This is a genomic window from uncultured Brachybacterium sp., from assembly GCF_947500705.1.
Classification (GTDB): Bacteria; Actinomycetota; Actinomycetes; order Actinomycetales; family Dermabacteraceae; genus Brachybacterium.
This window is the reverse complement of the sequence record NZ_CANMSY010000015.1, coordinates 1-45,984: the sequence shown is the minus strand read 5'-3', so window position 1 is coordinate 45,984 and position 45,984 is coordinate 1. Positions and strand designations below refer to the sequence as shown.

Annotated in this window: 46 protein-coding genes and 3 pseudogenes; 37 read left to right on the top strand and 12 right to left on the bottom strand. The window is 65.6% G+C overall.

Annotated features, from left to right (window positions below; translation table 11 throughout):
• Positions 1–1,243: 1,243 nt before the first annotated feature.
• The 4 genes from Q0937_RS17405 to Q0937_RS17390 form a co-directional block, all read right to left on the bottom strand.
• The gene (locus tag Q0937_RS17405; protein ID WP_018023089.1) at positions 1,244–1,783 is read right to left on the bottom strand and encodes a chlorite dismutase family protein; all 540 of its coding nucleotides are present in this window, start codon (positions 1,781–1,783) and stop codon (positions 1,244–1,246) included.
• A 58-nt stretch (positions 1,784–1,841) separates the two neighbouring features.
• Positions 1,842–3,229 (bottom strand): IS3 family transposase gene (locus tag Q0937_RS17400; RefSeq protein WP_094067111.1). Its coding sequence is split into 2 segments (ribosomal slippage): positions 1,842–2,887 and positions 2,887–3,229, totalling 1,389 coding nucleotides; the frame shifts between segments, so codons are not numbered across the junction.
• A gap of 146 nt (positions 3,230–3,375) precedes the next feature.
• Positions 3,376–5,292 (bottom strand): cation-translocating P-type ATPase, encoded by a 1,917-nt coding sequence (locus Q0937_RS17395; protein WP_094067112.1) that lies wholly within the window; start codon positions 5,290–5,292, stop codon positions 3,376–3,378.
• Positions 5,289–5,648, bottom strand: a complete 360-nt coding sequence (locus Q0937_RS17390; RefSeq protein ID WP_047692694.1) for a helix-turn-helix transcriptional regulator — start codon at positions 5,646–5,648, stop codon at positions 5,289–5,291. Before Q0937_RS17390 ends, Q0937_RS17395 begins: the two co-directional genes overlap by 4 nt.
• A 173-nt stretch (positions 5,649–5,821) precedes the next feature.
• Here Q0937_RS17390 and Q0937_RS18070 point away from each other — a divergent pair.
• From Q0937_RS18070 to Q0937_RS17365, 5 genes and pseudogenes are all read left to right on the top strand, one after another.
• Positions 5,822–6,256: pseudogene (locus tag Q0937_RS18070) on the top strand (hypothetical protein); the annotation flags it as partial.
• Positions 6,257–6,287: 31 nt separating this feature from the next.
• Positions 6,288–6,380: pseudogene (locus Q0937_RS17380) on the top strand (hypothetical protein); the annotation flags it as partial.
• Positions 6,381–6,431: 51 nt separating this feature from the next.
• Positions 6,432–6,608: a hypothetical protein gene (locus tag Q0937_RS17375; RefSeq protein WP_220700338.1), complete on the top strand. Its 177-nt coding sequence runs from the start codon at positions 6,432–6,434 to the stop codon at positions 6,606–6,608.
• Positions 6,609–6,910: 302 nt separating this feature from the next.
• The gene (locus Q0937_RS17370) at positions 6,911–7,129 is read left to right on the top strand and encodes a hypothetical protein (protein WP_299306184.1); all 219 of its coding nucleotides are present in this window, start codon (positions 6,911–6,913) and stop codon (positions 7,127–7,129) included.
• Positions 7,126–7,761, top strand: coding sequence for a recombinase family protein (locus Q0937_RS17365; protein ID WP_299306182.1), 636 nt, complete (start codon positions 7,126–7,128; stop codon positions 7,759–7,761). The genes Q0937_RS17370 and Q0937_RS17365 overlap by 4 nt, the downstream gene beginning before the upstream one ends.
• Before the next feature lie 337 nt (positions 7,762–8,098).
• On the opposite strand, the gene Q0937_RS17360 is transcribed toward Q0937_RS17365, so the two are convergent.
• Complete coding sequence (locus Q0937_RS17360) at positions 8,099–10,387, bottom strand: hypothetical protein (RefSeq protein ID WP_299306180.1); 2,289 nt, start codon at positions 10,385–10,387, stop codon at positions 8,099–8,101.
• A gap of 165 nt (positions 10,388–10,552) precedes the next feature.
• Positions 10,553–10,723, bottom strand: a complete 171-nt coding sequence (locus Q0937_RS17355; protein ID WP_299306178.1) for a hypothetical protein — start codon at positions 10,721–10,723, stop codon at positions 10,553–10,555.
• Positions 10,724–10,786: 63 nt separating this feature from the next.
• On the opposite strand from Q0937_RS17355, the pseudogene Q0937_RS17350 reads away from it, so the two are divergent.
• Positions 10,787–11,065: pseudogene (locus Q0937_RS17350) on the top strand (recombinase family protein); the annotation flags it as partial.
• A 168-nt stretch (positions 11,066–11,233) separates the two neighbouring features.
• On the opposite strand, the gene Q0937_RS17345 reads toward Q0937_RS17350, so the two are convergent.
• Together Q0937_RS17345 and Q0937_RS18065 are read right to left on the bottom strand one after the other, a co-directional pair.
• A complete protein-coding gene (locus Q0937_RS17345; RefSeq protein WP_299306176.1) occupies positions 11,234–12,169 on the bottom strand; it encodes a hypothetical protein in 936 nt (311 codons plus the stop codon).
• Positions 12,166–12,606, bottom strand: coding sequence for a type IIL restriction-modification enzyme MmeI (locus Q0937_RS18065; RefSeq protein ID WP_363323248.1), 441 nt, complete (start codon positions 12,604–12,606; stop codon positions 12,166–12,168). The genes Q0937_RS17345 and Q0937_RS18065 overlap by 4 nt, the downstream gene beginning before the upstream one ends.
• Here Q0937_RS18065 and Q0937_RS17335 point away from each other — a divergent pair.
• Together Q0937_RS17335 and Q0937_RS17330 are read left to right on the top strand one after the other, a co-directional pair.
• A complete protein-coding gene (locus tag Q0937_RS17335; RefSeq protein ID WP_299306173.1) occupies positions 12,574–13,689 on the top strand; it encodes an adenine-specific methyltransferase EcoRI family protein in 1,116 nt (371 codons plus the stop codon). The two genes, Q0937_RS18065 and Q0937_RS17335, sit on opposite strands and share 33 nt — an antisense overlap.
• Positions 13,689–14,840 carry a DUF262 domain-containing protein gene (locus Q0937_RS17330; RefSeq protein WP_299306171.1) on the top strand — a complete coding sequence of 384 codons (1,152 nt, stop codon included), beginning with the start codon at positions 13,689–13,691 and terminating at the stop codon, positions 14,838–14,840. Before Q0937_RS17335 ends, Q0937_RS17330 begins: the two co-directional genes overlap by 1 nt.
• Before the next feature lie 646 nt (positions 14,841–15,486).
• Here Q0937_RS17330 and Q0937_RS17320 read toward each other — a convergent pair.
• On the bottom strand, positions 15,487–16,629 hold the full coding sequence (locus Q0937_RS17320) for an ATP-binding protein (protein ID WP_299306170.1): 1,143 nt from the start codon (positions 16,627–16,629) through the stop codon (positions 15,487–15,489).
• A gap of 334 nt (positions 16,630–16,963) precedes the next feature.
• Here Q0937_RS17320 and Q0937_RS17315 point away from each other — a divergent pair, with 334 nt between their 5' ends.
• Both Q0937_RS17315 and Q0937_RS17310 read left to right on the top strand, forming a co-directional pair.
• Complete coding sequence (locus tag Q0937_RS17315) at positions 16,964–18,244, top strand: GAF domain-containing sensor histidine kinase (RefSeq protein WP_299306169.1); 1,281 nt, start codon at positions 16,964–16,966, stop codon at positions 18,242–18,244.
• A 145-nt stretch (positions 18,245–18,389) separates the two neighbouring features.
• Complete coding sequence (locus Q0937_RS17310) at positions 18,390–19,343, top strand: tyrosine-type recombinase/integrase (protein WP_299306168.1); 954 nt, start codon at positions 18,390–18,392, stop codon at positions 19,341–19,343.
• Positions 19,344–19,427: 84 nt separating this feature from the next.
• Here the strand turns inward: Q0937_RS17310 and Q0937_RS17305 are convergent, their stop codons facing one another.
• A complete protein-coding gene (locus Q0937_RS17305) occupies positions 19,428–19,676 on the bottom strand; it encodes a histone-like nucleoid-structuring protein Lsr2 (RefSeq protein ID WP_299306197.1) in 249 nt (82 codons plus the stop codon).
• Positions 19,677–19,976: 300 nt separating this feature from the next.
• Here Q0937_RS17305 and Q0937_RS17300 point away from each other — a divergent pair, with 300 nt between their 5' ends.
• From Q0937_RS17300 to Q0937_RS17170, 27 genes are all read left to right on the top strand, one after another.
• Positions 19,977–20,219, top strand: a complete 243-nt coding sequence (locus Q0937_RS17300) for a hypothetical protein (RefSeq protein ID WP_299306166.1) — start codon at positions 19,977–19,979, stop codon at positions 20,217–20,219.
• Between the two features lie 1,911 nt (positions 20,220–22,130).
• A complete protein-coding gene (locus Q0937_RS17295) occupies positions 22,131–22,850 on the top strand; it encodes a hypothetical protein (protein WP_299306165.1) in 720 nt (239 codons plus the stop codon).
• Positions 22,847–25,048, top strand: a complete 2,202-nt coding sequence (locus Q0937_RS17290) for a type IV secretory system conjugative DNA transfer family protein (RefSeq protein ID WP_299306164.1) — start codon at positions 22,847–22,849, stop codon at positions 25,046–25,048. Before Q0937_RS17295 ends, Q0937_RS17290 begins: the two co-directional genes overlap by 4 nt.
• The gene (locus Q0937_RS17285) at positions 25,048–25,449 is read left to right on the top strand and encodes a DNA-binding transcriptional regulator (protein ID WP_299306162.1); all 402 of its coding nucleotides are present in this window, start codon (positions 25,048–25,050) and stop codon (positions 25,447–25,449) included. Before Q0937_RS17290 ends, Q0937_RS17285 begins: the two co-directional genes overlap by 1 nt.
• A 67-nt stretch (positions 25,450–25,516) precedes the next feature.
• The gene (locus Q0937_RS17280; protein ID WP_299306160.1) at positions 25,517–26,665 is read left to right on the top strand and encodes a conjugal transfer protein; all 1,149 of its coding nucleotides are present in this window, start codon (positions 25,517–25,519) and stop codon (positions 26,663–26,665) included.
• A gap of 27 nt (positions 26,666–26,692) precedes the next feature.
• Positions 26,693–27,019: a hypothetical protein gene (locus Q0937_RS17275; protein WP_299306158.1), complete on the top strand. Its 327-nt coding sequence runs from the start codon at positions 26,693–26,695 to the stop codon at positions 27,017–27,019.
• Position 27,020: 1 nt separating this feature from the next.
• On the top strand, positions 27,021–27,581 hold the full coding sequence (locus tag Q0937_RS17270) for a hypothetical protein (RefSeq protein WP_299306157.1): 561 nt from the start codon (positions 27,021–27,023) through the stop codon (positions 27,579–27,581).
• Positions 27,581–30,163 (top strand): ATP-binding protein, encoded by a 2,583-nt coding sequence (locus Q0937_RS17265; RefSeq protein ID WP_299306155.1) that lies wholly within the window; start codon positions 27,581–27,583, stop codon positions 30,161–30,163. The genes Q0937_RS17270 and Q0937_RS17265 overlap by 1 nt, the downstream gene beginning before the upstream one ends.
• Entirely contained in the window at positions 30,160–30,594 is a 435-nt protein-coding gene (locus Q0937_RS17260) for a hypothetical protein (protein WP_299306153.1), read from the top strand. Before Q0937_RS17265 ends, Q0937_RS17260 begins: the two co-directional genes overlap by 4 nt.
• Positions 30,591–32,795, top strand: a complete 2,205-nt coding sequence (locus tag Q0937_RS17255) for a type IV secretion system protein (RefSeq protein ID WP_299306151.1) — start codon at positions 30,591–30,593, stop codon at positions 32,793–32,795. The genes Q0937_RS17260 and Q0937_RS17255 overlap by 4 nt, the downstream gene beginning before the upstream one ends.
• Before the next feature lie 8 nt (positions 32,796–32,803).
• On the top strand, positions 32,804–33,463 hold the full coding sequence (locus Q0937_RS17250) for a hypothetical protein (protein ID WP_299306149.1): 660 nt from the start codon (positions 32,804–32,806) through the stop codon (positions 33,461–33,463).
• A complete protein-coding gene (locus Q0937_RS17245; RefSeq protein ID WP_299306147.1) occupies positions 33,460–34,761 on the top strand; it encodes a M15 family metallopeptidase in 1,302 nt (433 codons plus the stop codon). Before Q0937_RS17250 ends, Q0937_RS17245 begins: the two co-directional genes overlap by 4 nt.
• Positions 34,762–34,879: 118 nt before the next feature.
• On the top strand, positions 34,880–35,143 hold the full coding sequence (locus Q0937_RS17240) for a hypothetical protein (RefSeq protein ID WP_299306146.1): 264 nt from the start codon (positions 34,880–34,882) through the stop codon (positions 35,141–35,143).
• Between the two features lie 238 nt (positions 35,144–35,381).
• Entirely contained in the window at positions 35,382–35,822 is a 441-nt protein-coding gene (locus tag Q0937_RS17235; protein ID WP_299306144.1) for a single-stranded DNA-binding protein, read from the top strand.
• Complete coding sequence (locus Q0937_RS17230; protein WP_299306142.1) at positions 35,819–36,067, top strand: hypothetical protein; 249 nt, start codon at positions 35,819–35,821, stop codon at positions 36,065–36,067. Before Q0937_RS17235 ends, Q0937_RS17230 begins: the two co-directional genes overlap by 4 nt.
• 9 nt (positions 36,068–36,076) lie before the next feature.
• Entirely contained in the window at positions 36,077–36,358 is a 282-nt protein-coding gene (locus Q0937_RS17225) for a hypothetical protein (protein ID WP_299306140.1), read from the top strand.
• Entirely contained in the window at positions 36,355–37,719 is a 1,365-nt protein-coding gene (locus Q0937_RS17220; RefSeq protein ID WP_299306138.1) for a hypothetical protein, read from the top strand. The genes Q0937_RS17225 and Q0937_RS17220 overlap by 4 nt, the downstream gene beginning before the upstream one ends.
• A 34-nt stretch (positions 37,720–37,753) precedes the next feature.
• Positions 37,754–38,305 carry a thermonuclease family protein gene (locus Q0937_RS17215; RefSeq protein WP_299306195.1) on the top strand — a complete coding sequence of 184 codons (552 nt, stop codon included), beginning with the start codon at positions 37,754–37,756 and terminating at the stop codon, positions 38,303–38,305.
• A gap of 247 nt (positions 38,306–38,552) precedes the next feature.
• Entirely contained in the window at positions 38,553–38,753 is a 201-nt protein-coding gene (locus Q0937_RS17210) for a hypothetical protein (RefSeq protein WP_299306136.1), read from the top strand.
• 444 nt (positions 38,754–39,197) lie between these two features.
• A complete protein-coding gene (locus tag Q0937_RS17205) occupies positions 39,198–39,908 on the top strand; it encodes a hypothetical protein (protein ID WP_299306135.1) in 711 nt (236 codons plus the stop codon).
• An 871-nt stretch (positions 39,909–40,779) separates the two neighbouring features.
• The gene (locus tag Q0937_RS17200) at positions 40,780–40,953 is read left to right on the top strand and encodes a hypothetical protein (RefSeq protein ID WP_299306133.1); all 174 of its coding nucleotides are present in this window, start codon (positions 40,780–40,782) and stop codon (positions 40,951–40,953) included.
• A gap of 103 nt (positions 40,954–41,056) precedes the next feature.
• Positions 41,057–41,317 (top strand): hypothetical protein, encoded by a 261-nt coding sequence (locus Q0937_RS17195; protein WP_299306131.1) that lies wholly within the window; start codon positions 41,057–41,059, stop codon positions 41,315–41,317.
• A gap of 79 nt (positions 41,318–41,396) precedes the next feature.
• On the top strand, positions 41,397–42,320 hold the full coding sequence (locus tag Q0937_RS17190; protein ID WP_299306129.1) for an ArdC-like ssDNA-binding domain-containing protein: 924 nt from the start codon (positions 41,397–41,399) through the stop codon (positions 42,318–42,320).
• Between the two features lie 84 nt (positions 42,321–42,404).
• Entirely contained in the window at positions 42,405–42,644 is a 240-nt protein-coding gene (locus Q0937_RS17185; protein ID WP_299306127.1) for a hypothetical protein, read from the top strand.
• Between the two features lie 271 nt (positions 42,645–42,915).
• Positions 42,916–43,110, top strand: coding sequence for a hypothetical protein (locus Q0937_RS17180; protein ID WP_299306125.1), 195 nt, complete (start codon positions 42,916–42,918; stop codon positions 43,108–43,110).
• A 229-nt stretch (positions 43,111–43,339) separates the two neighbouring features.
• On the top strand, positions 43,340–44,155 hold the full coding sequence (locus tag Q0937_RS17175; protein WP_299306123.1) for a ParA family protein: 816 nt from the start codon (positions 43,340–43,342) through the stop codon (positions 44,153–44,155).
• On the top strand, positions 44,152–44,526 hold the full coding sequence (locus tag Q0937_RS17170) for a ParB family protein (RefSeq protein WP_299306121.1): 375 nt from the start codon (positions 44,152–44,154) through the stop codon (positions 44,524–44,526). Before Q0937_RS17175 ends, Q0937_RS17170 begins: the two co-directional genes overlap by 4 nt.
• A 275-nt stretch (positions 44,527–44,801) precedes the next feature.
• Here the strand turns inward: Q0937_RS17170 and Q0937_RS17165 are convergent, their stop codons facing one another.
• Positions 44,802–45,326: a signal peptidase II gene (locus Q0937_RS17165; protein WP_047692497.1), complete on the bottom strand. Its 525-nt coding sequence runs from the start codon at positions 45,324–45,326 to the stop codon at positions 44,802–44,804.
• Positions 45,323–45,913, bottom strand: coding sequence for a cadmium resistance transporter (locus tag Q0937_RS17160; protein ID WP_047692498.1), 591 nt, complete (start codon positions 45,911–45,913; stop codon positions 45,323–45,325). The genes Q0937_RS17165 and Q0937_RS17160 overlap by 4 nt, the downstream gene beginning before the upstream one ends.
• Positions 45,914–45,984: the final 71 nt, after the last annotated feature.

Sequence of the window (45,984 nt, the reverse complement as noted above, 5' to 3'; positions counted from 1 at the left end):
CCTGGTTCACGCCCCACGCTGGCGGACTTGCTATGAACCACCGGCCTCAACTCATCCTGACCCGTAGGGGATCGCCGCGCCCACCCCACACCAGGATCCAGGTCAGATGCCCGTAGCGACTCAGAGCGTCGTAGGAGGCGCCCACCAGGCCCGCGATCAACCACACGGCGATCACCGTTCGCAACGCGCCGTGGGTCCACCGCACCGACAGCCGTGTCAGCTCAGGATCGACCGGCGGGGGAACGGAGGGGTCGCGGGCATGGCTCCCCGGTCGCGTCGCGCTCACGTGTGCCCCCTCCGCACTCCCCGACTCACGCACTGCCATCGGCACGCGAAGCGTGTCCCGTAAGGGCCCGCCGCCGATGTATTGCGAGCGCCCTTGACGGTGTGCTCCATGTTCTCGACCCGGGCCTCGTGAGGGCGCTGACTGTTGCCTTGGCCGCCGCCCTCTCACGTCATGCGACGCGGACCGTTCTTGTCCACTCCGGGCCGAGCGTGAACGGGCTAGTTTGGGCGCGTGCGAACGCCTGAAGAACGCCCCTCGGGGGCCCGTTCGCCCGTCTGGGCGGGCTGAGGGACGCCGATGAGTTCTGCCCTGGAAAGACCGGCGGAGTCCCGACGGATACGCACCGCTTATGCCAGCTCCTTCGTCTTGTGTCTCATCATTGGTCTGGTTGGCCTTGTCGCGTTGGTCCTGGGTGGGGCACCGAGTGATCCGGGCCCGGGCCAGGGTGCCGATCTCGGTCGCTTCCGGCTCATCGCGACGCTGGTTGCCGTCGCGTGCATGTCACTCTCGATTGCCGGGGCACTGCTGCTCCGGCGGAGGTGGCGGCGCCGTCGAGCCCGCCTCATCTTCGCCGTCCCGCCAAGCTGGCCAACGCCGCCGGAGCGGTGGTCACCTCCAGTCGGTTGGAGCCCCAGCTCAGAATTCCCAGAACCGCCGTCGGGCTGGCAGTTCTGGCGTGAACATTGAGCCAGGCGTCAACGCCCCGTCGATTACGGCCCAGTTTTCAGCCGTCGTCGACACGTGGCGAACCGTTCGGGGTCACGCCCGCATCTGCCGCGTTGAGGGCGGGGACGCTCGCCCGCATCTGCCGCTGTAGGGGCGGGGACGCTCGCCCGGTCATGCCGCGATGGGCGTGCGTTCTTGCCCGGTGAGCCATCGTCTACTGAGATAGCCCGTGTGCTCGTGGACCCGCCATGAGCACACTTGTCCTGTCGGCAGAGCCGGGAGCAGGGCGGGTCACCGCGCGAGGCGGATGTCGACATCTCGTTCTACGTAGCCCCACTCGGGGGTCGTGCGGAGTCGGTCTACGAGCTCCTCGAACGCGGGGGCGTCTTGGGGGGCGTACTCGAACCAGGCGAGGAAGTCGAAGGGCTCGCCCAGGTCATGGCCGTGGTAGAGCTGGCGCGCGACTGCCGGCAGGTACTCCAACCCGACCGCGATGTGGTGGGAACTCTCCTCGAGGAGGTCACGGCGTTCGTCCTGAGCGAGCTGCCACCAAGCATCGGACTTGGTGATGGGGATGAGAGCCGCCCGGGTTGCTTCGGGCCGGCCGAGCTGTGGCTGCTTGGCGTCCAGTGCCTCCTGCTCCTCGCGTCGGGTGTAGCGCTTGTAGCTCGTCGTCCCGCGCAGCACCCAGGCCGCCTCGACGTCGCCTGCACGTGACCCGTCGAGCACGGCCAACCGTGAGACCACCGGCAAGGACGGACCAGTCACCGGCTCGATGCGTTCAACCTGCCAGGCGCCCACCCGGCCTCCGGCAAAGACGTTGAGCGGCATGGAAACGACGTTACCGCACCCCTGCGGAATTTGTCAAGGTAGTTGAGGCCGGTGGGTGTTAGGCGGCTAGCTCGATGCCGGTGTTGTCGGCGGGTTGGTTGATCCAGGCCGTCGGTGGGATGGCCAGGATCTTCGGATCGCGGTTGGTGGCGAATCGTTCGGGGTTGCGGGCGCGGGCGGCGGCCAGGACGAGAGCCCGCTCGCCAGCCTTCGCCGCGGCGAGGCCGTAGTGGACGTCAGCGGGGGTGTTCAGTCCGATGCCGGTGTGGTGGTGGTGATGGTTGTAGCCGGCGACGAAGTCGGCCATGAACGACCGGGCGTCAGTCAGGGAGCCGAAGCGTTCGGGGAACACGGGCGCGAACTTCAACGTCTTGAACCACGCTTCGGAGTAGGGGTTGTCGTTGCTCACCCGGGGCCGGCTGTGTGACTTGGTGACCTCCAGGTCCGCCAGGAGCGCCGCGACGGTCTTGGACGTCATGGACGTGCCCCGGTCGGCGTGCACGACCTGCGGGATGCCGTGGACCCCGAAGATCTCCTTCATCATCTCGGCCGCCAGGACGGCGGACTCGGCCGCGTGCACGTGCGCGCCGACGATGTAGCGGGAGTAGATGTCGATCATCACGTAGGCGTCGAAGTAGGTGCCCTTGATGGGCCCGGCGAGCTTGGTGATGTCCCACGAGTAGACCTGCCCGGGGGCGGTGGCGACGAGCTCGGGGATGGTCCGGGCCGGGTGGCGGGCCAACCGGCGGCGCTCCTTGATCTGCGCGTTCGCGGTCAACACCCGGTAGATCGTGGAGATCGACCCCAGATACACGCCCTCGTCGAGCAGGTGGGCGTAGATCTGGATCGGGGGCAGGTCCACGAACCTGGGGCTGTTCACGACCGCCAGGACCTCGGCCCGTTCCGCGTCGGTGAGCTTGTTCACCGGCACCCGGGCCCTGGTCACCACCGGGGTGCGGGGGCGGCGGGTCGCGGTCGCCCGCGACACCCCGACCAGGATCGCCGCGGCCCGGGTCGGGACCCCCGCACCGGTCAGCTCACGGTAGGTAGCCATCAACGCGTGGTGTGCTCGGAGTCGTCCCGCGATCTCTTGGTAAGCACGTCCAAGAGATCGTGTGCTTTTCCCATGATCACCAGCGCCGCCTCGGTCGTCACCAACCTCCGCTCGGCCTTGTCGAGCTGACGGCGCAACCGGGCGATCTCCGCCTGCTCGGCCGACAGCCGCCCGATCTTCTCCCCAGGTTGTTTCCCCGCGAGGACCCCTGCGTCACGCATCCGGCGCCACTCGCTGACCAGCGAGGAGTACAACCCGTGCTCGCGCAGGTACGCACCGCCCAGGCCGCTGGCGACGGCCACCTCGTAGGCGGCCAGGTGGTCAAGCTTCTGCGCCGAGGAGAACGACCTCCGCGAGGTCGGACCCCCCGAACGAGGTCCGGGACTGGGCATACGACCATCGTCGCGCACCGCGATCAAAGACGAACTCATGATGATTGGACTCCTGGTTCACGCCCCACGCTGGCGGACTTGCTATGAACCACCGGCCTCAACTCATCCTGACCCGTAGGGGATCGCCGACCCGATGGTCGCAAGCATCAGCTGCCGATCTGCGGCGTATGGGTTCGGGCGGCGCGCAGGCCGTTGAGGATCACGATGACCTCGGCGACTTCGTGAACCAGGACCACGGCAGCGAGCCCCAGGACACCGAAGAGGGCGAGTGGGAGCAGCGCGGTGATGATCAACAGAGACAGGATGATGTTCTGGTTGATGATGCGGCGACCCCGACGGGCGTGGTCAAACGCTCTGGGGATGAGACGCAGGTCGTGGCCGGTGAACGCGATGTCGGCGGACTCGATCGCGGCGTCCGATCCGGTCGCGCCCATCGCGATGCCGATGTCGGCTGCCGCGAGAGCGGGCGCGTCGTTGATGCCATCGCCGATCATCGCGACCGGTCCTGCCTCGGAGAACGCTCCGATCGCGGCGGCCTTGTCTTCAGGGCGCAGTTCTGCGCGGACGTCGACGATCCCCGCCTGGGCGGCAAGGGCCTGCGCTGTGCGGGTGTTGTCGCCGGTGAGCATCGTCATTCCGACCCCCTGGCTTGCGAGGGTACGGACGACCTCGGGGACCTCGGGGCGTAGTTCATCTCGGACGCCGATCGCGCCGACTGGCGCTCCGTCTCGGTGCACGATCACGACGGTCATGCCTTGCTCTTCCAGTCCCTCGACCCGGTCGCCGAGCTCACCGGCGTCGAGCCAGCGCGGGCTGCCGACGGTGATCGTCGAACCATCGGCGGTGCCTTCGATGCCGTGCCCCGCCTGCTCAGTCACATCCGCCGCTGCCGTGACGCCCGGGGCGGCGGCGGTGATCGCCGCGGCGAGAGGATGAGTGCTGTGGTGCTCCAGCGCAGCGGCCCATGCGAGCACCTGTGCCTCGGTCAGGCCGTCGACGGTGAGGACCGCGGTGACGGCAGGCTCGTTGCGGGTGAGAGTGCCGGTCTTGTCAACGGCCACGTGCCGGACGGTGCCGAAACGCTCGAAGACCGCTCCAGATTTGATGATCACTCCGAACTTGCTCGCCGCGCCGATGCCGGCGACGACTGTCAGCGGGACGGAGATCGCTAGTGCGCAGGGCGAGGCTGCCACCAGCACCACGAGGGCGCGCGTTGTCCACAGCTCTGGATCGCCCAGCAGCGAGCCGATGATTGCGACCAACGCAGCAAGAATCAGGACACCAGGGACGAGCGGTCGGGCGATCTTGTCGGCTAGGCGGGCACGTTCGCCCTTCTCGGTCTGCGCCTTCTCGACCAGCTCCACGATCGTGGTGAGCGAGTTGTCGGTGCCCGCCGCGGTCGCCTCGACTTCCAGTGCGCCGGTGCTGTTGATTGCGCCAGCCGAGACTGCGTCACCGGGCTCGACCTCGACCGGGATCGATTCGCCCGTGATCGCCGAGGTGTCCAGGCTGGAGCGTCCCGCCCGGACGACGCCATCGGTCGCGATCCGCTCTCCCGGGCGGATCACCATGAGCTGGCCGACGGTCAGGTCTTTCGCCGCGACCTCGACGGAGGCTCCGTCGCGCAGCACGGTCGCGGTGTCCGGCACGAGCTTCAGCAGCGCCCGCAGACCACCGCGGGCGCGATCCATCGCCTTGTCTTCTAGCGCCTCGGCGATGGAGTACAGGAACGCGAGTGCGGCCGCTTCCTCGACGTAGCCGAGGATGACCGCGCCGATCGCACTGATCGTCATCAGCAACCCGATGCCGATCCTGCCCTTGAAGAGCCTGCGGACCGCGCCAGGTGTGAAGGTCGACGCGCCCAGCAGCAGGCCGATCCAGAACAAGACCAGAGCCACGGTCTCAGCCCCGGACCGCTCAGAGATCAGACCACTGAGAAAGGCGACACCGGAGAAGATCGGAACCAAGACACCGCGGTCCTTCCACCATGGCCGCTCCGCGCCCTCAACCTCCTCGCCCGTCGGCGTCGCACTCTCGTGCTCGCACCCACACGCCGCGCTCATGCACCCGCTCCAGTCCCGCAGCAGCCCGGCACCGTGCACGTCGAGTCCACGCAGGGAGCCTGCTCGTCCACGGCGAGTGTCACGTCCACCAGAGCGACGAGGGCCGCAGCGAGATGTGGGTCGGCGATCTCGTAACGAGTCTGCCGTCCTTCGGGCTCTGCGACGACGATCCCGCAGTCTCGCAAGCACGTCAGATGGTTCGACACGTTCGAGCGAGTCAGCTCCAGCTCGTGCGACAGCACAGCCGGGTAGCTCGGGCTATCAAGGAGGGTCATCAGGATCCGGGAGCGCGTCGGGTCCGCCATGGCCCGGCCGAGCCGGTTCATGACGTCGAGGCGCGAAGCAATAGTCAGCATGTGCTGAACTATACAGTGCTCGCTGACCTTTTGTCAGTCTGGCTATCCGCCACGGAACACGCGAGAGGTCGCAACTTCAGCTGCGCTCAGGCGACCGACGACTCCGCCCTGGCAAGGTCGACGCAGCACACCGAGGGCGTGTCGAGCCTGTCTGGGTTGTCCAGGCCTCGCAGATGGCGACGGGTCTGCCCGTGCTCACCGCGCACGTGGTGGTCGATGCCGCGTGCTTCTACGACTGGCACGTCACTTCCGAATCCCTCGGTATAGTTCAGCGAACGTTGACCTATGGGCCTGGCAGAACGCCGGGAACCAGACCTGGAGGCCACTCTGACTCGCAGTCGGCAGATCTCTCTTGCACTCATCGCGGCGGCCTGATCGCTCTCGTCGTCGCTGTACTGCTCACCCGACCGGACTCTTCGTCGCCCGGCGCGGACGCTCCCCAGGGTTCACTCGAGAATCTGGTCCGTCCCGACAGCCCACGCATGACCGATGGTGATCAGGTTCAGCTGGTGGAGTTCCTCGACTTCGAGTGCGAGGCGTGCATCGCCCTGTACCCCCATGTGGAGGACATCAAGGACCGGTACGGCGACCGTGTCGAGTTCGTCGTGAGGTACATGCCTCTTCACGTGAGCTCGGTCAATGCTGCCTTGGCCGCTGAGGCTGCAGGCCGGGGTTACTCTCGCCGCCATCTTCGTCCACTGGCTCATCTGGGTGAGCCTGTATCGGATCGGCGCGTTGTGCCCGTACTGCATGGCCGTGTGGGCGGTCGCCATCCCACTGTTCGTGATCGTCACCCAACGAAACCTGCGCCTGCTGCCAGGCCAGACCGGCTCACGACGGGCCTGTACGGGCACGTGGGTCCACGCCTACCAGACTCCAGCCCTGGTCGGTTGGTTCCTCCTGGTCGCCGCGTTGAGCGCGGTGCGCTTCTGGGACTACTGGATCACACTCCTCGCCTGATCGAGGTCCTTCCTCACGTCCGACATGTCGATGTCCACGTACGTCGAGGTCAACGCGTGCTGCGGGCCGCCGACCTCACTCCAGAGCTCGTCGACGCTGCCACAGAAGCCCTCCTCATGAGCCACCGAAAGTTCTCAGAAACACGCCTCGAAGCGATGCGATTCACAGGACACTCGGGCGCCAACAACGCGCAGTGCCACTATTGGGTATACCCAAAAGCGACAGCCGCCCATGCGGCATCGTCCCTGTTCCACAGGGTCAAATAACGGGTTCTGGCACATGTCTCGGCTAGGGTCCAAGACATGAACGGAACACCTAAGGCAAGGCGGGACCGCGGGCCGGTCACCGGCTTCCTCATGCCGGCGATCTGGCTGGTCCTTGCTGCGCTCTACCTGACGGGCGTGATCGACGTCCAGCATCACGGATGGATCGGTGCACTGTTTGTCGCTGCCGCCGTGATTGGCGCGGCCCTTCAGGTGCTACGCCTGCGGCGTGCGCGCCTTGAGAGGGGCCAACAGTGAGTCCCGACCGTCGAGCTGCGGGACAGCGCGTCGCGTATCTCCGGGTCTCATCGGCCGGCCAGAACCTCGCCCGGCAACTCGAAGCGGTGGGGGAGTGCGACCAAACCTTCACCGAGAAGCAGTCCGCCAAGAGCGCGACCGACCGCCCGCAGCTGCAAGCGCTCATCCGGCACGTCCGCCATGGCGACCATGTTGTCGTCGCTTCCATGGACCGTCTGGCCCGGTCGGTGATCGACCTCAACGACATCGTCCAGCAGATCACCGGCGACCCGACAGAGCACACCGAGCAACACCCCAGGAAGGGCGCGAGCGTCGAGTTCCTCAAAGAGCGACTCACCTTCGCCCCCGGCGACACGGACCCGATGGCCTCGTTCCAGCTGAACATGATGGGCGCGTTCGCGCAGTTCGAACGCGAACTCATCCGCCAGCGACAGACCGAGGGCATCGCCGCAGCAAAGAAGCGCGGCGTCTACAAGGGCCGGCCCCGCACCCTCGAGAGCGACCAGATCCGCTCCGTCCGCAACGCCGCCCTCGCCGGCACCCCGAAAGTGCAAATCGCGCGTGACCACGGGATCAGCCGATCCACGCTGTACCGCTACCTCGAACAGTCCGACCCGCCGGTGAGTGAGTGACGTCGTTCGCGAGAATTCAAGGCGGGCGCGCGCCGGACTACTGCACATCGAGACGACGGACGAGTCGTGTCGCCAGCACATTCAGGGCAACGGAAAGTGCCAACGGGATGGCGATGAGACCGAGGCGGCCTGGGCCGTCGGAAGATTACGGAAAGAACCTGAAGGGCGACACGCAGAAGGCTTCTGAGGAACACTTTGAAGTTCGACACCGGACTGCAACATAAACAGCAGGCCGAGCACGGCGAACCTTGTGGACTTTACACACGCAACCTTATGCAGTCGACCAGGGCTGCAGGGCCCGTCCCTTACAAAATTTGAGCTTAGGCGGGTGTGAGCATCAGGCCCGTACTAAGGCACTCAACTTGAGTACGTCTCGATAGAGCTTTCGGAGGTGAGTATCCGACATGTCGATGATGGGTTCGTACATGAACGAGTTAACATGAATGTTTTCAGGAGTCATGAGTACGACTGCATCGAGGATTTCGCGAGTTGCCCTGGTCCCGTGTCCGCGGTTCTTGTACTCACCGAACAAGGCCTGCGTCTGGCTGGTCGGAATGCTGCTGGTGAAGGTCGAGTCGGCTAACTCGTCCACCATGTGGGCCTCCGACAGCAGTCGGATTGCGATAGACATCACGATCTTGTTCTCGAAGTTCACGCCATCATCGGCATCGAGCGCCAAGTTGGCTTGCTCGGTTACGAGGTCGATGACTGAACCGGTCGGAGACGACCACGAGCCTTGATCTCCGAATGCCCCCGTGAAGATGGAGTCGAGGTCTTGATGCGTGATGGCAGAGGTGTCGCCCTTCCAGTGAAGGAGCGAGGTCAACTTCAAATAGTCGGGATCGTCCTCGCCCTTCGTATACTCCAGAATGTTTCGGATGAAAGGGATGCATGCAACCCGTTTCATGCCATTTTCGAAAAATTTGAGCTTGAAATCCTTGATGAACGGATTTTTTACGCCCACCGCCCGACTTAGGATGACTTTGCTCTCGCCTTTCTGGGCCATGAAGCATCGGTCGTATCCCACAACGCCCCGGCCTTCTAGTGTGCGGAAGAAGTCAAAATTGTGGGTGAGGAGAACAAGTCTGAAATTCTGCTGCTCGGACATCTCCTTTAAATAATGGACGATAGCATACTTGTTCTTGTAATCAAAAGAGTCTGCAATATCGTCGATGACGAACAAGGTCTCGCGGGCTGACGATTTGCGAGTCTCTACCTCGAAAAGTACATTTAGAATGTAAAGTGCCTTCTTCTCGCCGTTGCTGAGGACTTCGAGTAGGTCCCCGCGTTCCACTGCTACCCTCTCCGCTCCCTCCGCGAACTCAAAGCCGAGCTTCAGTAGGCGCTCCTGCCCAAGTATCACGCGGTCGCGGTTTGTTGCCGTGAGTCGGAAGGGGACAAAGAACCGGTCGTTGAAGATGTCGATTACTCGCTCCCACCGGGTGCTCTCGGCGGCGGCCTGCTCCTCAATCTCCTTTCTCCGCTTCTCGGCGTCTTTAAAGCAGTCGACGACGCGCTCATAGACCGCCTGATGCATCTTAATGTAAGACTTCCAGAGCTTCTGTTCGAACAAGTCGATATTGGTGAATTCGGTAAGAAGTTCAACATGCTCGGAGATGTATGCAAAGAAAGCTCGCGTATCAGCGTTCTTGTTCAGTGCCCTCTCGACCGCGTCGAGCTTCTTTCGCAGAGCATCGTCGTCGGTAATTTTTTGCTTTTCAGTTGCGATCAGTTCATCGAGATCTGCGTGGCTGGAGACCTCTTTGGAGTCTCCGTCCTGCCCATGTAATAGGATGGAATGCTGAGCCGAAAAGAAGCCGTTGTCTCCCAGACTCTTCGTGACATTCGTTGCGTTGTAGAACGTGAAGGAATCTCGGCTGAAAAAGGTGGACTCGTCGAGTAGTTCATTGAGCCGGGTCACGTAATCTGTGAGTGCTGACTGGAGCGCCGGCGTGCGCAAGATCGGTTGAACCTTGGTATTGAACAAAATGTCGAACGGCACGTCTGCGAACGGGGCGTCGTCCTGTTCCTGGATTTCGTAGCCAAGTCGCACCAGCGCGGTAAAAAAATTGTCATCCTGCTGGGTGAACGCCCGTGAGACTAGACCTAATACGTCCTGCTTGCTCTTCGACTGCTGTTTTAAGGCAGTGACCAACTCATCGCGCGCCTCGAGTAGGGCGCGCTGTAGTACCTCATACTCTTTGCGAAGTTCGGCGTTGACGAGGAGTGTCGATGTGGACTCCGTTGGCCCGAGTTCCTCGTCGTAGGACAGCACGACGACTACGTCGCCCCCGTCCAAGTCGTTACCGTCCTGATCTTTCACGGTCCGAATCGTTTTCCGGTCAGGGAAGACGCGGTCCTGGGTCTCGTTCCCGTTAGCGAGGTCGGCGAGAGTTCGGGCGAAAGACGTCTTCATGCTTCCGTTAGGAGCGTAGACAGCAACTGAATTGCCGGTCTTGAACTTGAAAGACGCGGAAAGCGCGCGGATCCCATGGCAATTCTGAAGTTCGACACTCAGTTTCTTCATTGAAACCTCTTCATTCGGTGGAAGCATGCGTGCGGCGCGCTCGACACCGGCTCCTTCAGGGTAGTCGAGAGATCCGGCATTTCGCGTGCGCGTTGGCATGCCGCTTCATCTTGAGCTGCGCCCACCCTTGCTTGGACTCCCGCCGGACATGTCATGTCCCAGTTGGTCGAACTAGTCCGCCCGGGGGTACGCCGTCCGTTCAATGAGGACCGACTTGCGCCCCCGTCTCCGGCGCGCGAGTGGACGAGTGGGCAGCGTGGTAGTTCAGATGGTCATGTGGACACGGCGTTCGGGGCCGGCGGTGAAGGTGGCGCTCTCGGAGCGGTCTCGTAGTGCTTCGCTGCCAGCGACAGCGACGATGACCGCGCCGCGTGGAGGAACGGTGGTCAGTACCCGGCGGGTGAGGTGGGTGGCGGTGAGGCGGGTGCCTGGCAACTGCGCTAGGCCCGCAATCTCCCAGCGCGGGCCTTTGGGTGGCTTCTTGCCGTTCTCCTTAACGATCGAAGGGGCGGCACTGCGATGTGCGGATGGTTTACGGTCCGTCTCGCCCGGTCGCTGCGGGACATGCTCGCGATCATGGAGGAGCTCGAGGCGAAGGGCGTCACCGTCGAGTTCACCACCCAGGGCTTCACGGTCAGACCTGACGGGGGAGACCTCACCACCCGGCTGATCCTGCACATCATCACCGCCGTCGCCCAGTCCGAGCGCGAAATGACCCGTGAGCGCCAGGCCGAGGTCATCGCGATCGCCAAACAGACCCCTGGCAAGTACCCCTAGTCGCAAGCGTCTCCTGGACAGCGACCAGATCCGCGAGGTCCGCAACGCTGCCGCCGGCGTCCCCAAAGCTCGGATCGCACGTATCCACGGGCATCAACAGAAACACGCTGTACCGGTACCTAGAGCAGCGCGAGCTGCCGCTGTAGGGACAGGGCGGGCTGGGCTCGCTCAGATCAGTGCTGTGCCGATGGCGGCCAAGCTCTGGATGAGCGCCCCTCCGGCTGCGCTACCCGCTGCACTGGCTGCGGCCATCGTCGCTTTCGTGAAGAGTGCATGCAGCACTCCCGTCTCGACTTGCTGGCGAGCGGCGGCTTCGAGCTCATCGACCGCTGCAGAGACTTCGGTGCGCACGCTCTCGTCGAGGTCTTCCCTTGCGAGGACTTCGCGGATGGCCGCGATGCTCTCGTTGATGCGCTCGACCTGAGCGTTGGTGATCGTGATGTTCTGGACTGCGTGGTCGCCGGTCTGAACGGCCCCGCCGTCATTGTGGAAGGTCTGGGCCTGGATGCCGATGCGCTGATCAAAGTTGGCCGTTTGCCCGTGCTCAAACATCCCGCCTGTAAGCAGCACATCGTGGCGCGTGAGGACGGCCCGGCCGCGAGACGTGATCTCGATCCGCAGGTGCGAAGCCTGAAGTGTATCGATGGAAGTGGTGTACTCCGCTTCCTTGAGGAGGTCGAGCGCCTGCTCTCGGTCCTCAAGTGGGACGGGCGCGCGCCCTTCCTCGTGGAGGTCCCAGCTCATCCAGTCGTCGCGATCCGACTCGCCGCCGGCGTCTTTGAGGTTCGTGAGAATGGCTCGCATGGTGTGCTCGAGCCGGAGCTGTCCTTCTTCGAGGGATGACTGCAGGCCGGTGGCGATGCGGGTCCCTTCGGGCGTCGGACGCCATCCGCCTGAGGCTCGGTCGTTCGGGACGGCCAAGTCGGCGTCACGGAGCCTCCCAATTTGATAGAAGGCGTCCCGATCCGACATGTCGAAGGGCTTCGCGAGCTCTCGATGACTCGCGTAGTGCTGCGGGCTTTCGGCAGTCAACTCGACCAGTTTGAGCAGCAGTGCGCCCCTGCCCGACTGATGGAGCTGGGCGTGGATATGACTGTCGTTCATGTTTCCCCAATGTTCGGCGACGGCGTATACCCATAGTCGAGGCCAGGTCTGACAGCCGATGCGGCCGAGTAGCCGGTCGGCACGCACTCGGCCGTCAGGTCGGCGGGCATCTCGAAGAGGACCCGCGCCCGTTCCTCAGTCGTGGTCACCTTCTTCTTGGCACCGAAGGCTCGGTCAACGAGTCGGTCGAGCTTGCCGTGCGCGGCAACCGGGGACGCGTCCATCGCGAGCGGGGTGTAGTGCTGAGCCAGGGAGCGTTCCGGGTGGTGGGGCCCTGTTGCCTCGACGACCTCGTGGCCTGCCGTGGTGATCGCAGCGCGGCCGCTCTTGGCAACCTGCGGCAGTAAGACCGTGTGCCAACTGGCGTGTAAAGTCCCTGATAAAAGAGGAGAGGGGACACGCGCATGACGGCTGACACGCGCTCGGTGATACGTCATCTAAACGCCGCAAAGGGAGCTAAGCAAGACGAGTTCTACACGGAGCTGTCGGACATCGAGAAGGAGCTTCGCCACTACAGGAGGCACTTCAAGGGCAAGGTTGTTTACCTTAACTGTGATGATCCCCGCGAGTCTCAGTTCTTCCACTATTTCTCGTATAACTTTGAGAAGCTCGGACTTAAGAAGCTAATCGCGGCTTGCTACAAGAGTCAGGACGTCGATGCATTCTCAAGGGGTGACACTAGTAAGGCTGTCTATCTGGAGTACGAGGGCGACAAGGATGGCGACCGGCTGCCGGGCCGCGACGAGATCGAAGTTAAGCATTTCCAGGGCAATGGCGACTTTCGCTCCGAAGAGAGCATTGCCTTGCTGAAGGAATCGGATATTGTCGTAACTAACCCGCCCTTCTCGCTCTTTCGCGAGTATGTCGCGCAGTTAATGCAGTACGAGAAACAATTCCTTATTGTCGGCAATCAAGGCGCGATTACCTATAAGGAAGTATTCCCACTGATTGCGGGCAGTAAGATGTGGCTAGGCGTCAATAATGGGGACATGAAGTTCCGGGTTCCGAAACACTACGAGTCTCGGGCCACTCGCTATTGGGTTGATGAACAAGGGCAGGCGTGGCGTAGTTTAGGAAATGCTTGCTGGTTCACTAACCTTGACATTAACAAGCGCCACGAGGACTTAATCCTTTATCGTCGGTATACCCCTGAGGCTTACCCTGCGTATGACAATTACGACGCGATCGAGGTCAGCAGGACAAGCGAGATACCTGAAGACTACTTGGGCGTCATGGGAGTACCCGTAACATTCCTTGACAAACATAACCGTGACCAGTTCGATATCCTGGGAACAACGCAGCGCGGGTGCCACGAGGCCGTTCCGGACACTAAGAAGTATGACGACTATAGGGAAATGCGATCCGACGGGACGCCTACCGGCGCGTCGGGCGGCAAGACCAACGAGAACGCGAACCTCCAGGGCAACGACGGCAAGAAGAACTACTTCATCAATAGTGACGGCCACATCGTACAGGCGACATACAAGCGAATCTTTATTCGCCGGAAGGGCGCTGTCTGATGAGAATTACCCCGAAGAGCATCACTGTCCGCGATCTTGTCAACGGTTACGAGGACAATGAGGAGCTTGGTGTCCGCGCGTACGGTGGCAAGCTCGACGTACGCCCCCCTTATCAGCGCGAATTTGTCTACAAAGACAAGCAACGCAACGCCGTTATCGAGACGCTCCGCCAGGACTTCCCGCTTAACGTCATGTACTGGGCCGTGCGGGACGACGGCACCTTTGAGGTGATTGACGGTCAGCAACGCACGATCTCCATTTGCCAGTACGTCGAGGGTGACTTTTCCATCGAGATTGACGGTCATCAGATGGCCTTTCACAACTTCCAGGATGACCAGCAGAAGCAGATCCTCGACTACGAACTCATGGTCTATCTCTGCGAGGGTGCCGACTCGGAGAAGCTCGAATGGTTTAAGGTGATTAACATCGCCGGGGAAAAGTTAACGGATCAAGAGCTGCGAAATGCAGTTTACCATGGTCAATGGGTGACTAAGGCTAAACAGTATTTCAGCAAAAATGGTTGCCCGGCCTACGGGATCGCGTCGGACTATATGAAGGGCTCGCCGATTCGCCAGGACTACCTAGAGACAGCGATCTCGTGGATCAGCGACGGCAAGATCACCGAGTACATGGGCGGCCACCAGCACGACGCGAACGTGAACGAGCTTTGGCTGTACTTCAAGGGGGTAATTGACTGGGTCGGCGCGACCTTTCCGACCAAACGCCCGCAACAAATGCGATCGGTCCAATGGGGCGCCCTCTACAACACTTACAAGGATGTCAAGTTGGAGCCGGCAGAGCTCGAAAAGCGCGTGGCCGACCTCATGGGCGACTTGGATGTGAAGCGCAAGGTGGGGATTTACGAGTTCGTGCTTGGCGGCGAGGCCGAGACAAAGCTGCTGGAGGTTAGAGTCTTCGACGAAAAGACGAAGCTCGCGGCCTATGAACAGCAAACGGCCGCGGCTAGGGAGTCCAGGACCTCGAATTGCCCGGTGTGCACGGCCGGATCCAACGCGAACGCCACACGCATTTACGAGTACAGCGAGATGGATGCCGACCACGTCACGGCTTGGTCGAAGAACGGTCCGACGGACCTCTCCAACTGCGAAATGCTCTGCGTGCCTCACAATCGGGCGAAGGGCAATCGTTAGGCAGAATGGGAAGCCCTTCGATGAGCGAATATGGCTTCGGCCACAGGGTGCCACGGCAGCACGGATTTTGAAGGACCTGGGAGCGTCGCTGTTGGCGTCTCTCAGGCCCTTCAATTCTCCGTGCCTTGCGGCCTAAAAAAAGCGTCTTGTCGTAGCGGTAGAGGAACGCTGCTATGGCATCGCTTTTGACGGCCTGGAGGGGGCGGTAGGTGCCGGCGGCCCAGCCGGTGGAGCTTCCGGCGCTCTTCATCCACGCCAACTCCTTCGCGAACTGCTGGCTGCGATTGACGTCTCGTAACGGGTTCGAGAACGATGCGGGGTATGAGGGCTTGCCGGCGTACCGGTACAGGAACGCGGCCATAGCATCGCGGTTGATGGGCTGCGTATGTCTAAACGTGCCGTTGGCCCCCGGTCGTAATGCCGCGCTGCTGGGCTCAGATGATGGTCTTGTAGTTCTGGTCGCGCGGGCTCACACCGCTGAACTGCGACGTCGCGGGCAGGCGTCCACCGAGGGGGCTTCGCTACCACTGAGTACCGCATCCGCCAAGTGCGCATAATCAGAGTATGCGGTCTTCCTGGTCAGGGACAGGTCGGCTAGCTCCTGAGGCCCTGGCGCACCAGGGGAGGGGCGGCTGGCCGTGACGGGTCAGGAATCCTCTTCTGCAAGACCCTCCAGGGCGTTGTGGGCGGCGTGCTCGCGCAGGTGGTCCGCGGTGTAGGGGATGGTGAAGCGGACTTGTCCGTGGCCGGCGGCTTCGATGATGCCGTCGCGAATGAGTCGTCGGCGGTACTCCCCGGCGTACTGGGCGGTCACGCCCATGCGCTCAGCGATCTTCCCGGTGCGGGACGGGCCGTCGTCTGGGGCCATGGCGAGCAGGTACGTGCGGTCAACGCTCGACAGTGGCCGTAGGGCGGGGGTGTGGACGTGTCGGCCCAGGCGCCGTCGCGCGGCTGTGATCCCAGCGGTCACGGCCTCAATGGTCACGGGGCCGGCGGTCTTGTGGGCTTTGAGGGAGTGGTAGCCCACCAGCTGGATCATGAAGGGGTATCCGTCGACGGCATCGGCCGCGACGTCGAGGGCTTGAATGTCGATCTCGCGGCCACTGTCGGCGATCGTTCCCGCGAGGGAAGCTCGGACGTTCGCTCGGCTCACGCGACCGATGGGGTGGTGTTCTGCGCGGCGCAGGAACGTTGCCCCGGGGTGGTCGAGGAGCTCCTCGATGGGAGTGGAGAGTCCCGCGGCCGCGAAGGCGAGCAGACGTTCCTCGCGGCGGCCGTACTGGATGATCTCGCCGAGCTTGCGGAGTTCCTCGATATCGGCGGCCTGGACCTCGTCGATGGTGATGACGAGGCCTCGACCGGAGGGCCGGAGGGCGTCGGTGAGCTCGGTGATTTGGGAGCGGAGGGTGGACTCGGCGGGATAGCGCTCGGTCCAGGACGCGCCACCTCCGAGGGGGCCGATGGTACCGCTCGCGGACTCGATCTGCGTCGGCGACTTATCGGAGTGCTTCTGGAGCAGGCGGGGGAGGTGGTCTCGTGTGAGGCGCTCGAGGAGCCCGTTGCTGGAGCTCTCGGTGATGACCAGCCAGCCGGCGGCCTCAGCGGCTCGCCGGTAGGAGTCGAGCAGCACGGTCTTGCCCATCCCGCGCTGCCCGGACAGGAGGATCGTCAGACCGGCGGGATCGAGGATCCCGTCGAAGGTGTCCTCGAACTCGTCGATCAGCTGGTCACGGCCAACCAGGAGGTGAGGGTAGGTGCCAAACGACGGCTTGAACAGGTTGCGCGACATACAAAAAGTATAAAGGGCACCTCTCGAATCCAAACGGATCAAAAGGCCCTGGCCGGAACGACACTGGTCTCGCGCGACAGCCAGCCGTCAGCGTGGTCGCGACGCGGCACTGACTGTGCTGCCGCTTTGTCCTCAAACCATGGGGTCCTAGGTGCTCCCATGTTCGCGATCGTGGCTCCGAGGTCTCATCGCGGTTGCCGGCGGCGTGCACCGATAGGTAGATCGCCGACCCCTCCGGAGGATGCACCGTGCTCACAAGTTAACGGGATGCCTAGGCGGCGAGGCCCTCGGTAGGGTGTGCGGTTGGGGAAGTGAGGCAAGGCAGGGAGAGGTCTTGGGCACCGAAGTCACGCAGTCACACCGCGAGCCGGTCGTGTGGAGTACCGAAAAGCTCGTCTCGGAAGAGGCGAGGCGGCTGTGGATGATCGATTACGGGTTGCCCCACGGCCGTGTGGATGATCCGGAGCGCGGCTCTGGGGCGGGGGTGAGTTGGATGGCCTCCACGGCTCGCCTGAACCGTCTGGCGCGGATGGCGGCTGCGGTAGGGGGCGCGCCGTACGCGGTGGTCAACGTCATCACTGCCGATGAACAGCACCAGATCGCCGCCTTCGGCGTCGACCCCTCGGTGTGCTCGCGCGAGGATTCGATGTGCGCCAAGGTCTTCCTCGACGAGCAGCCCGCAGTCGTCCCCGACGCGTCGCAGGACCCGCGCTTCCAAGATAACCCTTTCGTTACCGGTGTCATCGGGCATGTGCGCGGCTACGTCTCGATCCCCCTCCACGCCGAGGTGCCGCTGGGGTCGCTGTGCGTGTTCTCGCCCGCTCCCACCACCCTGAGCGCGGACCAGCTCGCCCTGCTGGAAAATCTGGCAGAGAACATCATCGACGTGCTCGAGCTCGAGCGCCGCGATCGACAACTCGATGCCGCCCTGGCCGGAGCCACCGCCACCGCAGAGCGACTGGAGGACTTCGTTCGTCAGGTCAGCCATGACTTGCGAACGCCCCTGACGTCCTTGCTGGGCTTTCTCGAACTCGTTCAGGACGTCGTCCAAGAGGGAGAGGCACCGGAGTTCCTGCACAGGGCGGAAGGCGCCGGGCGGCGCACGCTCAGTTCGCTGCGGGATCTGCTGGACCAGGCAGTGGACGGAAGCCACCTGGAGCGCGCCACCGTGGATCTGCCCGCGCTCGTAGCTCGCGTCGAAGACGATGTCGCCGACCTCATCACCCGCACCGGTGCGACCCTCGAATGCCCCGGCGGGAGCGTCCTTGGCGACGAGTCGCACCTGCACTCCCTCGTGCAGAACCTGGTGGTCAATTCCATCAAGTACTGCCCCGCGGGCCGTACCCCGCGGGTGCGCATCACCGCGGTGGATGACGCCGAGCTCAGCGGAATCCTTGTGGAAGACAACGGGCGCGGCATCCCGGCTGAGGACCGCGACCAACTGCTGAGAACAGGCGGGCGCCTGCGACGCAGCGGAGAGCCGCACGGCACCGGACTTGGTTTAGGAATCTGCCGCCACATCGCCCAAGCTCACGGAGGCCATCTCTCCCTGGTCAGCACACCACTCGGCGGAATCGGCGTCCGTGCGAGCTGGCCGACCAACGCGCCCCAATAGCCCCGGGCCGAAAGCCAGAAAACCAGAGCAGCAGACAGGCCGTCCACTCAGGGGAGCCCTGCGCTCTAGTGCGCATAATCAAAATTATGTGCACTAGACGGGGTGTCGCCGCGGCCGTGCGTCAACTGCGGCCTAGCGTGGCGGGATGAGCGAACTCTTCGTCGATGCGGCCCGGGACTGGATCGCGGAACGCCGCGCTGTCGGACGCACCATCAGTACCGAGACGGCCAAGGCCTACCGCGGCGATATCGCTTCGTGGCAGCGCTACCTGGAGGCCCAAACGGGTGCCCCTATCAGGGTGCAGGACCTCACGAGCCCCGTCATCAAGGCCGCGCTAGCCGAGATGAACAACGCTGGCCTCGCGCCGGCCAGCCGCCGCCGCCTGGTGACCACGCTGCGCGGGCTATGCCGGTACCTCGTCCTCGAGTCCCGGCTGCCCACCGACCCTACGGCCGCGATCCAGGCGCCCCGCGCCCCCGCGCGCCTGCCGGTGGCTTTCACTGACGGTCAGATCTCCGCCCTGCTGGAGACAGCGAAGACGGAAGACCCGCAGGCGCGCCCAGCAGCGCCTCTGCTGGACGTGGCGATCGTGCTGATCCTCGCAGCTGGCGGACTTCGTGCCAGCGAAGCCGCCGGCCTGCGGGCCCTCGACTACCGGCCCGGTGATGAGCCCTCGCTCCGTGTCGTCGGCAAAGGGCGCAAGGCCCGTACCGTGCCGCTGGATCCTGGCGTCGCTGCGCAGATCGACACCTACCTGCCCTGGCGCGCAGAACGCGTTCTGAACCAAGGCGACTCGTCTCCCCTGCTCGTCCGCCCAGATGGCCGAGCACTGACCCGCGACACGATCTCCTACCGCGTCAACCGCCTCTACGCCCGGGCCGGTATCGCCAAGCCCGAGGGCGAAGCAGCTCACGCTCTGCGCCACACCTACGCCGTCTCCATGGTGGACGTCGGTGTCCCGATCTCCGAGGTGCAACAGCTGCTGGGTCACGAAAGCATTGCCACCACTGGCATCTACCTCAAAGCCTCAGCCGCCCACCTCAGGGCTGCTTCCGCCGCGCCCTCAGCCGCCCGCCTGCTTGCCAGCAAGCTGACATGACAGCTCCGCGGCAGAGAAGCCTTCCCGTATGCGGCGAGGGAGGCCAGCGGTGGTGTCGCTGGCCTCCTTCGCCGCGTCCCCGGGTCAGTGCGCCGCGGCGTACGCCTCGCGGATCTCCTTCGGGATACGGCCCCGTTCGCTGACCTCGTAGCCATGTTCGTTCGCCCAGGCGCGGATCTTGCCGGCGTCGCTTGGAGAGCCTGCGCTCTGGGTGCCACTGATACGCCGACCACCGACCCGGCGGGCATTGCCGGCCCTTATTCGCGCACCGGGTGGCTGGATCGAGCAGTCACCTGTGAGCTGCGGGAGTTGCGAGGGCACGCGGTTCCTCATTGGCTGGGCGGCATGCAGCTGCCGCTCCGACACGCTGGCGCCAGGGCACCGCACATGGGAGTGCCGAGAGTGCGGACAGCACGAGCGCGTGGGCTGTTTTGGCGCCGGCGGGCAGCGCGGTCCCATGGAGGAGTACGGCTGCGCCAACTAGATCCACGCCGGAAACGGCGGCGGTAGTCAGCTACAGCGCTTGCCTGCTGTACTGCTAGAACAGCGTCATTGTGCTGTCATGGAGCTGGCCAAAGACACGCCGCGCGATATGCGCGTCGCTAACGTAAATTAGGTACTAGGGTGTGCTCCATGGCACGCGCGATCCAGTACGACCCATCCAGCGGACGGGACTACTTCTCCAACATCCGCTTTCAGCCTGACGACGCCCAGAAGCTGATCGGTATGGCTCAGGCGTCGAGGCTGAACGTGCGCGACACCCTGGTGTACCTGGTGCGTGCCGCCGAAATCGACCCGTCCGGTCGCTCCGTTGCCGTCGAGGCACAGGTGGCGGCCGAGGCGAAGGCCAAGGAGGAGGACACGTCCTTGTTCTAGCAACGCAAAGGCCGTCAGCTGAGTAGCTGACGGCCTTCACACGTTTTCGCTCGATGAGCCCAAGTTCTTGGCGGGACTAGCTCATCGAATCTCCGACAGGTCAACTGACCTGCGGCCCTTCTTCTGTGCCTTGCGGCGCCGGAAAGGCTTGGCATGAGTGTACCCACAATTGGGTCCGAGTCCACTGTGAAGCGTGCTGCGCGTCGTGTCGCGGCGTCGGCATCGGGCCGTGGAGGGCCCTGGTTGCGGCGGCGCCGTGGGCGTCCAACGAGGGCACAGGAAGCGGCACAGTGGCGTGTCGCGCAGGCGCTCGTAGCGATCAATGCGGACCGTGCCACAACGCCGCAGGCATGGGTGGTCTCGGTTCTGGAGCACCCCGAGTTTGCGGGTGCTCGTCGGGACGTGCGCGACTCGATCGGGGCGATGGCACAGCTGCTCGCTGGGGCGTCGGAACGGGGTTCGCTGTTGGTGCGCCGGCTGACGTGGGAGGCGATGGCTAAGCATCTGGAGTGCACGACTCGCACGGTCGCTCGGCTACTCCAGCGGCTGCATGCCGCGGGGATGCTCGGTCGCGTCGCGCCGGGTCGCTCGGCACAGTACTCGCCAGCCAACGAAGCAGGGGAGCGGCGTGCTGAGAGTGCTGTCTACGTGTTGGCGGTGCCCGCGGTTCGGGACGCTGAACCGGTCAATTCTGTGGATGAATCTGTCACCCCCCCTCACCTTCCGGTGAGTAGTAATAACCCCTCACGCGCGAGCGCGACGGGTGCACGCGAGGCCGAAGCCGTCGCTGCGATCCAAGATGCTCGAGAGTCCGGTCGGCGCCTCACGGGAGCGGCGGATCGTCGTCTTATTGAGCAGCTTCCCAACGCTCACCGGGCACCGTTCTGGGATGTTCAGCGAGTACCTGAGACCCGCGTAGAGATGCTTGCAGCAGCCGCAGAGATGCGGCGCCGAAGCTTCGTTCTTCGTCGTTCATCACTTCGGGCGATCCGGTCAGCGGCACGAGACTTCTGGGTGGCTGGCTGGAGCGTCGCGGATGTGCTGCGTGCTCTCGATCTGCGCCCTGATGGGTCGCAGTGGCCCCACTCGGGAGCGCATTGCGTGCGCTCGGTGAGGGCTTGGTGCTGCTATCGGCTGCGTCGCTGGCGCGACGCTGCCGGCACTCCGGTGCTCTCACCGAGCGCACGCCGGCACCGGGCGCGTGCCGCGCTCATTGCGCAGCAGGAGCGGGATCGCCAGGAGCGCTCAGAAGCACGCAAGCGCGCTTCTGAGCGTCCAGCGACGCCGGCCACCCGTCGACTCGTCCAGGAGGCGAGAGAGGCTGCTAGGGCAGCCGCTACGCGGCTGCGCCATCCCCACCCCGTTCGGGCATAGTCATGTCACCTACCTCCACACTCACCAGTCATAGGACTGATCCCCTGTCCTGCTCTGACCTCCGGGAACCTCTTTGATCCATCAACACCACCCACAAACTTCGTCTCACAAGTTCGAGAAGTCAGTGGGTGGTGTTGATGGAAGTCGAGGGAGGTCAGAGCAGGACAGGGGATAACAGAGTGGAGAGTGTGGAGGTAGGTGAGTGTGGATGAAGTTCAGTAGAGAGAGTCAGAGAGTGTGAGAGTCAGAGATAGGTAGGGAGCAGGTAGGAGTAGGTCAGAGTGAGTCTGTGGGTGGGTTAGTTACAAGGTTTTGGGGTGTTGCATGGGTGTTGAGTAGATGAGTTGGTAGGTAGCAGGCATAGAGGATGAGTTGGCGTAGCGCAGGTGGGGGAGGACGCGAGATGCAGGGGTTGGCATATAAGTGCGATGCGAGAGTGGGGGCTGGGTTCAGCATTTGATAGGGTGAGTGGTGTAGTGGGCGGAGTTATGTTGCTTGCGCTGTAGGTGTTGGTGAGCTGTTCCGGGAGGGTGGAGCATGACGCGGTTGACGGATCGTGACCTGGACTACCTGGCGCTGTTGTGCAGGTTTCCGTTTATGACGGCAGTGCAGCTCCAGCAGTGGGTGCATGGGCAGCGTGACCCCGATCGGTTATCACCGCTGTATCGACGGCTCCGGGGTCTGGAGGCGCGCGAGTTGATCGTGTCTGATCGGGTGTTGCAGTCCGCGCCGCGATTTGTGTCGGCGACGCGTGAAGGAATGCGGGCGGTGGGTGTCACCGGGAGGGTGGTCACAGCGAAGTTCAGTCAGTATCGCCACGACCTCGCTGTGGTAGACCTTGGACACAGGGTGCGCACGCTCCGTCCTGACTTCACGCTCGTGACCGAGCGGGAGATGCGTTCCGAAGATACGGCGAACCAGCACCAGCGCGCTGATGGCACAGTGTGGGCGACGGTTCGGGCGGGGGCAGATGTCCGTACGCGGAGGCAGTTTCCTGATCTGCTCCAGGTTGCTCCGAGCGGGCAGCGAGTGGTTCACGAGCTGGAGATGACGCCCAAAGATGTGCGGCGGCTGCGGCAGATCATGCGGGCGTATCTGTTGGACGAGCGCGTGGGAGCCGTGCGGTATTGGGCGGCGCCGGCTGCTCTGGCGCGCGTGGAGTCCGTGGCAGAGGAGACGAACGCATGGGCGCGTGCTGAGGATGTGCGCCGGCGCGTGAAGGTGGAGCCGTGGACTGATGAGGAGGCGCACCGATGAGCGCCACACAGGGGCCGCGGCTGCGGGTGGGGACCGAGACTAAAGAGCCCATCTCTGGGGTCGCTGCGGTGCTGCGGTTGCTGGCGGTGTTGTTCCTGTTGACTAATCCGGTAGCCACGGGCGTGACCGTACTGGTGGTGCTGGGGCTCCGACGGTGGCGTGCTCTGCGCGCATGGTGGGTGCTGCTGGCTGGTCTGGCTGGCCTTGCTCTGACGCTGCTGTGGCTGACGTTCGGCCCGCCGTATGTCCGGTGGGCACTGGAGCTGGTGCCGGCGGTGTTCGAGGCAACCATGGCGGCCGGCCCGGCCGGGGTCCCGAGCGCGGTGGGGCCATTGGTCGCGGCTCGCTGGTCGGTATGGCTGCTCGGGCGGCTTCCCGTGGGGATCGCGCTGGGCCTGACGGTTGGGGCGGTGCTGAGCATGTACGTGCGCCGTCACGACGCGGCCTGGCGCCGACCAGCGGCCGATCGCAAGGTGATGGAGCGCGAGGCCGCGATGCGCCGCACGCAGAAGATGCAGGGGTGGGCGCAGCCCGCGCCCAAGCCGGCGACGCGCCAGAGAGCGGCCGCGGCTGGTGGTGGTAGCAGGCAACCACGCGAGGCCCCGGTGCTGACTGTGAACGACGTCAAGGTGCGATTCGGCCTGGACCAGACCACGAGGAGGCCGGCCGATGTGCCGCTGGGCGCGTTCCTCCAGCACTGCTGGATCGACGGGGCCAGCGGGTTCGGTAAGACCACCGACATCATCGCGCTGGTGCGCGGCGCGCTGGAGGCTCCGGCCGCACAGCCGCTGCGGGTGCCGCTGATCTATATCAACCTCAAGCCGGACCCCGAGGTCACCGAGGCCATGCGCCGGATCGCTCACCGAGCGGGCCGGCGCTTCCTGCACGTCTCGCTCGGTGGAGAACTGGGCTACAACCCGATCCGCCACGGCACCGCTGGCGCCGTGGCCACGCGGATCGTGGAGGTGGAGGCCGCGGCAGCCGATGGTGGCTTCTCCGAGCCGTTCCATAAGGCCAACGGCCAGGAGCTGCTGGGCTACGCCACCCGTGCCCTGGACGAGCTGGTGGCCAAGGACCGCACCTACGAGCGCGGCAGCCGGCGCCTGCCCTGGCGCCGGGACCTCTACCACCTGCACCGAATCATGCGCCTGAGCACCCTCATGGGCACCCGCCACCACCTCAGTGGGGACCTCCAGCTGGACCTGGCGGAGTACGAGGAGGAACTGAACGAGATTCCGCGCAAGAAGGAGTCCGCGGAGGGCATGCGCGCTCGCATCGGAAAGATGCTCACCAGCGCCATCGGTCCGATGCTGCACGAGGATGAGGACGGACTGAACCTCGAGGACGCCATGCGCGCCGGAGACGTGGTGGTGTTCGACCTCGACTCGATGCAGGACACCGTGGCCGCCACCTCGCTGGCGAACCTGGCCATCAAAGACCTCCAAGCCGTGCTCGGGCACCTCGGCTCCCAGCGCTGGAACCGCACCGGCGAGAAGATCACCCGCATGGGCCTAATCGTCGTGGACGAATTTAGCGCTCTGGGAGGGGACGCCGTGGTGGACCTGCTCCAGCGCGGCCGCACCAACGGTGGCGCCGTGGTCCTGGCAACGCAGGACGTGGGCAGCGTGATGGACGCCGGCGACGGCCTGCTGACCACGATCCTCACGAACACGAACGTGCAGCTGGTGCACGTGCAATCCGAACGCGCTGAGGACTACGCCAAAAACTGGGGCACGCGGCCGTCAATGGCCGAGACGATCCAGGTTTTCGATGACCACACCATGCTGGGCACCCTGACCAGCAAGTCTGGTCAGGGCAGTCTGCGCGAGGGGAAAGAATTCACCGTGCACCCGGACACGCTGCGCAAGCTCGGCCCGGGCGAAATCGTCCTCGCCACCCGCTTCCCGTGGCAGCAGCGCCGCGTGCTGGTCCAGCGCCGCATGCCCGAACCCCTCACCGCCGCAGAGCAGGCGACGACCGACGGCACCACGGAGGAGCCCAACGAGCAGCAGCAGCCAGCAACGGCAGTGCCCGACGAGGCGGCCGTCCCGGCAGCAGTTGGCGCGGCAGCTGAGGAGCCGGCAGCGCCGACGCCGGCCCCGGCAGCCGCCGAAGACTCCGCACAACCATTCGGGGAGGCCGACCCGTGGGCCTCCGATGACTTCGACCTCTTCGACCACGACACCAAGGAGAACTGATGCCCCAGCAGATGACCGCCACCGTCACGAACACCGGCCGCGTATGGGTGGTGTCCGTGGAGGGAATCGACGGCACCACGCTGGTGCGCAGCCCCAGCCACGCCGGCTCCATGGCCGCCGAGCTCGCAGCCCTTCACAACGGCGGCAGCCCTACCGATTACGACATCGTGGTTCACGTGGACATGCCCGAGCGCTGGCGCGGCCAGTGGGCCCAGGTCCAGGAACATCGCGCCGAGGCGAGCCGCCACCGTGACGCCTGGCGCCGCGGAGCGCACGAACTTGTCTCAGCGATGCGCGAGGATGGCCTCTCGCAGGCAGATGTGGCGGCCTCGCTCGGGGTGAGTGTGCAGACCGTTCGTACCTGGGAATCACTGGAGCTGGACGTGCAGGGGGAGCAGTGACCATTACCGACCACACCCACCAGCATGCACCCTTGCATGCACGGGTGCATGCTGGCAGGATGGCGGTATGAACGAGCCCGAGAAGAGTCACGGACCTGCCTGGTGGGTGTGGGTCCGCACCCACGTGTTCCTGATGCCGCCTGGGGTGCCGCTGAACTACTCCAAGAAGCGCGAGAAGAAGGAGCAGGCCAGGAAGGCCAAGAAGTCCCAGCAGGGCCAGGCCGACGCCCTCGACGCGTGGACGCAGCCGCTCACGCCTGAGCCCGCGCCCCAGAGGAACAGCAGCGCGCCGCCCGCCGGGGCCTCCGCCGGCAGCTGGGCAATGGAGAATGAAAAGACCTTCGGGGCAGCACTGGCCAAAGTGCTGCGCATCGCTCTGATCGTCACGCTGGTGTTCGTGTGCATCGTCGGGCTGCGACAGATCATCTTTCCCAGCCAGGCCACCACCGTCGTGCAGGAGGTCGAGTCCGAGACGTTCCCGACCGCGGCCGGCGCCGAGGTCGCCACCCGCCAGGTTGCCGCCTACCTCACGATCGACCCCGCCGACGCAGCTCTGGCAGCACGCCAGCAAGCCATGGCCCTCGATTCCCCCAACGGCAGCGGCGACCGCCTCGACTCCGCCAGCGTGACCGGCAAACAGTCCGTGAGTGACCTCGCCGTCGTCCGCGTCGCCCAGCTCGACGGCGGCCGCGCACGAGCACTCGTCACCGGCACGATCACCGACTACACCGCTGATGGTGAGGCCTGGACCGCCGGCGAACCTCGCCCCGTCGCCGCCGAGGTGCTGTTGACCGCTGACGACACCGGCACCGTCTCCGTGCTCGGCCGACCCGCGCTCATTGCGACCACCCCCGGACCGATCGCAACCTCCCCCGCGGAGGGAGCGCAGCATGACACCACCGTCGGCGGTGCCACCCAGGACGCCGCGGAATCGTTCTTCTCCTCCTACGGCGAGGACGAGAGCGTGACCGCATCCGTCGCCCCCGGCGCCGACATCGCCGGCCTGGCCGGCGGCGCCGAATTCTCCAGCCTCCGAGGCTGGACCGTCTACGAGGGCGGCGAAAGCACTCGCACCGCCCTGGCCACCGTCGCCTGGACACTGCCCAGCGGCATCGAACTGACCCAGACCTACACGCTCACGCTCTCCAGTGTGAGCGCCGACGAGGCCGGCGGATGGCAGATCAGCGCCATTTCCGGCGGCGGAACGACCGAATAGTATCCCTCCCCTGAAAGGACACCCGAAATGTTCACTGGAGCCGAATTTACAGCCTGGGTAATCATCGTCGCTGGCAATGTCTTCATTGCCATTCTGGTGGTGCGCATGCTCTCTCACTACGCAAAGCGGGAGTGGGGAGACATGCTGACCAACTTCCTGGTGGCCGTCTTTCTGGCCTGGATCATCTACGCCACGGACAGCTTTATCGCGTTTCTTCGGTGGGTCGCCGGCAGGATCAGCGGCGGCGATACCCAGGCAGCGGCGCAGGTTCTGGACGGCGCACAGGGCGCTGTCCTCGCGGCCGCCGACCACGCCCCCCACGTCGCTTCTCTCCTCGCTGCCGGCGTGATCTGAGATGGCCAGCACCGAGGGACGGACCGCACGCAACTACACCGGGGCATTCTCCCTGGAGACCCGCCAGCACACCATCTTGGGCATCGACCTTGGAGACGGCCCATCCCGAAAGCCGCTCATCTTCGGCTTCGTCGTGTTCGCGGTGTGGATTGCGCTGATGTGGTTCCTCCTCGGTGCCCCTGGGAGGAACACTGCAACGCTCTACATCCTCCCCCCGGCGCTCCTGACCTGGTTCGGTGCACAGCGGTCAACGTCCAACCCGCGCCGATTCCGATTCACCACCTGGGTGCTTGCCGCCATGTACGTGCTGCGTGGGCACCTGCCGATCATCAGCCTGGGCCGGCGCCGCCCAGCCCGGGCCGAAATCACGCCGTTGAATCAGCGGCGCGATGAGTTCCCCTGGACCCGCCGACCCGCCTGGGAACGACCCAAGGACGACGCCGCACCGATCGTCGCCACCGGCCGCCCGGTGCGGCTGCGCATGAAAGCACGCCTGCTGGGGAACGAACACGTCGCCGGAGTGCTCCGCCGCCGTGCGGCCCGGAAGAAGGGGAAGAACTGATGAAGATCACCGAGCGACTGCTGAGCGTGCTGGGCGTAGACCGTGAGCGGCGCACCCCGCCGCCGCGCTATCGCGCGATCGCGGATGGGCTGCTGGTGACCTCCACCCGTACCGAGACCGTGCTGCAGATTGACACTGCCACTACCGACCTCCTTTCGCCCGAGGACGTGCTGGACCACATTGAATCCGTGGCCCGTACCGCTGGCGCTGCGCTCCAGGGAGCGCAGTGCCAGTTGCGCGTGCTCTGGGGACGGATCACCGGCGACAGTTACGCCGAGGAGATGCTGGAGGCCGGCCCCTACACCACCGGCGACTGGCAGCGTTGGGTGACCGACAGAGCGGCGAGCATCGACGCCCTGGCCATGCCCAGCCGCTACGTGCTGCTGCACATCACCCAGAACGCTGGCCGCGATGAGGCCACGCAGGCCATTACCGACGCCGCTACCGACGCGTTTGGACTGACCACCTATGGTCTGTCCGAGCGTGAGCTGGCCTACCGTCTGGGCGAGGCTCAGCGCATGGCCCGTCGGCTGTCCACCGATCGTTTCGCCGCCCGCCTCGCGCCGGCCGAGCTGATCGCCTGGGAGGTGGGCCGCGAGTCCAAGCGCGAAGTGCCCGGCACTCCGGACCGCTCCGGCGTGATCGCCGGCGCACCTCTGGCCGCGCTCACCGCCGGTCGCGTGGTCCCGATGTCCGATCACCTTCGGTTCTACGCCGCTGACGGCACCGTGGCCGCATACGGCGCGGTGCTGCCCATCCTCGAGTTCCCCGAAGAGCTGCCGCTACCTGGCGCCGAGTGGCTGCGCGCCCTGTCCAGCGTGAAGGTGCTGGAGGAGGTGGACGAGGACACCAACGGCGAACCGATATTTGACGAGGTGGACGCCGGCGTGGAGGCCAGCGTGCGATTCACGATCATGCCCACCCGCGAAGCCCGGCATGAGGTCTCCGAGGCCCGCAAGTCCGCCAAGGAACAGCGCCTGTCCGCGGCCAAGTCGGCTGCCGCCGAGCCCGCCGAGGACATCCTGGACGCCGAGGCCACCATGAGCGGCATCGAGGGCGCCCTTAAGCGCTCCCAGGGCGTGCGCCTGGTGACGATGCACCCCCGGTTCATCGTCAGCGGTGCCAACCGCGACGAGCTCAACGCGAAGCTCGACAGCCTCAAGACGTTTTACGACGAAATGGGGATCACCGTCGGAGACGGCGCCGACGACCAGAAAGACCTCTGGCTGGAGACCCTGCCCGGCGATCACGTGCGCGTGAACGACCTCCGCCACGTCGCAGACGCCGAACTGCTGTTCGGCTCACTGTTCTGGGGCGGCTCTGCCGTCGGCCCCGATGAGGGACCCGTGCAGCACTGGCTGACCGGCTCCACTCCCGGATTCACCCGGTTCGATGTGACCCGTTCCAGCCGGGAGCGCGACGCCACCACGGTGGCGCTGTTCGGCCTATCCGGCCGAGGCAAGTCCCTTGCCGGCCTGTTGATGATGCTGGAGCAGGCATTCATGGGCGGCTGGGGCCTGGTCCTTGACTTCAAGGGCGACATGACCGGCGTCGTGAACGTCGCTGCCGAGTATGGACTGCCGCACAGCCGCACCGTCATCGATGACGCCGCCTCCGGGGCTCTCGACCTGTTCGGTGCCCTGACTGACCGTGACAGCGCCAAGGAAGCCGTGGCTCGGCTGCTCCAGCTGCTCGCTCCCCCGAACTACGCCGACATCGCTGAGGACGCGACGCTCGCCGCAACCACCGCGGTGGCTGAGACCCTGAACGAGCCCAGCACCTGGGCCGCGATCCAGTGGTTGCTGGAGGAGAAGAACCACGGAGATGAGCGCTGGGCTCGCCTGGGCAAGTCCCTGACGAACCTGGCCAACACCACGCTGGGCCGGCCTGTGGCCGGCCCCCGTGAGAGCAACCTGGGACTACCCACCGACCCCGGCCTGTGGCTGGTCCAAATGCCCGGCCTGACACTGCCGGGTATGGAGAAGTCGCAACGCGACTGGGACCAGACCGAGCGCCTGTCCATGGCGCTGATGCGCTCGATCATCACCACCGCCGTGGCCATCACGGGAGCGCAGTCCATGCGCTCGATGCCCAAGACGATCATGATTCCCGAGGTCCACAACCTCCTGAAGATCACCGACGGTGCCAGCTTCCTGGACACCACCGCCCGCATCGGCTCCGCCAACCGCACCCACCTGATCCTGGACTCCCAGGACGTGGTGGGCGTCGCCTCGCACGAGGGCCTGGTGGAGCAGCTGAACACCGTGTACTGCTTCCACCTCCAGTCCAAGACACAGCAGCATGCAGCCGCCGAGGTGCTGAACCTTCCCGAGACCGCGGCGACCTATTCCGCGATCGGCGGCCTGGCTCGCAGCGCCAAGAAGGGTGTCATCCGCAAGGGGCACTGCATCATGCGCGACGCCAACCACCAGGCCGCACAGGTCCAGTGGCAGGTCCCCAGCCCCCACGTGCTGGAGCTGTTGGACACCACCGCCCCCCAGAACCGCAACGGAGAGACCACTACCAACCCGGACGAGCCCACCGCGGACACGCCCGAATCCGACGAGGAGGCAGCAGCATGATCCGCAGAGCCCTGACCCCGATCCTGGCCGCCCTGGCCCTGAGCCTCACCCTCGCCGCCTGCCTGCCCGGACAGACTCCCACCGGTAGTGGCAGCAGCAACACCGAGGACATCGCCGTCCAGTTCATGGAGGCTTTTGCGGCCGGTGACGACGCCACGATGTGCGAGCTGGCCGACCGCAAGGTGGGCGACTGCACGGTGAGTGCGGGCGTCGAGGTGGAGGAAGGCCCGGCAGCTGGCGAGACATTCGAGAACGAGGAGGCCGGCACTACCGCCGTCATCGTCACCTACACAGCCGCGGAGCGTCCGGACCGGCCCTACACCTACGCCGTAGAGGTGAAGGAGGACGGCAAGGTCACCGCGTGGGAGGACATGAGCGGACAGCCCAAGAATCGCGAGACCATCGCGATGGTCCTGGAGTGGTCGGAATGAGCCGCCCGGACCGCCCCGCACCGCTGCGCCGGCTGCGCTCCGCACTCCCGACACCGCGAGACCTCGCCGCAGCCCTGCCCCGCCCCAACCGCACCTGGGCGGTACGCCTGTGGTGGTTCCTGGTCCTCGCCTGGATCATCTACACCGGCCCCGTCGCCTACGCCGATGACCCGATCAACGTCACCGGCCCCGGCGGCCTTTTCTTCATTCCGGACCTGGCCGGCGACGGCGGCCGCCTGTTCCATGAGCGCTACATCGGCTTCTCGTACTACAACATCTACAGCGAAGCCAACTGGAACGATCCCCTACTGGCCGCACTCAACGCGGTGACCAACTTCCTGATGTACGTGATCGTGTTCCTCGGCGCCTGCATCGCCAGCGTCACCGGCTGGATGTTCTCTATGACCAGCATCGACGGCATGGCTACCGCCGTCGGCAACGTCATGGGCGCCAGCGCTGAGGGCACCCTGGGATGGCTGTTCCCCAGCATGCTCGTGCTCGGTGGAATCGTCGCCTACGCCAGCCGCAACAGTGGAGGCGAAGGTATGTTCGGCAACCTGCTGTGGCTGATCCTCGCCGGCACCACACTGATCCTGGGCACCACCCACTCCCCCCTGCTGGTCAACAGCGTAGAGGGGGTGCGCACCCTGGGATCGGACATGGTGGCCACCATGTCCGAGGGCGCCACCGTCAGCGGAGAGACCCCGATCGTCTATGCAAACCCCGAGGACGACGAGCTGGAGGGCAGCGCCTCCGACATCGCCGCCCGCAAGAACATCGATGCCATGTGGCGCACGCTCGTGGTCACCCCCTGGTGCCTTGCCGAGCTGGGCAGCATCGAGGCGTGCGAGGCCTACGGAACCGGAATCATCACCACCGGCGGCGACGACCGCGAGGACGCCATAGACGAGGTGAAGCGGGCGCAGGCCGACTCCAGCACTTCCACCTGGCTGGAGGGTATGGACACCGGCTATGCCGTCGCGCGTATCGTCGTTCTGTTGATCGGCCTGGTGGTCGCCGCTGTCTTCGCCATCTTCGTGCTGGTGGCCGGGCTCACCGCCACGTTCGCGCTGGTGATGACCTATCTGCTGCTCATCGTCGGCCCCCTCTTCGTGGCCATGGGCTGCGTCCCCGGCGCACCGCGCCGGTGGGTGATGAACTGGGGCCGGCAGGTGATCGTGCAGCTCATCATGTCCATCATCGCGTTCACGATCTTTGCCGCCGTGCTCTCCCTCATCGCTGTCCTGTTCGCCGCCACGGCGAGCATGGGATGGCTGCTCAGCGCCTTGCTGACCCTGACCGCGCTGGTGGCCGGCGTGGCCCTCCGCGGCCGGCTCGAAGCGATCTTCGGTGTCGGAGGAGAGGGCGGCAGCGGCATCGGAAAGTACCTCCTGGCCCGAAAGGCCCTCAGCATGATGAGTGGCGGCATGCGCCGGCCCTCCCGTCGGCCCCGCGCCCCGCGCGAGGGCCGCCAGCGTGACGAGGCGCCGCCCGAGTCGCCCAGCGGCAGCGGCACCGGCGGAGCCGGCGGCGGTGGCGCCTCCCCCGGCCTGCCGTCCGGCCGTGGCGCCCCGCCGGCTCTGCCCCCTGCGCGGCAGCAGCGCTCCCTGACCGCCGGCCCCACCGCACGCGAGACAGCTCCCCGCCGTGACGAGCGCTCCGCACCGCGTGCGCAGCAGTTGCGCGCCACCACGCAGCCCACGGCCCAGCGCACCAACGCCCCCGAGACGGCCACAGCCGGCGCCGCAACCGAGCGGGCACTGCCTGCCGGCCCCTCGGCCAGCCGGGCACACCTGACCAGCTCCAGCCCGCGCAGCGAGGCAGCCCCCGCGGCCGCGAGTAGCAGCACGCCGACCGGGAGCCCCCGCCCGGCGCCGAAAACGGTCAAGACCACGCCCTCCCCCCAGGCAAGCCCCCGCAGCGGACAGCGCGTGCTCAGCGGCGAGGTGATCCCGCCGGAACCGTCCACCACTCCCCCGCTCGAGCGCCCGGCGCCCGGGCGCCCGCACCGCGCCGCAGCCAGGGTGCGGTTCACCCGCCCGGACCTGCCCGACGCGCCCCGTACGCGCCGCGCCAGCCGGCACATGAACACGTCGCGGTCTCCCGAGGCGGGCACCCAGACCCGCCCGGTCCCCGGGCCGCGCACGCATCGCAGCTCCACCAGTGGCCGGCCCCGGTTCCGGGCACCGTCCTACCAGTGAGGTGAACCATGGCCCCGCACGACTTTCTCGATGAGCAGTGGGACCAGACCGACGAGACAGCGCCTCGCCGGCCCCACCGCCCCTACACGCCGCCCCGGCAGCCCCAGGGCGGCCGCGGGCGGATCGGCGGGGTGGTCCTGGCCCTGGGAATCGTGGTGATACTGGTGGCCACCGCCATCACCCTGTGGACCCCGCAAGAGCGCACGCCCACGCCCGTAGAGGTCGCCAACCCCACCGAGGAGAACACCGCGGACGAGGACAGCGAGGCCCCGCAGCCCGAGGAGACCACCCCGGCCGCTGATGCTCCACCGGCAGCGCAGCCGGCCGTGGATCAGATCATCACCCGGTGGGCTACCCGCGAGAGCGCCGACGATGATTCCTGGAGCGACGAGCTCACCGGCAAGATCGCTCCCGATACCCTCCGCCGCATCACGGTGCTGACTTGCCTGCCCGTGCAGTCCGCACCACTGCGCGTGGACAGCCTCACGCCCGCCGGCGAGCCCACCCAGAGCGGGACGACCTGGAGCGGGGACCTCACCGTGACCGTCACCGACACCGACGGCGCTCAGACCCCTGTCACCGTCCGCGCACAGGCCGCCTGGAACGAGCCCACCACCACGTGGATGCTCACCGGCCTGGAGTGCCTGGCCTCCGGTGGCTCGCTGTGAACCAGCAGCGCCGCTCCGCCGGTTCCCTGCTCGCTGGCGCCGTCGTGCAGGGAGTCGGCACCATCCTGTCGTGGAAGGTGATTGCCGTGGCCCTGGTGGCCGCGATCCTGCTGGCCGGCCTCACTCTCGGTGTCGGTGGCATCGCCCTGTTCGGTAGCGTCAGCTCCAGCGCCGCCACCCAGGTGGCCTGCACCCCTGGCGGCCCCAGCGTGCGCGTCGAAGGCACCGATGGCCAGGGCTTCAACGACTACAGCGCCGAGCAGGTCGAAACGGCCGCCATCATCCTGGATACCGCCGGGAACCTCGGCGTGGGCCGACAGGGGCAGCTCATCGCACTGATCACCGCCATGCAGGAATCCACCCTGGGCGCCAACACGCAGCCCACCGGCAGCGGGAACGACGCCGGCCCCTTCCAGCAGCGCACCCTGCCCGGTTGGTACGGCACGCTGGAGCAGGTCAGCGATCCGGTGTATGCCACCACCGCATTCATCAAGGGCGTGAACATCACCTACGCCGGCGCCGGCAGCGCCGGCCCCGCCGGCTACCACCTCCCCGGCCTGCTCGACGTGGCCGGCTGGCAGACCATGGACCCCGGCACCGCCGCCCAGACAGTCCAGGTCTCCGCCCACCCCGAGAAGTACGCCGAGCACGTTCCCACCGCCGAGGCGCTGATGGATCACCTGGCTGGCGCCACCGTCACCGAGACCTCAGACGGCGGCGGTGAGGACCCCACCGCCGTGGACTGCACCGGCGGCGGCACCGGCGAGGTCCAGGGCGCCACCAGCCTGGACCAGCTGCCCAAGTTCCCCATGCCAGCCGGCTGCACCGAACAGACCCCCGTGTTCTCCGAGTACGGCCCCGGCACCCTGAACGGCAACGTGCCCGACAGCGCTCTGTGCAGCTTCCCCAACGCGCTGGACCCCGACGGCCGCGGTCAGGCCCGCGCCGTCGCCGCCTACGTCGCCATGAACGAGGCCTTCAAAGCCGAGTTCGGCCGCGACCTCCCGATCAGCTCCACCTACCGCACCTATCAGGACCAGGTGAACACCAAGGCGTCCAAGGGCTGGCTGGCAGCCACCCCGGGCTGGTCCAACCACGGCTTCGGCCTCGCTATCGATATCCGCGGCACGCCTCTGGAAAAGCGCTGGATCCAGCAGAACGGGCCGCAGTACGGCTGGTGGCATCCGACCTGGGCGCGAGCGGATGGCCGCAAGCCCGAGGACTGGCACTACGAGTACGGCACCTGGCTCGTCGCCCCCGAGTACAAAGGAATGGACACCAACCTGATCGCCTACTGAACCACCACCACCGAGGGCAAGGGTGCGCAGCACCCGCGGCAGCACCACAGCACTCCCCCATCAGGCGCCGCCGATAGAATCCCCGACCACCGAACGACTACGACGAAGGAGCGCCCCCGTGGCTGAGGATGACCATAGCGACGCACCCCGCCTCGCCCTGTCGGAGGACGCCCGGGCCGGACTCGCAGCCCTGTCATCACAGCGCATCCAGCGCCATAGCCGCCTCTACATCCGCACCCAAGAGAGCGTGCGCGAGCTGGTGGACGAAGTGGCCGCACAGACGGATACCCCCATCGTGGAGATCATCGAGTACGCGCTCCTGAACACCTACGGTCGAGACCACTCAACTGCCGCTGCCGAGAACGGCCTTGCCACCGAATAAAGCGCTGGGTGCGGTGGCAGGCGTTCCTGATACTCGCGGGTAAAGCTCCAGCAGCACCTCCCCTCCCATCGAGGGCATGAGTGCTCACCAACAACACATCGGCCCAGTAGGCGCCGCACCAGTCAGACTTATAGTGCGCGAATGCGCATCGGCGCTATTGCGCAGATGCGCACATGCGCATATCCTTAAGGTGTCCCACTTCACTATCGGGGTGGGTGCATTCGATCAAGGAGGCGCCATGAGGCACATCAGCGGCTGCGTCGGAAACCTGGCCAAGACTCCCAAGCTGCGTGAGGGAGAAAACGGCCCCTACACGTTCGCCACCGTGATGGTGTCGGACCGCATCAAGACCAAGAGCGGAGCCTGGGAGGACGGACCCTCGATCGCGTACAACGTGGCCGTCAAAGGCGACGAGGCCAAGCGCCTGGTCGCGGCCGCAACGAGGGACGGCAACTTGCGCGTGACGTTCTCCGGTCGCTACCGCGTGACCGAGTGGCAGTCCGAGAATGGCCCTCGCGAGCAGCACGAAGTACAGGCCGACAGCATCGGTCTGAGCTTCCGAGGCCAGAATGCGGGCGTGTTCGATGACAACGAGACACACGAAGGCGCGGCACCGGCGACCGCTGCCGACAGTGACAACGAACCGGTGGACATCTTCGAGGCCGGCGCGGAGTCGTGACCGCGACCGAGAGCGGCGACGGGACCGGTTCATCACGCGCCAGGCCGGTACGTCTGACCAGCACGCTGGAACCCCAGACCTACCGGCAGCTCACGACGTTCTGCGCCGAGGCAGCCGATGCCATCGCCGTCACCCGCGTCCCACACGCCACCGTGGTCCGTGCCCTCATCAGCCGACTAGCGACCGACTCCGCGCTACGCAGCGCGATCACCGACGACGTGGCCGAAGCGCTACGCACCGACTAAGGAGCAGATATGTCATTCATGTGCTTGACCAGGGGCGAAGTCGCATTCGATGAGCGCGAGGAGGTGCTGGTGAATCCTGAGCATGTGACCGAGGTCCGGGTGATGACGTATCGCGCCACAAAGGACTTCCCTGACCGCACCACACTGACGCTCCGGGTCCAAGGAATCACCGCAATCAATGTGCTGGCGCCAGATGAGAACGGCGCACCGATGGAGCCGTCAGCAGCAGCTCAGCGTGAACCCCGCGAGCTGCTGCGGCTGTTCCAGCAGAGCGCGAGGAGCGCGTCATGACATCACCGACAGCCACTTACGCAACGGTCACCCTGGACGCCAAGGGACGAGGTGCTGTGACGATTGACGGAGCACCGCAGCCGCTTGCCGGCCCTGATCTGGCCACCAGCCGCGAGCAGGCCCGGCTGCGCGTGGTCGAGCATGCACAGCGGATCGGTGGCCCCGTTCGGTTCACGGTCACCGAGCCGGCCGGCACACGCGATCTGGTCGCCGGCCCGGACGGGAACGTGACCCCCGCACCGGCGGAGGCACAGCCCGTCATCACCACTCCCGCGTGGGAGCAGTCCGCGCCGATAGCCGCGCAGCCTCCGACCGAGGAGTTGGACCCGGAGCTTGCTGAGGAGGAGCGGCGGCCGGCGGCGACCAGCTGGCGCGGCGGCTTGAACAAGCTGGGCATGTCTCTGGGGCCGGGAGCCGCGGAACTCGAGGCGCGCCGCGAGCAGATCCGTGCCCGTCGAGCCCGTGAGCAGGAGCAGCATGCTCAGGAGACCCGCGCCGAACGGCGCCGCCGTGAGGCAGCGGAGGCCGAGCGGGCCGAGCGCGGCCTGATCCAGACGAACTATTTGGGCACCCGCACGATCCTGGTAGCCAACCCCAAGGGCGGCAGCCGCAAGACCACCAGCACATGGATGCTCGGACACACCATGGGCACAATCCGTGGCGGTGCGGTGGTCGCTTGGGACGCGAACGAGACCATGGGCACTCTGTCCGATCGAGGGATGCAGGACCGCCACAGCTCCACCGTGGTGGACCTGATCGAGCAGGCCGCACCTGCATTCGGCAGCGTCGAGGGCATCCGGCTGGGAGCGCTGGACGCCTACGTGCGGCCGCAGGGTGACTCTCATTTCGACTTGCTGGCCAGCGACGAGGACCCAACCCGGCAGGACATCGTGGGCGCCGACAACTTCCGCGCCGTGCATGAGATTCTGTCTCGGTTCTACCGGCTGATCCTGCTGGACACCGGGAACAACATCAGGGCTGCTCACTTCACCGAGGCGCTGGATCACACCGACCAGCTAGTCATCCCGGTGGCCGCCGGACGGGACAGTGCGGCCGTGGCACAGAAGATGATGCGATCGCTGGTCGCCACCGGCCATCGAGACCTCGTGAGGGGCGCCGTGGTGCTGCTACACGATCTGGAGCCGGCAGAGTCTGCGGACCCCGGTTACCTGCACGTCGCGCAGGACATCGCAGCGGACCTGGCGCCCCAGGTGTCAGCAGTGGTGCCTGTGCCCTTTGACCCGGCGCTCAAGGAGGGTGCCCGGATCGACCCCACGGCTCTGTCTGATGCGACGCGCGCCGCATACCGGAAGGCGGCCGCGGCCGTCGCTCAGACGCTGAGGGAGGCGACTGACCGATGATCGCGCCCCTCATGATCGTTCTACTGGCCTCGTGATGAACGGCAGCCAGCGACGGGCACCCTGGGCAGCGCTTGTGCTGCTGGGGGTGCTCGTCCTGGGCACTGCCGCGTGTGACCCCATCACCCTGCTGGAGCCAGCCACGCCGACCGAGGGGTACACCGTCGCCTACGTCATCGACGGCGACACTATCGACGTGACCGACCCCGAGGGAGAGACACAGCGCGTGCGGCTGCTGGGGATCAACACCCCCGAGGTCGCCCACGATGGTGACGCCGGGCAGTGTGGAGGAGAAGCGGCAGCCGATCAGCTGGAGGAGCTACTACCCGAGGGGGCGGCCGTGGAGCTGGTCAGCGACGACCACGCGGACAGTGAGGACCGCTATGGCCGGCTACTGCGCTATGTGGAGACCGAGGACGGGACCGACGCCGGGGCGGCCCTCATCGCCGCAGGGTATGCCTATGCCTGGGCACCAGGGAGAGAGCCCACCCCGGAGCGGATGGACGATTACGAGGCCGCCACCAACACCGCACGCACCGCCGGCATCGGTGCGTGGGAGAAGTGCCCAACTCTGGGGGAGAGCCGATGAACGATTTGCTTTGGTACGTCCTGGGCTACCTCGACGGCAGCGACAGACCTGGCCAGCGAGGTGGCCGCTGCTGCTGCGCGCTCGGGCTCCTCGCAGCCGCTCTGTGCATCGCAGGCGCGGTGACCTTCCTCCTGAGCCGATGAGCAAAGAGGCTCTGCGCCAGTGTTTGTCCACAGTCATAGTCACTCCACTGCCGGTGCCGGCGCCGGCAGTGCATCATGGCCGCACCTACTGAGAGGAGAGGGCGATGGATCACCCAGCAGAGAGTGATGTGGTGGCGGAAGCCGAGTCGATCATGCAGCTGCGCGAGGTGCTGCGCGAGGAGCTGGTGCTGACGCAGCTGGACCGAGATCCGGCTATCGGCCACCGACCCGATTGGGCCACCGTCGAGGAGTGGGACGAGCTAAGGGCGGCGGCCGAGGAAGCCGAACGTAGAGCTGGCCTGTAGCTCCACTACACAGAATCGGACCGCTACGCGGGCTGTGTGGTGAGTCCTCGAAGCTCACGCCGAGGTCTCTCAAGGAGCAGAGCGCGCCGCTTCGCGATTGTCGCGCGCTCCGCGCTTTCTTGTCTTCCAAGGCCCCGCGGAGCGGGCTCTGTTTTGCGGCGGTTGAAGCTCCGCATGCGCTCCGCCTCCCGCCACGTCGGCCGGCTTCCAGCGTGGTTGCGTTGCCTGCTGCTACGGGACCTGCCATTGAACCCCACGGGGGTCCCCGTCCGTCAACCCACACTCCAGGTCAGAAGCACTTTTTACCTTCGCGAGCTCAGGCGAAAAAGTGCTCCTAACCTTCCGTTCTTCGGGGTTGACTGCCACCCCGCTGTGGTGGGTTGGCAGGTCATGTCCCGTACCAGCGGGGCGACGCCAAAGGGCGTCCTACCGAAGGGAAGAGCGATGAAGCAGAGCGAAATCACCCAGGTCCGCCGCGAGCTGGCGGAGGCGCTGCGGCGCGAGAGGGCGCAGCTGGAGATGGCGCGGGAGCAGTACCCGCAGATCAAGGCGGCGATGGATCGCTACACGAACGCGATTCATCGGGCGCGCGCCTTGAGAACGCAGATCGCGACCGCGCCGATCCGGAAGTGGGACATGGGTCGCGAACCGGCGTTCGAGAAGGTGGCGCCCGTCAGGCGCACCAGCTCGTACATGCACATCGAGTGGCAGGCGATCTGCTTGAACGGCGAGAAGCCGTCGAGCGAGGCCGTGGCGGAACTGGCGGCGATGGCGTACAGCTCTGTGCACTCCACGCGGATGCTGGCAGCGATGGCGTACCTGGTGATGCCCGTCAGGTACTTCCCCTCGGAAGAACTGCCGGCGGACGCGAAGGTCATGGCGTGGCTGCTCTCGCCCGACACGCGGCCGCTCGATCTGGCGACGCTCATCAATGGGGCGATGGTCGCGGAGTTCGCAGCCGCGCACATCGAGGGGGCGGTGTACGCCGGCCGGCTGCTCGCGATCGCGGCGCTGCTGTGGTGGGCTGCGGGACAGCCCTGGCGTGCGTCGCGTGCGGCCATGGTCTCGCAGCGACTCACCCCGGGCTGGGAGTTGACCGACACGATGGTGCGGGTGCTCTACTACCGGGGCAAGCCGGAGTGGATGACGGAGTGATCTGACGGCGGGGCCGCCCTCACGGCGAGGGTGGCCCCGCCATCGGTCTGCTTGCCGACCCAGCCCTATCGGGGCACGCCTTCGGCAGTGCCCTGACGGCGGTGCTCCGCACCCCTGCTCTCATTGCCCGCGCTGCGCGCGGCAGGCGGATGACACCGACTCAGGCCAGCGTGCCAGGCCGTCGCACCGGCGTCGAAGGCGCTAGCGCGTCACTACGTGATGGCTCCGCCACCCCCGACACCGGCACTCCGTCCCGGCGCGCGACCCTCGACGGTGCCCACCCGATGGCACTCGCTCCGCTCGTCTACCCTTCTCCGCGGCGCTCAGGAGCGCACGGAAGGGGCCAACCCGAGGGTTGGCCCCTTCGCTCAGTGCCGACGATGCCGGCCCTCTCGCCGCCGTGCTGCACGACCCGTCCGCGCCTCCGCCAGACGCAGGACCGCAGCGACCAGGTTCAGCACCGCCACAGCCAGTCCTATGCCCATGACCAGCACATCCGCTATGGTCCGACTCACCTCCTCCCCTCCGCAAGGGACGACACTCTACGGCCTGGCACCCACAGGCGGCGGGCGGCAGTGCCACCCTCTAGGAGGTAGCTCGCGAGCGAGCTGAGAGGCCGGCCTACGGCCGCCAGTCTCGTGGGGGTGTTCCTTCTTGACGCTCCATCATCTGTCCTCCCTCCTCGCGCACAAGCCCGCTTCGCGGGCCGACTCCCCCGAAGATTTTTTGTCCTACCGGTCGCAAGCTCCCTCACGGCCAAAAATTCTTCTCCTCCCTCGCCCTACGGGTTGCTGCACTCGTCGTCCGGACAGCTGCTCCGCTTATCAAGAAGGAAGCCACCAGGTAATCAGCACCGGAAAGAGGTAGGGAAATGGACCAGATGCGAGAGTTGCGCAAGCAGACGGCGGCCGCACGCGGGACGATGCGCCGCGCGTGGGCGACGAAGACCAAGAAAGAGCGCGAGCAAATGCTCCGCGAGGCGGACCGGCAGCTGGGCGATGCGCTTCAGCTGATGTCGGCAGTCATCGTTGCCACCGCCGACTGACCAGGAAAAAGACCCCAATAATACTACTGTTAGGGTTGCGCTCACGTCGCCCTAACAGTAGTATTAGAAGCACAAACCGCGAGGCACCGAGAAAGGTAGTCCAATGACCATCACTGACTATGACATCAAGATTCTGACCGCCACCGCGGCGGGCCGCTGGTCCTATGCCGCTAAGCGCATCGAGTCCGACCTTCCCGGCGTCTCCTTCCTGCGACTGGAGATGCGCACCTCCGTCGGCGCAGCGCGGATCGAGGTCTACAGCGACCGCTGCGAGCACGGCGCCGCCAGCCTCATCATCGGCGGCCTCGGCCACCTGATCACCCCGGACAAGCAGATGCGCGACGCTCCAGCCAGCCACAACTGAGCAAATACTACTGTTAGGGTCGCGCGAAGCGGCCCTAACAGTAGTGATAGAACCACTCACCGAAGGAAGGGAACACCCCATGGCCCGCAAGATCACCACCCGCAAGACCGCCGAGCAGCGCCGGGAGGAGGCGCAGCAGCTCCACGACCGGATCGCCGCCCAGGTGGACGAGCTGCGCAGCTCGCAGGCGTGGACTGACTTCCTCACGTTCGCGTCGAACTTCCACGCCTACAGCCTCAACAATCTGATGCTCATCTGGGCGCAGCGCGAGGATGCCACCCAGGTGGCAGGCTTCCGCAAGTGGCAGGAGATGGGCCGCCAGGTGCGCAAGGGCGAAAAGTCGATCAAGATTCTCGGATTCGCAGAGAAGAAGCTCACCGAGGAGGAGGCCGAGGCAGCCAAGGAGGCCGGCGCGATCGTCCGCCGAAACGCCAAGGGAGAGCCGGTGAGAATCTACTTCCCCACTCTGTCCGTGTTCGACATCGACCAGACCGACAAGACCGACCCGGACGCACCCGAGCCGGCCGACGCGCGCACGTTCGTCTCGCGCCTGTCAGGCGAGGATGAGCACGGCATCATCGAAGCCGTGGCCGCCTGGCTCGAGTCGCAGGAATGGACGTTCACCCGCGAGGCGATCCCCGGCGAGACCAACGGCTACACGATGACCGACGGCTCACGCCGCGTGGCCGTGGATGCAGACCTCTCCCCCGCACAGGCCGCGAAGACAGCTATTCACGAGGCCGCGCACGTGATCCTGCACAGCGAGGACGCGGAGAGCGAGCGCGCCGCACACCGAGGCGTCAGGGAGTGCGAGGCCGAGAGCGTGGCCTACGTCGTTGCCGGCATGCTCGGACTCGACACCAGCAGCTACAGCGTGGGCTACGTGGCCACCTGGACCGCCGATGACGCCGAGGCCATCCGCAGTACGGCCGCGAACGTCCTGCGCGCCGTTCACGTCCTGGCCGATGGGCTCATGGTCGAGGAAGCGGCAGCGGCTGCGTGAACCTCAGAAAATACTACTGTTAGGGTTGCGCTTGCGCGGCCCTAACAGTAGTATTAGAAGCACCAACCGAGAGAGGGGCTCCAAATGTTCTACGCAACGATCACCGACCGAATCCTCGACACCATTGACGGGATGGAGATTGCCGAGACCGAGCCGTGCATGCAGTGCGGCTGCCGCGGAATGCTTGAGCTGACCCCTGAGCAGGTCGCCGCGCTCGACGCTGGAGCCTTCATTCAGGAGGCCGCGCCCGAGATGCCCGCCGAGCTGCGCGAGCAGTTCGTCAGCGGCATCCACCCCGAATGCTGGACCAAGCTGTTCGGCTGACCTAAACACTACTGTTACCACTATTAGGAGTAGATGATGGAAGAAGCCGCCTACTACATCGGCAGCGTCACCCAGTTCCATGGGTGCCGGATCACGCAGCGGCGAGGGTGCGACTGCCCGCAGTGCCGGCGCCGGCCGGCGCCGGAGGCTCGCGAGGACCCCCGCCTGATTCTGACGGTAGATCCCGGCAACGGAGCGCCGGCCGAACTACTAATCCACGCCCGGCGCAGAAGCGTCCAGGTTGACTACATCGAGTTCTAAGGAGAACACCATGGCGATCATCGGCCAGCTGTCCATCACCACCGAGGAGGGAGTCACCCTTACCGCCGACAACGATCTACGCCTCGCGTGGCTGTGGGCAGAGCACGCCAACGGCGCGGCGTGGGGGAGCCTCCGCTACGTAGAGCAGTGCCAGGAGGTGGCCGCTGCCCTCACGGCCCTCCGGGAAGCGTTCGGGGAGAACTAGTGGCCGGCCCCGCCGCCGGCGCGCGAGCCGGCAGCGAGGGGCGGCTGCCCCTCGCGCTCCCCGCCCCGCGGGGATGCGCGCCAGTAGGACCCTCACGAAAGTCTGAGCATCAGGAGGAAGTCATGTCGGTGCCTGTGACTCCCACGCACTAATATTACCCCCCTTAGTAGTGACTACTGTTAGTCCTGTTAGTAGTGTTAGAGTTTCGAGACCAGACGGAAGGACGACCATGCCCGCCAAGATCATCGCCGGCTGCAACCAGAAGGGCGGCGTCGGCAAGACCACCACGATGCAGCACCTTGGCCGCGTCGCCGTTCACCGCGGATTGCGCGTGCTCCTGGTCGATGGCGACCCCCAGGGAAACCTCACGACCACCACGACCGCCGAAGAGCTGCCCCAGGACACCGCAGGGCTGGCCGATGCGCTCAGCTCACGGACCAGCGACACGATCCGTGACGTGATCGTGGCCGGAGTGTGGGATGGCCTTGATGTCGTGCCCACCATCGGCGCCAACGACGTGCTGCGTGCCGTCCGAAACGAGCTCGACGCTGCATCGGTCGGCCGCGAGCGCCGACTCAGCGAAGCTCTCGCACCGGTCCTCGAGTCCTACGACCTCATCCTGATCGACTGCGGGCCGAGTCTCGACATCCTGACGATCAATGCCCTGACGGCTGCGCACGCGGCAATCGCGATCACTGAGCCGAAGCTGTTCGGGACCCACGGCCTGGTGCAGCTCCTCAACACCATCCGGGAGGTGGGGGAGTACTACAACCCCTCGCTGTACCTGGCTGCCGTGATCGTCAATCGCTACCAGGAGAACACCCGCAGCGCCCGCACCTGGAAGGCCGACCTCGACGCTAACCGTGAGGCACTGAACCTCCCGATCCTGGAGCCCCCGATGCCGTACCACGTGGCGATCAGCGATGCCATCGAGGCATCGAAGGGCCTTGACGAGTGGCCCGGCGCCAAAGCCCGTGCCGCTGCCAAGCTGTACGACAACTACCTGACCACCATCCTCAGCTCACTCGAAGGAGAGCAGTCATGACCACGGACCGAGCACCCCGGCGCAGCGCCCTCAGCGGAGCATCGGCCATCCGGCCGGCGCCGCATCAGGAGCAGCAACCTACCAAGGCGCCGGAACCTCAGCAGCAGGGAGCCGCACCGCGCCAGCAGAAGGCAGCGACGGCCGCCAAGCAACAGAAGGTTGGGTTCTACCAGCACCCCGACGACGCCGCGCGAATGCGCGGCGCGTTCCGCCAGACCAACGGCAAGGAGGGGGACCGATCGCTCAGCGACTTCATCCAGAAGGCGATCATGGCCGAGGTCGAGCGCCGCGAACAGCTGTACAACAATGGACAGCCGTTCGAGGCCGTTCTTCCCGGGGAAGGGCCGATCGGACGGCCGGAAGGAAGCTGATGATGTACATCTCCGCGCAACGGGGCATCGAGTTCGTGGATCAGGGCAAGCTGTTCGGCTGAACCGTCGGAGCATCGCCAGGAGGTGCCCTATCGACGGTCGATGATGAGGCTGACCGCTGACTGATGAGCCCCGAACTACCCCGTGCCATAAACGGTCGTCCGCGGGACCAGTTGGACCCGGTAGCTGCCGTAACTTTTGACCTCGAGGGAGATCTCGCCGCCTGGGGAAGTAGTGAACTCTCCGATGCTGCCGCTGTGTTCGCTAAAGCGGCGTCACTCGCCGGGCCGCTCGCGGAGCATGAGGAGCACTCCGGTGATCGCGACCGCGACGATCACGATGTCCGCAACGTTGCCGATGAACCAGGTGCCGTATGCCAGGAAGTCCACGACATGACCTTGGGCAAACCCTGGCTCGCGGAAGAGCCGGTCGCCGGTGTGCGAGGCGGCGGCTCCACCGAGCGCACCGATCACGATCGCCCACCTAGGTCGCCGGACACGCAAGGCGAAGACGACCGCGGTGACCGTAGCAACGACGGCCGCCAGAGCGAACACCGGGGTGGAGCCTTCGCCGAAGGAGAAGGCCGCGCCGGGATTGTAGGCAAGTTGCAAACCCAACAGGTTGCCGATCAAAGGGACGCGTTCGCCCTCGGTAAGTGTGGCTTCGGCCCAAGTTTTGGTCCCCTGGTCGACGAGGACTACCAACGCGCCGAGCGTGAACGCTCCCACGGTGAGTTGCCAGCGCCGCGGCGGGGGAACTTCTCGTGCTTCGGGCTCGTGGCCGGTCTCGCGCGACGTCATGCGAAGACCTCCGAGAGCCGGAGGACGACGCCGGACTCGATCAGGATGAACAGCCCCAGTCCGATGAACACTGCGGGGACAAGCCAATGCTCGACCCGTTCCAACGCATCGGTGACGGCCTCGTGCGTTCCGATCAGCCGTCCCGCGCCGCACCAGACGGCCACGAGGAGGAGGAACACTCCAATCATGACCACGACGTCAGCGGGTGCGCTGGTGCGAAAGATCGGCGTGTAGAGGGAGATGTTGTCGGCACCATTGGCGATCGTGATCCCGGCGACGCCCCACAACCCGACTGCAGTGATCTTTGCTTCACCATCGTCATCAGCCTGGTTGCGGCGTAGCCCCCGCGCGAGCGTCCAGATGCCGATGGTTAGAGGGATCAGCCCAAGGAGCCCGACCCAGGAGTCTGGGATGATCGTCAAGCCCAAAGCGGCCACCACGCTGACCACGACGAGGGTGATGAACCCGAGGTACTGCCCCGCGACGATCTGCCATGGTCTTGGCTTTCCCCGACGAGAGGCGAGGAACAGCACCACGAGCACGACGATGTCGTCAATGTTGGTGGCGGCGAACAGGCCGATCGGAATTTGTCAAGGTAGTTGAGGCCGGTGGGTGTTAGGCGGCTAGCTCGATGCCGGTGTTGTCGGCGGGTTGGTTG

Excerpts from the sequence above, each read along its gene's own strand:
- Q0937_RS17405 (WP_018023089.1), bottom strand. The coding sequence starts at position 1,783 with ATGCCGCTCAACGTCTTTGCCGGAGGCCGGGTGGGCGCCTGGCAGGTT.
- Q0937_RS17395 (WP_094067112.1), bottom strand. The coding sequence starts at position 5,292 with ATGAGCGCGGCGTGTGGGTGCGAGCACGAGAGTGCGACGCCGACGGGC.
- Q0937_RS17390 (WP_047692694.1), bottom strand. The coding sequence starts at position 5,648 with ATGCTGACTATTGCTTCGCGCCTCGACGTCATGAACCGGCTCGGCCGG.
- Q0937_RS17370 (WP_299306184.1), top strand. The coding sequence starts at position 6,911 with ATGAACGGAACACCTAAGGCAAGGCGGGACCGCGGGCCGGTCACCGGC.
- Q0937_RS17360 (WP_299306180.1), bottom strand. The coding sequence starts at position 10,387 with ATGCCAACGCGCACGCGAAATGCCGGATCTCTCGACTACCCTGAAGGA.
- Q0937_RS17345 (WP_299306176.1), bottom strand. The coding sequence starts at position 12,169 with ATGAACGACAGTCATATCCACGCCCAGCTCCATCAGTCGGGCAGGGGC.
- Q0937_RS17335 (WP_299306173.1), top strand. The coding sequence starts at position 12,574 with ATGACGGCTGACACGCGCTCGGTGATACGTCATCTAAACGCCGCAAAG.
- Q0937_RS18065 (WP_363323248.1), bottom strand. The coding sequence starts at position 12,606 with ATGACGTATCACCGAGCGCGTGTCAGCCGTCATGCGCGTGTCCCCTCT.
- Q0937_RS17330 (WP_299306171.1), top strand. The coding sequence starts at position 13,689 with ATGAGAATTACCCCGAAGAGCATCACTGTCCGCGATCTTGTCAACGGT.
- Q0937_RS17320 (WP_299306170.1), bottom strand. The coding sequence starts at position 16,629 with ATGTCGCGCAACCTGTTCAAGCCGTCGTTTGGCACCTACCCTCACCTC.
- Q0937_RS17310 (WP_299306168.1), top strand. The coding sequence starts at position 18,390 with ATGAGCGAACTCTTCGTCGATGCGGCCCGGGACTGGATCGCGGAACGC.
- Q0937_RS17305 (WP_299306197.1), bottom strand. The coding sequence starts at position 19,676 with ATGAGGAACCGCGTGCCCTCGCAACTCCCGCAGCTCACAGGTGACTGC.
- Q0937_RS17300 (WP_299306166.1), top strand. The coding sequence starts at position 19,977 with ATGGCACGCGCGATCCAGTACGACCCATCCAGCGGACGGGACTACTTC.
- Q0937_RS17295 (WP_299306165.1), top strand. The coding sequence starts at position 22,131 with ATGACGCGGTTGACGGATCGTGACCTGGACTACCTGGCGCTGTTGTGC.
- Q0937_RS17290 (WP_299306164.1), top strand. The coding sequence starts at position 22,847 with ATGAGCGCCACACAGGGGCCGCGGCTGCGGGTGGGGACCGAGACTAAA.
- Q0937_RS17285 (WP_299306162.1), top strand. The coding sequence starts at position 25,048 with ATGCCCCAGCAGATGACCGCCACCGTCACGAACACCGGCCGCGTATGG.
- Q0937_RS17280 (WP_299306160.1), top strand. The coding sequence starts at position 25,517 with ATGAACGAGCCCGAGAAGAGTCACGGACCTGCCTGGTGGGTGTGGGTC.
- Q0937_RS17275 (WP_299306158.1), top strand. The coding sequence starts at position 26,693 with ATGTTCACTGGAGCCGAATTTACAGCCTGGGTAATCATCGTCGCTGGC.
- Q0937_RS17270 (WP_299306157.1), top strand. The coding sequence starts at position 27,021 with ATGGCCAGCACCGAGGGACGGACCGCACGCAACTACACCGGGGCATTC.
- Q0937_RS17265 (WP_299306155.1), top strand. The coding sequence starts at position 27,581 with ATGAAGATCACCGAGCGACTGCTGAGCGTGCTGGGCGTAGACCGTGAG.
- Q0937_RS17260 (WP_299306153.1), top strand. The coding sequence starts at position 30,160 with ATGATCCGCAGAGCCCTGACCCCGATCCTGGCCGCCCTGGCCCTGAGC.
- Q0937_RS17255 (WP_299306151.1), top strand. The coding sequence starts at position 30,591 with ATGAGCCGCCCGGACCGCCCCGCACCGCTGCGCCGGCTGCGCTCCGCA.
- Q0937_RS17250 (WP_299306149.1), top strand. The coding sequence starts at position 32,804 with ATGGCCCCGCACGACTTTCTCGATGAGCAGTGGGACCAGACCGACGAG.
- Q0937_RS17235 (WP_299306144.1), top strand. The coding sequence starts at position 35,382 with ATGAGGCACATCAGCGGCTGCGTCGGAAACCTGGCCAAGACTCCCAAG.
- Q0937_RS17225 (WP_299306140.1), top strand. The coding sequence starts at position 36,077 with ATGTCATTCATGTGCTTGACCAGGGGCGAAGTCGCATTCGATGAGCGC.
- Q0937_RS17220 (WP_299306138.1), top strand. The coding sequence starts at position 36,355 with ATGACATCACCGACAGCCACTTACGCAACGGTCACCCTGGACGCCAAG.
- Q0937_RS17215 (WP_299306195.1), top strand. The coding sequence starts at position 37,754 with ATGAACGGCAGCCAGCGACGGGCACCCTGGGCAGCGCTTGTGCTGCTG.
- Q0937_RS17210 (WP_299306136.1), top strand. The coding sequence starts at position 38,553 with ATGGATCACCCAGCAGAGAGTGATGTGGTGGCGGAAGCCGAGTCGATC.
- Q0937_RS17205 (WP_299306135.1), top strand. The coding sequence starts at position 39,198 with ATGAAGCAGAGCGAAATCACCCAGGTCCGCCGCGAGCTGGCGGAGGCG.
- Q0937_RS17200 (WP_299306133.1), top strand. The coding sequence starts at position 40,780 with ATGGACCAGATGCGAGAGTTGCGCAAGCAGACGGCGGCCGCACGCGGG.
- Q0937_RS17195 (WP_299306131.1), top strand. The coding sequence starts at position 41,057 with ATGACCATCACTGACTATGACATCAAGATTCTGACCGCCACCGCGGCG.
- Q0937_RS17190 (WP_299306129.1), top strand. The coding sequence starts at position 41,397 with ATGGCCCGCAAGATCACCACCCGCAAGACCGCCGAGCAGCGCCGGGAG.
- Q0937_RS17185 (WP_299306127.1), top strand. The coding sequence starts at position 42,405 with ATGTTCTACGCAACGATCACCGACCGAATCCTCGACACCATTGACGGG.
- Q0937_RS17180 (WP_299306125.1), top strand. The coding sequence starts at position 42,916 with ATGGCGATCATCGGCCAGCTGTCCATCACCACCGAGGAGGGAGTCACC.
- Q0937_RS17175 (WP_299306123.1), top strand. The coding sequence starts at position 43,340 with ATGCCCGCCAAGATCATCGCCGGCTGCAACCAGAAGGGCGGCGTCGGC.
- Q0937_RS17170 (WP_299306121.1), top strand. The coding sequence starts at position 44,152 with ATGACCACGGACCGAGCACCCCGGCGCAGCGCCCTCAGCGGAGCATCG.
- Q0937_RS17165 (WP_047692497.1), bottom strand. The coding sequence starts at position 45,326 with ATGACGTCGCGCGAGACCGGCCACGAGCCCGAAGCACGAGAAGTTCCC.